At 68.3% G+C, this 55,841-nt stretch carries 55 protein-coding genes and 1 tRNA gene (2 of these 56 running past the window's edge); 33 read left to right on the forward strand and 23 right to left on the reverse strand.

Translation table 11 applies throughout. The features are described 5' to 3' along the window. On the reverse strand, positions 1-309 hold the start of the coding sequence (locus MMB92_RS07270) for a c-type cytochrome (protein WP_006483254.1). It extends 456 nt beyond the left edge of the window; the window shows 309 of its 765 coding nt (coding positions 1-309); it begins with the start codon at positions 307-309; its stop codon lies beyond the left edge, outside the window. Positions 310-712: 403 nt separating this feature from the next. Here MMB92_RS07270 and MMB92_RS07275 point away from each other — a divergent pair, with 403 nt between their 5' ends. Beyond that, positions 713-1,645, forward strand: a complete 933-nt coding sequence (locus tag MMB92_RS07275) for a CopD family protein (RefSeq protein WP_006483260.1) — start codon at positions 713-715, stop codon at positions 1,643-1,645. A gap of 164 nt (positions 1,646-1,809) precedes the next feature. Here MMB92_RS07275 and dgoD read toward each other — a convergent pair whose 3' ends face one another. Further along, on the reverse strand, positions 1,810-2,958 hold the full coding sequence (gene dgoD, locus MMB92_RS07280) for a galactonate dehydratase (protein ID WP_006483258.1): 1,149 nt from the start codon (positions 2,956-2,958) through the stop codon (positions 1,810-1,812). Between the two features lie 138 nt (positions 2,959-3,096). On the opposite strand from dgoD, the gene MMB92_RS07285 reads away from it, so the two are divergent. Next, positions 3,097-3,780 (forward strand): FadR/GntR family transcriptional regulator, encoded by a 684-nt coding sequence (locus tag MMB92_RS07285; protein WP_034178258.1) that lies wholly within the window; start codon positions 3,097-3,099, stop codon positions 3,778-3,780. 34 nt (positions 3,781-3,814) lie between these two features. On the opposite strand, the gene MMB92_RS07290 is transcribed toward MMB92_RS07285, so the two are convergent. Continuing rightward, positions 3,815-4,060, reverse strand: coding sequence for a DUF1272 domain-containing protein (locus MMB92_RS07290; protein ID WP_048989297.1), 246 nt, complete (start codon positions 4,058-4,060; stop codon positions 3,815-3,817). Between the two features lie 148 nt (positions 4,061-4,208). On the opposite strand from MMB92_RS07290, the gene MMB92_RS07295 reads away from it, so the two are divergent. Next, positions 4,209-4,556, forward strand: coding sequence for a GFA family protein (locus tag MMB92_RS07295; protein ID WP_043205698.1), 348 nt, complete (start codon positions 4,209-4,211; stop codon positions 4,554-4,556). A 39-nt stretch (positions 4,557-4,595) separates the two neighbouring features. On the opposite strand, the gene MMB92_RS07300 is transcribed toward MMB92_RS07295, so the two are convergent. Beyond that, positions 4,596-7,703: a transglycosylase domain-containing protein gene (locus tag MMB92_RS07300; RefSeq protein ID WP_212066460.1), complete on the reverse strand. Its 3,108-nt coding sequence runs from the start codon at positions 7,701-7,703 to the stop codon at positions 4,596-4,598. 246 nt (positions 7,704-7,949) lie between these two features. Further along, positions 7,950-8,837 (reverse strand): LysR family transcriptional regulator, encoded by an 888-nt coding sequence (locus tag MMB92_RS07305; RefSeq protein WP_277562618.1) that lies wholly within the window; start codon positions 8,835-8,837, stop codon positions 7,950-7,952. Between the two features lie 583 nt (positions 8,838-9,420). Here MMB92_RS07305 and MMB92_RS07310 point away from each other — a divergent pair. After that, positions 9,421-9,705, forward strand: coding sequence for a PAAR domain-containing protein (locus tag MMB92_RS07310; protein WP_006483555.1), 285 nt, complete (start codon positions 9,421-9,423; stop codon positions 9,703-9,705). A 37-nt stretch (positions 9,706-9,742) separates the two neighbouring features. Here the strand turns inward: MMB92_RS07310 and MMB92_RS07315 are convergent, their stop codons facing one another. Then, a complete protein-coding gene (locus tag MMB92_RS07315) occupies positions 9,743-10,054 on the reverse strand; it encodes a cupin (RefSeq protein ID WP_006497351.1) in 312 nt (103 codons plus the stop codon). A 59-nt stretch (positions 10,055-10,113) separates the two neighbouring features. Continuing rightward, positions 10,114-10,797, reverse strand: coding sequence for a DJ-1/PfpI family protein (locus tag MMB92_RS07320; RefSeq protein ID WP_006483566.1), 684 nt, complete (start codon positions 10,795-10,797; stop codon positions 10,114-10,116). Between the two features lie 116 nt (positions 10,798-10,913). On the opposite strand from MMB92_RS07320, the gene MMB92_RS07325 reads away from it, so the two are divergent. After that, a complete protein-coding gene (locus MMB92_RS07325; RefSeq protein WP_006483565.1) occupies positions 10,914-11,888 on the forward strand; it encodes a GlxA family transcriptional regulator in 975 nt (324 codons plus the stop codon). A 164-nt stretch (positions 11,889-12,052) separates the two neighbouring features. Further along, complete coding sequence (locus MMB92_RS07330; protein WP_006483560.1) at positions 12,053-13,027, forward strand: LysR family transcriptional regulator; 975 nt, start codon at positions 12,053-12,055, stop codon at positions 13,025-13,027. A 108-nt stretch (positions 13,028-13,135) separates the two neighbouring features. On the opposite strand, the gene MMB92_RS07335 is transcribed toward MMB92_RS07330, so the two are convergent. From MMB92_RS07335 to MMB92_RS07350, 4 genes are all read right to left on the reverse strand, one after another. Further along, positions 13,136-13,212: transfer RNA gene (locus MMB92_RS07335), tRNA-Met, on the reverse strand. 160 nt (positions 13,213-13,372) lie between these two features. Then, the gene (locus tag MMB92_RS07340) at positions 13,373-15,031 is read right to left on the reverse strand and encodes an MFS transporter (RefSeq protein ID WP_006483562.1); all 1,659 of its coding nucleotides are present in this window, start codon (positions 15,029-15,031) and stop codon (positions 13,373-13,375) included. Positions 15,032-15,259: 228 nt separating this feature from the next. Beyond that, positions 15,260-16,807 (reverse strand): sensor histidine kinase, encoded by a 1,548-nt coding sequence (locus MMB92_RS07345; protein ID WP_048987137.1) that lies wholly within the window; start codon positions 16,805-16,807, stop codon positions 15,260-15,262. Between the two features lie 17 nt (positions 16,808-16,824). Beyond that, the gene (locus MMB92_RS07350; protein WP_006497347.1) at positions 16,825-17,553 is read right to left on the reverse strand and encodes a response regulator transcription factor; all 729 of its coding nucleotides are present in this window, start codon (positions 17,551-17,553) and stop codon (positions 16,825-16,827) included. On the opposite strand from MMB92_RS07350, the gene MMB92_RS07355 reads away from it, so the two are divergent. The 10 genes from MMB92_RS07355 (at position 17,552) to MMB92_RS07400 (ending at position 26,901) form a co-directional block, all read left to right on the forward strand. After that, positions 17,552-17,770, forward strand: a complete 219-nt coding sequence (locus MMB92_RS07355; RefSeq protein WP_124550975.1) for a hypothetical protein — start codon at positions 17,552-17,554, stop codon at positions 17,768-17,770. The two genes, MMB92_RS07350 and MMB92_RS07355, sit on opposite strands and share 2 nt — an antisense overlap. Next, entirely contained in the window at positions 17,740-18,810 is a 1,071-nt protein-coding gene (gene recA, locus MMB92_RS07360) for a recombinase RecA (RefSeq protein ID WP_006486701.1), read from the forward strand. The genes MMB92_RS07355 and recA overlap by 31 nt, the downstream gene beginning before the upstream one ends. Then, positions 18,810-19,673, forward strand: coding sequence for a recombination regulator RecX (recX, locus tag MMB92_RS07365; protein WP_277562619.1), 864 nt, complete (start codon positions 18,810-18,812; stop codon positions 19,671-19,673). The genes recA and recX overlap by 1 nt, the downstream gene beginning before the upstream one ends. 146 nt (positions 19,674-19,819) lie before the next feature. Next, entirely contained in the window at positions 19,820-20,428 is a 609-nt protein-coding gene (locus MMB92_RS07370; RefSeq protein WP_034178260.1) for a DUF2889 domain-containing protein, read from the forward strand. A gap of 68 nt (positions 20,429-20,496) precedes the next feature. Further along, positions 20,497-21,663, forward strand: a complete 1,167-nt coding sequence (gene sucC, locus MMB92_RS07375) for an ADP-forming succinate--CoA ligase subunit beta (RefSeq protein ID WP_006491644.1) — start codon at positions 20,497-20,499, stop codon at positions 21,661-21,663. A 64-nt stretch (positions 21,664-21,727) separates the two neighbouring features. Then, positions 21,728-22,609, forward strand: a complete 882-nt coding sequence (gene sucD / locus MMB92_RS07380; protein WP_006477916.1) for a succinate--CoA ligase subunit alpha — start codon at positions 21,728-21,730, stop codon at positions 22,607-22,609. A gap of 157 nt (positions 22,610-22,766) precedes the next feature. After that, entirely contained in the window at positions 22,767-23,471 is a 705-nt protein-coding gene (locus tag MMB92_RS07385; RefSeq protein ID WP_006497345.1) for a TerC family protein, read from the forward strand. A 97-nt stretch (positions 23,472-23,568) separates the two neighbouring features. Continuing rightward, positions 23,569-24,165: a pilin gene (locus MMB92_RS07390; RefSeq protein ID WP_124633816.1), complete on the forward strand. Its 597-nt coding sequence runs from the start codon at positions 23,569-23,571 to the stop codon at positions 24,163-24,165. 155 nt (positions 24,166-24,320) lie between these two features. Continuing rightward, positions 24,321-26,099 (forward strand): Wzy polymerase domain-containing protein, encoded by a 1,779-nt coding sequence (locus MMB92_RS07395; protein WP_034201903.1) that lies wholly within the window; start codon positions 24,321-24,323, stop codon positions 26,097-26,099. A gap of 451 nt (positions 26,100-26,550) precedes the next feature. Next, a complete protein-coding gene (locus tag MMB92_RS07400) occupies positions 26,551-26,901 on the forward strand; it encodes a TonB family protein (RefSeq protein WP_006482365.1) in 351 nt (116 codons plus the stop codon). Positions 26,902-27,252: 351 nt separating this feature from the next. Here the strand turns inward: MMB92_RS07400 and moaC are convergent, their stop codons facing one another. Next, positions 27,253-27,741: a cyclic pyranopterin monophosphate synthase MoaC gene (gene moaC / locus MMB92_RS07405; protein ID WP_006482362.1), complete on the reverse strand. Its 489-nt coding sequence runs from the start codon at positions 27,739-27,741 to the stop codon at positions 27,253-27,255. 269 nt (positions 27,742-28,010) lie between these two features. On the opposite strand from moaC, the gene MMB92_RS07410 reads away from it, so the two are divergent. Further along, entirely contained in the window at positions 28,011-29,705 is a 1,695-nt protein-coding gene (locus tag MMB92_RS07410) for a M48 family metalloprotease (protein WP_060210828.1), read from the forward strand. Positions 29,706-29,744: 39 nt separating this feature from the next. Here MMB92_RS07410 and MMB92_RS07415 read toward each other — a convergent pair whose 3' ends face one another. The 6 genes from MMB92_RS07415 to MMB92_RS07440 form a co-directional block, all read right to left on the reverse strand. Further along, positions 29,745-30,332 carry a DUF2946 family protein gene (locus tag MMB92_RS07415; protein WP_062884344.1) on the reverse strand — a complete coding sequence of 196 codons (588 nt, stop codon included), beginning with the start codon at positions 30,330-30,332 and terminating at the stop codon, positions 29,745-29,747. Further along, positions 30,325-31,362, reverse strand: coding sequence for a hydrolase (locus MMB92_RS07420; protein ID WP_006482501.1), 1,038 nt, complete (start codon positions 31,360-31,362; stop codon positions 30,325-30,327). The genes MMB92_RS07415 and MMB92_RS07420 overlap by 8 nt, the downstream gene beginning before the upstream one ends. A 33-nt stretch (positions 31,363-31,395) precedes the next feature. Then, positions 31,396-31,842: a nuclear transport factor 2 family protein gene (locus tag MMB92_RS07425; RefSeq protein ID WP_006477934.1), complete on the reverse strand. Its 447-nt coding sequence runs from the start codon at positions 31,840-31,842 to the stop codon at positions 31,396-31,398. 115 nt (positions 31,843-31,957) lie between these two features. After that, positions 31,958-32,995 carry a lipopolysaccharide heptosyltransferase II gene (waaF, locus tag MMB92_RS07430; protein ID WP_006482498.1) on the reverse strand — a complete coding sequence of 346 codons (1,038 nt, stop codon included), beginning with the start codon at positions 32,993-32,995 and terminating at the stop codon, positions 31,958-31,960. Between the two features lie 139 nt (positions 32,996-33,134). Then, the gene (locus MMB92_RS07435; protein ID WP_006482499.1) at positions 33,135-33,329 is read right to left on the reverse strand and encodes a zinc-finger domain-containing protein; all 195 of its coding nucleotides are present in this window, start codon (positions 33,327-33,329) and stop codon (positions 33,135-33,137) included. A 50-nt stretch (positions 33,330-33,379) separates the two neighbouring features. Next, entirely contained in the window at positions 33,380-34,303 is a 924-nt protein-coding gene (locus MMB92_RS07440) for a branched-chain amino acid transaminase (RefSeq protein ID WP_006481735.1), read from the reverse strand. Between the two features lie 207 nt (positions 34,304-34,510). Between MMB92_RS07440 and MMB92_RS07445 the strand changes: the two genes are divergently transcribed. From MMB92_RS07445 to MMB92_RS07485, 9 genes are all read left to right on the forward strand, one after another. Then, positions 34,511-35,266: an AzlC family ABC transporter permease gene (locus MMB92_RS07445; protein WP_006481734.1), complete on the forward strand. Its 756-nt coding sequence runs from the start codon at positions 34,511-34,513 to the stop codon at positions 35,264-35,266. Beyond that, positions 35,263-35,586: an AzlD domain-containing protein gene (locus MMB92_RS07450; protein WP_006477942.1), complete on the forward strand. Its 324-nt coding sequence runs from the start codon at positions 35,263-35,265 to the stop codon at positions 35,584-35,586. Before MMB92_RS07445 ends, MMB92_RS07450 begins: the two co-directional genes overlap by 4 nt. Before the next feature lie 280 nt (positions 35,587-35,866). Continuing rightward, a complete protein-coding gene (locus tag MMB92_RS07455) occupies positions 35,867-37,063 on the forward strand; it encodes a phosphoglycerate kinase (RefSeq protein ID WP_006481732.1) in 1,197 nt (398 codons plus the stop codon). A gap of 284 nt (positions 37,064-37,347) precedes the next feature. Further along, entirely contained in the window at positions 37,348-38,784 is a 1,437-nt protein-coding gene (gene pyk / locus MMB92_RS07460) for a pyruvate kinase (protein WP_006493398.1), read from the forward strand. Positions 38,785-39,101: 317 nt separating this feature from the next. Next, on the forward strand, positions 39,102-40,166 hold the full coding sequence (gene fba, locus MMB92_RS07465) for a class II fructose-bisphosphate aldolase (protein WP_006481730.1): 1,065 nt from the start codon (positions 39,102-39,104) through the stop codon (positions 40,164-40,166). Between the two features lie 234 nt (positions 40,167-40,400). Next, positions 40,401-41,291 (forward strand): phosphoribosylaminoimidazolesuccinocarboxamide synthase, encoded by an 891-nt coding sequence (locus tag MMB92_RS07470; protein WP_006477945.1) that lies wholly within the window; start codon positions 40,401-40,403, stop codon positions 41,289-41,291. A gap of 16 nt (positions 41,292-41,307) precedes the next feature. Further along, positions 41,308-41,829 (forward strand): 5-(carboxyamino)imidazole ribonucleotide mutase, encoded by a 522-nt coding sequence (purE, locus tag MMB92_RS07475; RefSeq protein ID WP_006481724.1) that lies wholly within the window; start codon positions 41,308-41,310, stop codon positions 41,827-41,829. 90 nt (positions 41,830-41,919) lie between these two features. Next, positions 41,920-43,116 carry a 5-(carboxyamino)imidazole ribonucleotide synthase gene (locus MMB92_RS07480; protein ID WP_006481737.1) on the forward strand — a complete coding sequence of 399 codons (1,197 nt, stop codon included), beginning with the start codon at positions 41,920-41,922 and terminating at the stop codon, positions 43,114-43,116. Between the two features lie 11 nt (positions 43,117-43,127). Beyond that, entirely contained in the window at positions 43,128-44,156 is a 1,029-nt protein-coding gene (locus MMB92_RS07485; RefSeq protein WP_277562620.1) for an L-threonylcarbamoyladenylate synthase, read from the forward strand. Positions 44,157-44,246: 90 nt separating this feature from the next. Here MMB92_RS07485 and MMB92_RS07490 read toward each other — a convergent pair whose 3' ends face one another. From MMB92_RS07490 to dacB, 3 genes are all read right to left on the reverse strand, one after another. After that, complete coding sequence (locus MMB92_RS07490) at positions 44,247-45,383, reverse strand: SGNH/GDSL hydrolase family protein (RefSeq protein WP_006481733.1); 1,137 nt, start codon at positions 45,381-45,383, stop codon at positions 44,247-44,249. Positions 45,384-45,478: 95 nt separating this feature from the next. Next, the gene (locus MMB92_RS07495) at positions 45,479-46,393 is read right to left on the reverse strand and encodes a sterol desaturase family protein (RefSeq protein ID WP_006497335.1); all 915 of its coding nucleotides are present in this window, start codon (positions 46,391-46,393) and stop codon (positions 45,479-45,481) included. A gap of 332 nt (positions 46,394-46,725) precedes the next feature. After that, positions 46,726-48,258 carry a D-alanyl-D-alanine carboxypeptidase/D-alanyl-D-alanine-endopeptidase gene (dacB, locus tag MMB92_RS07500; protein ID WP_277562621.1) on the reverse strand — a complete coding sequence of 511 codons (1,533 nt, stop codon included), beginning with the start codon at positions 48,256-48,258 and terminating at the stop codon, positions 46,726-46,728. A gap of 187 nt (positions 48,259-48,445) precedes the next feature. Between dacB and MMB92_RS07505 the strand changes: the two genes are divergently transcribed. The 6 genes from MMB92_RS07505 (at position 48,446) to MMB92_RS07530 (ending at position 53,822) form a co-directional block, all read left to right on the forward strand. Continuing rightward, positions 48,446-49,108: a response regulator gene (locus tag MMB92_RS07505; protein ID WP_006481728.1), complete on the forward strand. Its 663-nt coding sequence runs from the start codon at positions 48,446-48,448 to the stop codon at positions 49,106-49,108. Between the two features lie 3 nt (positions 49,109-49,111). After that, positions 49,112-50,458, forward strand: a complete 1,347-nt coding sequence (locus tag MMB92_RS07510) for an ATP-binding protein (protein WP_006493399.1) — start codon at positions 49,112-49,114, stop codon at positions 50,456-50,458. Positions 50,459-50,559: 101 nt separating this feature from the next. Beyond that, on the forward strand, positions 50,560-52,044 hold the full coding sequence (locus tag MMB92_RS07515; protein WP_006497333.1) for a DegQ family serine endoprotease: 1,485 nt from the start codon (positions 50,560-50,562) through the stop codon (positions 52,042-52,044). A gap of 115 nt (positions 52,045-52,159) precedes the next feature. Further along, positions 52,160-52,597 carry a carboxypeptidase-like regulatory domain-containing protein gene (locus tag MMB92_RS07520; RefSeq protein WP_006490101.1) on the forward strand — a complete coding sequence of 146 codons (438 nt, stop codon included), beginning with the start codon at positions 52,160-52,162 and terminating at the stop codon, positions 52,595-52,597. A 129-nt stretch (positions 52,598-52,726) separates the two neighbouring features. Continuing rightward, positions 52,727-53,086, forward strand: coding sequence for a DUF427 domain-containing protein (locus tag MMB92_RS07525; protein ID WP_006497332.1), 360 nt, complete (start codon positions 52,727-52,729; stop codon positions 53,084-53,086). 28 nt (positions 53,087-53,114) lie between these two features. After that, complete coding sequence (locus tag MMB92_RS07530; protein WP_277562622.1) at positions 53,115-53,822, forward strand: SRPBCC domain-containing protein; 708 nt, start codon at positions 53,115-53,117, stop codon at positions 53,820-53,822. Positions 53,823-53,873: 51 nt separating this feature from the next. Here MMB92_RS07530 and MMB92_RS07535 read toward each other — a convergent pair whose 3' ends face one another. Then, entirely contained in the window at positions 53,874-54,881 is a 1,008-nt protein-coding gene (locus MMB92_RS07535; protein ID WP_062911204.1) for a helix-turn-helix domain-containing protein, read from the reverse strand. Between the two features lie 152 nt (positions 54,882-55,033). On the opposite strand from MMB92_RS07535, the gene MMB92_RS07540 reads away from it, so the two are divergent. Then, positions 55,034-55,711 carry a cysteine hydrolase family protein gene (locus tag MMB92_RS07540; protein WP_006497329.1) on the forward strand — a complete coding sequence of 226 codons (678 nt, stop codon included), beginning with the start codon at positions 55,034-55,036 and terminating at the stop codon, positions 55,709-55,711. A gap of 37 nt (positions 55,712-55,748) precedes the next feature. Here the strand turns inward: MMB92_RS07540 and MMB92_RS07545 are convergent, their stop codons facing one another. Beyond that, a protein-coding gene (locus MMB92_RS07545) for a TetR family transcriptional regulator (protein ID WP_006486802.1) crosses the window boundary here: on the reverse strand, positions 55,749-55,841 show its end. Its footprint extends 549 nt past the window's final position; only the last 93 of its 642 coding nucleotides appear in the window; its start codon lies beyond the right edge, outside the window — the gene reads right to left on this strand; it ends in the stop codon at positions 55,749-55,751.

Here is a 55,841-nt window from a genome sequence, read left to right on the forward strand (position 1 = left end):
CATCGGCGGGTACTTGCGCCGGCCGTCGCGGAAGTTGACGAGCTGGTTGTACAGGTACTCGGCCGGCTTGCCGGCAAGACGCGGGAAATAGTCGTTGTCCGTGCCCTGGCCGTGGACGCCGTGGCATGCGGTACAGCCGCGCACGCGCTCGGCCATGGTATCGGGTGCCTTGAGCGGCGCCTGCTGGGCGTGCGCTTGCTCCGTGGGCTTGGTCTGCGCTTGGGCAGCGCTCATAAGGCCCGCGCCGCCGATCATCAGAACGGCGAGCAGCGGACGGAAGAGGCGTCTTGAAGACACACGAGACTCCATGTTTATTCGTCGGGGACCTTGTCCGGGCTACGATCGGCTCGGCGCATGGACGGCAGGACAGCCGGGCTGCTGCGACGCGGCATTCTATCATCGATGGGTAATGACGGCTATTTGACGAAAGGACATCGGTTCCTGTCTGTTTGCGACTTGCGACAATTTGACGCGCATTGCGGTGGGGCCGTGTGAACCGGCGTGCGTTTTCACCATCGAAGACCGTACACTCGCGACTCGCGACTCGCGACTCGCGACTCGCGGGTCGCGCGGCGCCTGCGCCGCAGGTCCAGTCATTTCTCCCGTTTCCGGATTCATCGATGACGTTTTTTACCGTGCCGTTGCCTGCCTCACGCTGTCCGTCCCGTTGCCGCCGCATTGCCGGCCTGCCGCTTGCGGGAGGGTGCGCGCGATGAAGTTCGACAGCTTGTGGATCGGCCAGGTCGCGCTCGCGGCGCTGATGGATGCGGCGTTCGCGATGGCGGTCGGCTCGGCGCTGCTCAAGGCGTGGCTCGGCAAGGACGGCGCGCGGCCGGTCGTCGCGCCGTCGCACCCCGCATGGCTGCGCGCGCAACATTCGCTGGTCGCGGCGGCGCTGGCGCTGGTGCTCGCCGATCTCGGCTGGCTCGTCTACGAGGCCGCGACGATGAGCGGCGCGGGGCTCGGCGGCGCGTTCGCCGCGATCCCCGTCATGCTGATGCAGACGCACACGGGCTTCGCGTGGAGCGTCGCGTTCGCCGGCGCGGTGGTGCTCGCGATCGTCGCACTCGCGAAGCCGGATGGCCCGCTCGCGCATGCGGTGCTGTGGCTCGCGGTGATCGTGGTCGCGGCCGGCAAGGCGTCGCTCGGCCATGCGGCCGACAGCGGCGTGCTGTCCGCGGCGGTCGGCGTGCAGACGCTGCACCTGCTGGCCACCGCCGTCTGGGGCGGCCTCGTGCTCGCGGGCGGGCTCGCGGTGCTGCCGGCGCTCGGGTCGTCGGTCGCGCGCGGCGCGCTGATCCGCATCGGCCAGCACCTGTCGCGCACGTCGATCGTCGCGGTGGTCTTCGTGCTCGGGACGGGCGTGCTCAACGCGATCCGCGGGCTCGGCGGCTCGCTCGCGCCGCTCGACGGCAGCACGTGGGGACGCGTGTTGCTGCTGAAGCTGCTGCTCGTCGCGCTCGCGCTGGTGCTCGGCGGGCTCAACCGCTTCTCGGCGCTGCCGCGTCTGCGCCGCACCGCGTCGACCGAGGACGCGCACACGTTCCGCAACATCCTGCATCTCGAAGGGATGACGATGATCGGCGTGTTCGTCGCGGCGGCCGTGCTGTCGTTCAGCGTGCCGGGGTTCGCGGCGCTCGGCTGACGACCGAACGGGCTGACGACCGAACGGCGCGGCCCGACCCGAGATGCCGGCGCGCGGCGGGCGTGGCGCGGATGCAAGAACGGCCGCCTGGTCGGGGCGGCCGTGTCGAACGTGTGGCGCGGCGCGCGTGCCGCGCCACCCGGCTTCGTCATCTCACGCGTTCATCACCATTCGGCGACGCTGCCGTCCGCGTGGCGCCACACCGGGTTGCGCCAGCGATGGCCGGTCTTCGCCATCTCGCGCACCTTCTCCTCGTTCACGTCGATGCCGAGCCCCGGGCCCTGCGGGATCGCGACGAAGCCGTCCTCGTAGCGGAACACTTCAGGGTTGCGCAGGTAGTCGAGCAGGTCGTTGCCCTGGTTGTAGTGGATGCCGAGGCTCTGTTCCTGGATGAATGCGTTGTAGCTGACCGCGTCGAGCTGCAGGCACGCGGCGAGCGCGATCGGCCCGAGCGGGCAGTGCAGCGCGAGCGCGACGTCGTAGCTTTCCGCGAGCGTCGCGATCTTGCGGCACTCGGTGATGCCGCCCGCGTGCGACGCGTCCGGCTGGATGATGTCGACGTAGCCGCCCGCGAGGATGTGCTTGAAGTCCCAGCGCGAGTACAGCCGTTCGCCGAGCGCGATCGGCGTGTTGGTCTGGTTGACGATGTCGCGCAGCGCTTCGGCGTTCTCCGACAGCACCGGCTCCTCGATGAACATCAGCTTGTACGGGTCGAGTTCCTTCGCGAGCACCTTCGCCATCGGCTTGTGCACGCGGCCGTGGAAGTCGACGCCGATCCCGACGTGCGGGCCGACCGCGTCGCGCACCGCCGCGACGTTCGCGATCACCTGCTCGACCTTGTCGTAGGTGTCGACGATCTGCAGCTCTTCGGAGCCGTTCATCTTCACGGCCTTGAAGCCGCGCTCGACGACCGCGCGCGCATTGTTCGCGACGTCGCTCGGGCGGTCGCCGCCGATCCACGAATACACCTTGATGCGGTCGCGTACCTGGCCGCCCAGCAGCGCGTGCACGGGCACGCCGTGATGCTTGCCCTTGATGTCCCACAGCGCCTGGTCGACGCCCGCGATCGCGCTCATCATGATCGGGCCGCCGCGGTAGAAGCCCGCGCGGTACATCACCTGCCAGTGATCCTCGATCAACAGCGGGTCGCGGCCGACGAGGTAGTCGGCCAGTTCCTGCACGGCGGCCTCGACGGTGTGCGCGCGGCCTTCGACGACCGGCTCGCCCCAGCCGATGATGCCCTCGTCGGTTTCGATCTTGAGGAACAGCCAGCGGGGCGGAACGACGAAAGTTTCGAGGCGGGTGATTTTCATGACGCGAGTCTCCATGATTGACCGGCGCGGCCGGGGCGCACGATCCGTGCTTTCGCGGTTATCCTAGCGTAGTCGAATAAAAAATAGTATTAATAGCATTAATGTGCAGATAGTGGGCAGCCCGCCCGACGGAGAACGATCATTCAACGCGACCTGCATGGACAGACGGCCTTCCGGCTCGCGACGGCGATCCTGCGCGGCGACTATCCGCCCGAATCGCTGCTGCCGAGGGAACCCGACCTGATGGAGATGTACGGCGTGAGCCGCACGGTGATGCGCGAGGCGCTGCGCACGTTGACGTCGAAGGGGCTGGTCGAATCGCGGCCGAAGGTCGGCACGCGCGTGCGGCCGCGTCGTGCGTGGAACCTGCTCGATGCCGACCTGCTCGACTGGTATGCGCGCGTCGCGCCGCCGCTCGCGTTCGCGCTGAAGCTGCAGGAGATGCGCGAGATGATCGAGCCGCACGCGGCCGCGCTGGCCGCGCGCACCCATACGCCCGAAGCGTTCGACGCGATCGACGACGCGGTGCGGGCGATGGCCGCCGCGCGCAACGTCGACGAATGGGTGCGCGCCGACCTGCGCTTTCACCTGAGCGTGCTGGAGGCCGGCGGCAACGAGCTGCTGGTGCCGCTCGGCGCGCTGATCGATCGCACGCTCGAGGCGCAACTGCAGCTGAACGCGCGCCGGGCCGAGGTGTACAACGCGTCGCTTGCCGAGCACACGGCCGTCAGCGACGCGATCCGCGTGCGCGACGAGGACGGCGCGCGCCACGCGATGGCGATGCTGCTCGCGGTGACGCGCGCGCGGATCGAGATGTCGTGACGGACGCGAGGCGGGCGGCGCCGGCGGCGTGCCGTCAGGCGTTCGCGCAACCGCCCGGCTTGTGGATGCGTTCCGTCGACGGCGGGTACTTCGCGAGGAGGCTCGCCGGCCGCCGCGGGCGGGCGACCAGGTCGCCGCCGCAGTTCGGGCAGCGGCCCTTCAGCACGTCGTCCGCGCAGGTCGCGCAAAACGTACATTCGAATGTGCAAATGCGCGCTTCCGCCGAATCGGGCGGCAGGTCCTTGTTGCAGCATTCGCAGCCGGGGCGCAGTTCGAGCATGACGGTCTCCTGGGTCGGTGAGGGATGGGCGCCGCCCGGGCATTGCGTGCGGCGCATGCGAGCGCTACTGTACGCGCTTGGATCGGCCCGGCCAACGGTGTCCCGCCCGGGCGCCGGCGATGCGCACGGGCTGCACCGGGAGACGACCATGCTTTATCGCGGAAGCTGTCATTGCGGAGACGTGACGTTCGAGGCGGAAGGTGACCTGCAGGGCGTGATGGCGTGCAACTGCTCGATCTGCCAGCGCAAGGGCGCGCTGATGTGGTTCGTGCCGCGCGATCACATGAAGCTGCTGACGCCCGACGAGCATCTCGCGACCTACATGTTCAACAAGCACGTGATCCAGCATCGCTTCTGCAAGCGCTGCGGGATTCATGCGTTCGGCGAAGGCGTCCATCCGGACGGCACCGCGATGGCCGCGATCAACGTGCGCTGCCTGGAAGGCGTCGACCTCGACGCGCTGCCCGTCACGCACTACGACGGCCGCTCGCTCTGAGCGGCGCATCGGCGCGGGCGCCTGCGGGCCGCGATCGCGTCACGACGGTTGCACGGCCGCCGCGTTCGGCGCGGGCGTTTCCGCTTGCGGCGCCGGTCCGGCGGTGCGCGTGCCGGCGCTGGCCGGGCGTTCGATCAGCGGCGCGAGCGCCGGCGCCATCGACTTCAGCAACTGCACGGCCATCGCGCTCGTGAAGTCGTAGCGCGCCGCATACGGCTCATGCGCGGTCGCCGTCAGCACGCCGAAGAACCGGTCGCCGAGTGCGAACACGAAGGTGCCGCTGCGATTGACCTTGCGCGACTCGATCAGCCGCGCGCCGCGCGCATAGACGTTGAAGCGCTGGTCGCCCGTCCCCGTCTTGCCGTACACGTCGAGCGTCTTGCCGTCCGGCAGCGTGAGCCCGCCTGCGAGGCGGCGCGCGGTGCCGTTGAGCACGACGTCGCGCAGCAGCGTGTGCGTCACGTTGACGATCTCCGGCGCCAGCATCGGCTGCGGCTGCGCGGCCGCGCGCACGAAGCGCGTTTCGTACGGCGTGCCCTTCGCGAAATCGAGCCGCGTGATCGTTTCGGTCGGCGCCTTCTGGCCGCCGTTGGCGATCAGGCCGATCAGTTTCGCGAGCGCGTCGGGCTGGTCGCCCGATGCGCCGATCGCGGCTGCATACGACGGCGTCACTTCCGCGAACGGATAGCCGAGCGCGCGCCACGACTTCGTGATCTCCGCGTACGCACGCAGCTCGACCATGCGGCGGATGCGCCGGTCCTGCGTCGCGTGGTAGCGGGTCTTGTACAGCCACGAATACGTGTAGAAACGCGCATCGCGGCTGTCGCGCTGAACCTCGGCGAGCGATGCGCCCGGATGCGCGCGCAGGTAGTTGAGTGTCCACAGCGCGAGCGGATGGACGCTCGCGATATAGCCGCGATCGTTGAGATTGAAGCGGTCGATCGCGTATTTCGCGTAGAGCGCGGCGAGATCGTCGTCGGACAGCGTCGCGGCCGGCGTGCCCTTCAGTTGCGCACGCATCTGCGCATTGAACCATGCGGGCGATTCGTTCGGCGCGACGCTGCGCAGCACCGTCGCGAGCTTCGGCGGCGACTTGCGGACGTCGCGCAGCATCAGCGCGAGTGCGTCGTCGGGCGCCTTGCCCGCATAGCGCGTGTAGTAGCGCTTCACGTAGACCTGGCTTTCGCCGTCGACGAATTGCTGCAGGTAGTGCTGGCGCTGCGCGGGATCGTTGAGCCACGACGACGACGGCCCGGCCGCCTGCAGCGTCTCGTAGTGGACGATGTCGCGCATCAGCCGCACGAACACCAGGTTCACCGAATGCTCGAATGCCGCGTGCAGCGTCATGATGCGGCCGTTGTCCGACTTCTCGAAGTTGGAGAACACCTGCGCGCCGCCGCCCGTGTAGAACACGTCCGGGCTCGCCGAATACTTGCGTTCGACGGAGGCGTCGAGCATCGCCTGCAGCGAGCGGTCGCGCGTATGCGACAGATAGTCGAGCGCCCAGCGCGACAGCCCGTCGATCGGATCGGGCTTCACGCGCGCGAGCTCCGCGTTCGACAGGTTCGCGTAGCGCGCATGCAGGTCGGAGACGATCTGCAGGTACGTGATCAGCGTGCGCAGCTTCGCGGTCGAGCCGAGATTGATGCGGCCGCCGCGATTCACGTCGAACGGCTGGTTCACGCTGTCGGTCTGCACGCGCAGCAGGTTCGCGCCGTTGCGGTGTTCGTACAGCGTGAAGCTGTACGTGAGGTGCGACGGGTCGTCCTTCGGCGCGAGCATTTCGAAACCGTACAGGCCGGCGGCCTGTGCGCCTTCACGCGTCGACGCTTGCGCGAGCCGCGCGGCGACCGCCTGCTGCACGCCGTTGTCGAGCGTGCTGGTCGCCTGGAGATCGAGCTGGTCGAGCTGGTACAGGTCGCTGATGCCGAGCGCCGACAGCAGCGACGCGCGCGCGGACGTGACGGCCTTGCGCGACACGAACGACTGCACGCGCGCGGCGGCCGGCGGCGCGCTGCGTTCGATCTGCGCGGCGAGCGCGGCATCGCGCAGCGCGGGCGAGATCACGCCGCCGTTCGACAGCAGCCGCAGGTAGCTGTCGGTCAGCTTCTGCAATGCCGGATAGCCGCGGTTCAGGAAGTACGACGGCGCGCGCTGCGCGATCAGCAGCGACAACACCTCGCGGAACGTCTTGCCCTGCTGATCGACGTTGTCGCCGGTCGTCGGCGCGGACAGTACGCGATTCACGTCGTTGAAGTCGCGGCCGTACCACGCGGCGAGACCGTCGCCGATGCCGGTGATTTCGCCCACGTGCGGCCGCGCGGCGAGCGGCACCGAGTTCAGGTAGCGCACGACGATCGTGCGGCGCGCGAGCATCGTCTGCGGACCGTTCAGGTAGGCGCGCACCGACGCGGAGGCGATCTGCCGCAGCTTTTCGGGCGGCGTCGCGGTGCGGCCCTCGGGCGAATGGCGGAACTTCTCGATCTGCGTCGCGAGCGTGCTGCCGCCCGGGCGCGCCTGGTGGCGGTTGACGACGTGCAGCGCCTGGTCGGCGAGCGCGCGGCTGAAGCGTCCCCAGTCGATCGCCGGGTTGCGGTTCGGCTCGTTCGCATCGAGCAGGTAGCGATCCTCGATGAACAGCAGCGAATCGGTGATCACGCGCGGCACCGTGTCGAAATCGGCATAGACGCGCTGCGGAAACACGGTCGCGAACAGCGGCGAGCCGGTCGAATCGAACAGCATCAGGCCCGTCTGGTCTTTCTCTTCGTAAGGGAGGAACAGCCCGCGCTCGCCGAGCGACAGCATCCGCTGCGAATCGCGCGCCTGCTCGCTGACGACGAAGCCGCGTGCGACCAGCCGCTGCTGGAACGCGGGAATCATCGCGTAGCCGAAGCGCTGGTCGTACGGGCCGTTTGCCGGGAAGCGGATGTGATCGCTCGGCCCCGCCTCGACCGTGTAGCCGACGTCGCGGGTGAGCTCGGACAGGTAGTGCGCCTGCAACCGGGACGTTTCGATCTCGGTCTGCACGAGCCGTGCGACGATCGCGACCGCGATCAACAGTGCGGCGAGCAAGGACCACTTGACCCACGTCCACACCGAGGCGGGACCGGTCACGCGCGGCAGGATACGATTCAGCGGCCGATTCATGGCGGCGTCTCCCTGAGGGCGCGGTTATCCGGCCGCACCCCATTAAGGATTAGTGTAGTCCTCCGCGGCGGGCTGCCAAGGGCGGTCGACTACCGAGATGCGCCGGCGCAACAGGCGTGCCCACGCGAGCCGCGCGGCGGCTCGCGGGCCGTCGGGGCGCCTGCCGGCGCGCCGCCGCGATCAGGCGAGGGCCGCGCGGGCGGCGGCGAATCGGTGTGAAAAATGGTGTGCGATGCCACCCTTCATTCAACCGACGAAATGGTCGATCAGGTGATCGACGAAAAGCCGGGCCTTGCGCGGAAAGTGACGGCGGCTCGGGTATGCGACGTTCATCTCGAGCGTCTCGAGCCGATAGCCGGGCAGCAGCGCGAGCAGTTGGCCGTCGTCGAGATCCGACTGGACGAGGAAGTCCGGCAGGACCGCGATGCCCATGCCGGACAGCGCCCAGTTGCGGATCAGCCCGACGTTGTTCGACGACGCGGACTTGTTCGGGCGCACGGTGATGCGCGTCTGGTCGTGATCGAACGACAGGTATTCGCCCATGAAGTCGGCATGGAACGACAGGCACGCGTGCGACGCGAGGTCGTGCGGATGCGCGGGCGCGCCATGCCGGTCGACATAGTGCGGTGCGGCGCAGACGATCTGCTTGAGCCGCGTGAGCGGGCGCTTCACCAGCGTGTTGTTGCTGATGTGCTGGGACAGCAGCAGCCCGACGTCGAAGCCCTCCGACACGAGGTCGACGTGACGATCCACGATCGTGACCTCCGGCACGGTGGCCGGGTGGCGCATCTTGAACGCGTCGATGGCCGGCGCGAGCACGTGCATGCCGAACATGACCGGCGCGGCGATTTTCAGCGATCCGATCGGTTCGTGATGCATCGACGCGATGGTTTCCTCGACCCGGTCGATTTCGTCGATCACGTGACGGATCTGCGCCAGATAGAGGTGGCCTGCGTCGGTCAGCGACAGGCTGCGGGTGGTGCGATTCAGCAGGCGGGCGCCAAGCCGGTCCTCGATGCTCATGACGAGGCGGGTGGCCGATGAATTGGAGATGTTCAGTTCCGTGGCGGCGCGCGCGAAACTACGAAGTTCGGCGACCTTGACGAATAGTCGCATCGGTAGGAGTTCGTCCATTTTCTTATCGATAAACAGAAGGCATTGATTGAATTCTATCTATCGGTTTGCTGAATTTTAACGCCCCGTTTTAATGAATGTTTATTATGGAATAGCGTGTTTATCGGGTGTGCGAACGGTCGGAGAATGGTAGGTTTTGAGGTGGGAAGGGCGTCGAATGAATGATTCGAATCGGCTTGCTATTAAGCCTTTTTGATGTATTTGTATTTAGTACTTGTACGAAAATATAGGCTATTTTTTCATTAAAGCATCAGCATTATCGATGCAATGCGATGTCGAACCGGCTGTGTCCTGATCGCCATGACGACTTCATGCGATCGTGCCGGCGCACGGCTCCGATGGAACAGGGGAACGGGTCGTCGCAGGCAGGCGGGTTCGACGCGTCATGGTGTGTGAGCACACCGCGACGCCGAATAGCCGTGTGCGGCGAAGGCGTGTTGTGACGGCCGCCCGATGCGGAGGGCCTGCGTCGCGGCCGTGGCGAGCGGTGATATGCTCGCGGGACGCCCGCGACCGACCGGCAGTATCACGATACCCGTGCGCGGTTGCGTTGCGCGGCGTTTCCGAGGGAAGAACCGACATCATGAGCCGCAAATTCATTCTGAAGGGCGACACGACCGATCATGGCGGCGTCGTGCTCGAAGGGATCGCCAATTCGTCGTTCGACGGGCGCGAACTCGCGTATCTCGGCGCAGCCGTGTTCTGCGCGGCGTGCAAGTCGCCGGGCGTGATCGTGTCGGACGGCGGCGAGCGCACGATGACCGTGATGGGCAAGGTCGTCGCCCTCGAGCACGACCTGTGTCAGTGCCAGTGCACGCCGCTGCCGAAACTGATCGCATCGCAGGCAACCGGCACGATCTCGGGGTAACGCCCACCGCGCGGCGTCGAGCCTCCGAGGCTCGCCGTCAGACGCTGCCTTCGGTCTCGATCACCAGGATGCGCGCGACGCCGAGCGGATGCGCGACGTGTTCGGTGCCGACCGTCGCGTGGAAGACGTCGCCCGTCTCCAACACCGTCGCATGCTCGACGCCTGCCTCGCGGTAGCGCATCTCGACGCGGCCGTCGAGCACCGCGAATACCTCCTCGCCGTCGTTCACGTGCCAGCGATACGGCTGATCGGTCCAGTGCAGCCGGACCGTGATGCCGTTCAGGTTCGCGATGTCGAGGGCGCCCCACGCGCGGTCCGCGGTGAATGCGGCGCTCCGGATGATGTTCATCGAGATGGTCTCCCGCACGCGTGCGCGTTGCTTTCCCATGATTGTTCCGACATCCGCATTCAGCGCGGCGTCGCGCGCAGCGCGTGCTCGACGATCTGCTTGCGTTTCGCGAAGCCGGCGGCCGAACGTTCGGTGACGCGCTTCACGACCGCGGCCGGCGCGGTGTCGGGCGAGCCGGCGTCGAACGGCGGCGCCGGCGCATATTCGAGTTGCAGCTGGATCGCCTGCGCTTCTTCTTCGCCGACCAGCTCCGCGGCGATCGTCAGCGCGAAGTCGATGCCGGCCGTCACGCCGCCGCCCGTGACCAGGTTGCCGTCGCGCACGACGCGCTCGCGCACGGGTATCGCACCGAGCGGTTCGAGCAGCGCATGGAAGGCCCAGTGCGTCGTCGCGCGCCGCCCGCGCAGCAGGCCGGCCACGCCGAGCAACAGCGAACCCGTGCAGACCGACGTCACGTAGCGCGCGGTGGCCGCGCGCTGCTGCACGAACGCGATCGTTTCGGCATCGAGCAGCAGCTCGTTGATGCCGATGCCGCCCGGGATGCAGATCACGTCGAGCGGCGGGCAGTCGTCGAACGTGCAGGTCGGTGCGAGCGCGAGGCCGCTGCTCGACGCGACCGCGTCGCGCGACTTCCACACCAGGTGGACGGCTGCGTCCGGCAGTGACGCGAGCACGTCGTGCGGGCCGGTGAGGTCGAGTTGCTGGACACCCGGAAAGACGAGAAGGCCGATATGCAGGGTCATGCGAAGACTCCGAGAGGAAGGGAACGCGCGCCGTTCGGCACGGGATGGACAGATCGATTCTAGGCGCGTAGTGTTTGGCGAAATTGCCATATCCCCCACGTTTTCAGCCAATCGCCATGCCTGCCGCCGCCCCGCGCTCGATCCTGGTCCTCGCGTTTCCCCGTGCGCAACTGCTCGATGTGACGGGCCCGCTGCAGGTATTCGCGTCCGTCAACGAGCTCGCGCTGGAGCGCGGGCAGCCGGCGCCGTATGCGCCGCGCGTCGTGGCCGTCGAAGCGGGACCGGTCGAGACGTCGTCGGGCCTCGTCGTGATGGCCGAGTCGCTGCGCGCGGCCGCGCGCCATCCCGATACGCTGATCGTCGCCGGCGGCAAGGGCGTGCATGCGGCGTCGAAGGACGCGCGGATGGTGCGCTGGGTGCGGCAGCAGGCCGGGCGCGCGCGGCGCGTGGCGTCGGTCTGCACCGGTGCGTTCCTGCTCGCCGAAGCCGGCCTGCTCGACGGGCGGCGCGCGGTCACGCACTGGGCGCGCTGCGACGAATTCGCGGCGCGCTATCCGAACGTGCGCGTCGAACCGGACCCGATCTTCATCCGCGAAGGCGCGCTGTGGACGTCGGCCGGTGTGACGGCCGGCATCGATCTCGCGCTCGCGCTGGTCGAGGAGGATCTCGGGCGGGCGACCGCGCTCGACGTCGCGCGCGAACTCGTCGTGTTCCTGAAGCGTCCGGGCGGGCAGGCGCAGTTCAGCACGATGCTGTCGATGCAGCGCACCGCCGACCGGTTCGGCGAGCTGCACGCATGGATGGCCGAGCACCTGACGGCCGACCTGTCGGTGCCCGCGCTCGCCGAGCGCGTGAGCATGAGCGAACGCAGTTTCGTGCGCCACTATCGCGCGGCAACTGGCCGCACGCCCGCGCGCGCGGTCGAACAGATCCGTGTCGAGGCCGCGCAACGCCTGCTCGGCGAAACGGCGTGGTCCGTCAAGCGGATCGCCGGGCGTTGCGGCTTCGGTTCCGAGGAGACGCTGCGGCGCAGTTTCGTGCGCGTGCTGGGGGTGTCGCCGCAGGGATATCGCGAGCGGTTCGTGCGGTAACGTACGACGGATGAGCGGGCTCGCCCGGAACTGCACGGAAACGACGCGATTTCCAGTCCGAAGCGTCGAAACTATTCGGTATCGGAGAACAATAGACGGGGGCTTGTGCCGCGCTTGTCGCGCGCTCTATTCTGTTCCGTTGGCGATTCGAAGGGGGAAGCAGCATGGACCGAATCCAGGCAATGGAAGTTTTTACCCGCGTGGTCGACGCGAACAGCTTCACGCGGGCGGCCGACACGCTCGCGATGCCGCGCGCGTCGGTGACGACCATCATTCAGAATCTCGAGGCGCTGCTCGGCGTGCGCCTGATGCACCGGACGACGCGCCGGCTGTCGCTGACGCCGGAGGGCGCCGCATACTACGAGCATTGCATGAAGATCATCGCGGAGATCGCCGAGGCCGACGCGAGTTTCCAGACCGGCAACCGCAAGCCGAGCGGCGTGCTGCGCGTCCACATGCCGAGTTCGCTCGGGCGGCGCATCGTGCTGCCGTCGCTGTCGATCTTCCGGCAGCGCTATCCGGACATCACGCTCGAGCTGGGATTGTCCGACCGTTACGTCGATCCGGTCGAGGAAGGCATCGACTGCATGATCCGGGTCGGCCCGCTCGAGGATTCGTCGATGGTCGCGCGGCGCATCGGGATGCTCAAGCGCGTGACGTGCGCGTCGCCCGATTACCTCGCCCGTCACGGCGAGCCGAACGAGATTGCCGATCTCGTCGAACATCATGCGGTGAATTTCCGGTCGAGCCATGGCGCGCGGGCGATTCCGTGGGTGTTCATGATCGACGGCAAGCCGTTCGAGGTGCGGATGAACGGCAGCGTGACGGTCAACGACTCGGATGCGTACGTGACGTGCGGGCTCGAAGGCTTCGGGATGATCCAGCCGACGCTGTTCATGGTGCTGCCGAACCTGCTCGACGGATCGCTCGTCGAGGTGCTGCCGGACTGCAATCCGAAGCCGAAACCGATCTCGATCGTCTATCCGCACAACCGGCATCTGTCGCAGAAGGTGCGCGTGTTCGCCGACTGGATCGCGGAGGTGTTCGAGTCGACGCCGGCGCTGGAGGGCGGGGAGAACTGGCGGGGGAAGCTGCGGGCGCAGACGCCGGATGCGCAGCGCGGCGCGGTGGTGGCGTAGTCGCGGCGCAGCGCGCGGCCTGAAGGCGGGCAGCGCGCGACACCGCGTGGGCCGGATGAGGCAATGAAAAAAGCCGCTGTTTCTTTCGAAACAGCGGCTTTTCGCATTTGGTGGCGAATCAGGGATTCGAACCCCGGACCTGCGGATTATGATTCCGTCGCTCTAACCGACTGAGCTAATTCGCCGTGAAGACTTGAATTATGTCGATCGGCCGGTCAGCTGTCAATACCTTTTTCCATCTTTCCCGAAAAAAGTTGCCGGCGGCTCGTGCCGGCCTCCGTCGCGGGCGGGAGCCGGGCGCCGGAAGGCGATCCTCCGCCGGCCGTCCCCGCCGCGGACCCGACATCAATCCTGCGCGTAGATGTCCGAGTCCTTCGTCTCCTTGACGAACAGCAGGCCGATCACGAACGTGGCCAGCGCGATCACGATCGGATACCAGAGCCCCGAGTAGATGTTGCCCTTCGCCGCGACGATCGCGAACGCGGTTGCCGGCAGGAAGCCGCCGAACCAGCCGTTGCCGATGTGATAGGGCAGCGACATCGACGTGTAGCGGATCCGCGTCGGGAACATCTCGACCAGCATCGCGGCGATCGGGCCGTAGACCATCGTCACGAAGATCACGAGGATGGTCAGAATCACGATCGTCATCGGCCAGTTGAGCTGCGCCGGGTCGGCCTTCGCCGGATAGCCGGCCCCCTTCAGCGTCGACGCGAGCGTCTTGTCGAACGCCGCACCCTGCGTCTTCGCATCGGCCGCCTTGCCGTCGTAGGTCTGGATCACCGTGTCGCCGACCTTGATTTCGGCCAGCGTCCCGGCCGGGGCCGCGACGTTCTCGTAGTTCAGGCCGGCCTTCGCGAGCGCGCTTTTCGCGATGTCGCACGAGCTGGTGAACTTCGACGTGCCGACCGGGTTGAACTGGAACGAGCAGGTAGCCGGATCGGCGACGACCGTGATCGGCGCCTTCTGCGTCGCGAGTTCGAGCTGCGGGTTCGCGTAGTGCGTGAGCGCCTTGAACAGCGGGAAGTAGGTCAGCGCGGCGATCAGGCAGCCGGCAAGGATGATCGGCTTGCGGCCGATCTTGTCCGACAGCGAACCGAAGAACAGGAAGAACGGCGTGCCGATCAGGAGCGCGATCGCGATCAGGATGTTCGCGCTGGCGCCGTCGACCTTCAGCGTCTGCGTGAGGAAGAACAGCGCGTAGAACTGGCCCGTGTACCACACGACCGCCTGGCCGGCCGTCAGGCCGATCAGCGCGAGGATCACGATCTTCAGGTTCTTCCACTGGCCGAACGCTTCGGTCAGCGGCGCCTTCGACGTCTTGCCTTCCGCCTTGATGCGCAGGAACACCGGCGATTCATTCAGTTGCAGCCGGATCCACACCGATACCCCGAGTAGCAGGATCGACGCGACGAACGGCACGCGCCAGCCCCAATTGCCGAACGCTTCCTCGCCGATGAACGTGCGCACGCCGAGGATCACGAGCAGCGACAGGAACAGGCCGAGCGTGGCCGTCGTCTGGATCCACGCGGTGTAGAAGCCGCGACGGTTGGCGGGCGCATGCTCGGCGACGTAGGTCGCCGCGCCGCCGTATTCGCCGCCGAGCGCGAGGCCCTGCAGCAGCCGCATCGCGATGAAGATCACGGGAGCGGCGATGCCGATCGACGCGTAGCCGGGCAGGAAGCCGACCACGAACGTCGAGACGCCCATGATCACGATCGTCACGAGGAACGTGTGCTTGCGGCCGACGAGGTCGCCGAGCCGGCCGAACACGATCGCGCCGAACGGCCGCACCGCGAAACCGGCCGCGAAGCCGAGCAGCGTGAAGATGAACGCGGCGGTCGGATTGACGCCGGAGAAGAAGCTCTTGCTGATGTAGGCCGCGAGCGAGCCGGCCAGGTAAAAGTCGTACCACTCGAACACGGTGCCGAGCGACGACGCGAAGATCACCTTCTTCTCTTCGCCCGTCATCGGCGAGTGCGAAATTTGCCCGCCTAACGTTGCCATGAATCGTCTCCAAGTCCCTTGATATAGATGTGCGGCCGCCTTGGGAGGGGCGGGCCTGTCGACGATTATTGGCACGGAAACTTACGGCGCACTGACTCGCGCGCACAAAACGACTGCGCGTTAACCCGTGTCGAATCGGCGGCTTCGCGCGCGGATCGTGACGCGAACGTCCGGTAAAGCGCCGGTTTCGACGTATCTGCAGCCGAGCCGCGGCGGCGTACGTCAGGGTTAATCCGGGGCGGTGTCGGTCAGCGGCAGGCTGATGCGCACGAGCGTGCCGGCGAGACGCGGCGCATGCTGGTAGACGTGATCGTCGAGCGTCAGCGTGCCGCCGTGCTGCGTGGCGATCTCGCGCACGATCGCGAGCCCGAGGCCGCTGCCGTCGCCTTCGCGGCCGAGGATCCGGTAGAAGCGCTCGACGACGCGCTCGCGCTCGCCGGCCGGGATGCCGGGGCCGGTATCCTCGACTTCGAGATGCACGCGCCGCGCCGCGCGCTCGGCCCGCACGCGCACCGTGATGCGTCCGCCTTCCGGCGTGTAGCGGATCGCGTTGTCGATCAGGTTGCCGAGCATCTCGCGCAGCATCACCGGGTTGCCGTCGACGTCGAGCGGCGCGTCGTCGTCCGGGCCTTCGTAGCCGAGGTCCATGCGTTTCGCGAGCGCGGCCTGCACCCAGTCGCGCACCGCGCGCCGCGCGAGCGCGGCGATCTCGACCGGCTCGAACGTCAATCCGCTCGCACGGTTCTCGGCGCGCGCGAGCGCAAGCAGTTGCGTGACGAGCCGCGCGGCCTGCTCGGAACTCGTCGCGATCTGCTCGAGCGAGCGCTGCACGTCGGGCGGGACCGGGTGGCGCATCGCGAACTCGGCCTGCGTGCGCAGGCCCGCGAGCGGCGTCTTCATCTGGTGCGCGGCGTCGGCGATGAAGCGTTTCTGCAGCGCCATGTTCTGTTCGAGGCGTGCGAGCAGGTCGTTGAACGACGTGACGAGCGGTTCGATCTCGGGCGGCGCGCGCTGCGCCTCGACGGGCGACAGGTCGTCGGGCCGGCGCGCGCGGATGTGCGCCTGCAGCGCGTTGAGCGGCGCGAGCCCGCGCGACAGCCCGAACCAGACGAGCAGGATCGCGAGCGGCAGGATCACGAATTGCGGCAGGATCACGCCCTTGATGATGTCGTTCGCGAGCGCGTTGCGCTTGTCGAGCGTCTCGCCGACCTGCACCAGCACGGGCTGCGCGCCGCTCGTCTGCGGCAGCGCGACGGTCGTATACGCGACCCGCACGTCGTTGCCGCGCAGCAGGTCGTCGCGGAACACGACGACGCCCGGCGGCGGGCGGTCCTCGTCGCGCGGCAGCGGCATGTCGGCTTCGCCCGCGACCAGCTCGCCGCGCGTGCCGAGCACCTGGAAGTAGACGCTGTCGATGTTGTCCGCGCGCAGGAAGTCGCGCGTCTGCTCCGGCAGCGTCAGCTCGGCGACGCCGTTGACCGGATGGATCTGGCGCGCGAGCACGTACGCGTTGGTCTCGAGCGCGCGGTCGAACGGGCTGTTCGCGATCGTTTTCGCGACGAGATAGGTGACGGCGATGCTCATCGGCCACAGCAGCAGCAGCGGCGCGAGCATCCAGTCGAGGATTTCGCCGAACAGCGAGCGCGGGCGCGGCGTTTCGGGCGATTCGGTTTCGTCGGGCGGCGCGAACGGGTTCTCGTAGCGCGCGTCGCGTGCCTCGTCGGCGGCCGACGACGGCGCGCCGGTCGGGTGGCGGGAGTGGGCCGGCGTGGCCATCGCGGCGACGCTCGGCGTCAGCGCAGCGGCGTGCCGGCCGCCGCGGGCTGGGGCGCCGCCGTGTCGGCCGGCGTCGCGGGCGCGACCTTCTCGAGGCAATAGCCGAGGCCGCGCACGGTCGAGATCCGCACGCCGCTCGGTTCGATCTTCTTGCGCAGCCGGTGCACGTAGACTTCGATCGCGTTGTTGCTGACTTCCTCGCCCCATTCGCACAGGTGATCGACGAGCTGTTCCTTCGATACGAGCCGGCCGATCCGCTGCAGCAGCACCTCGAGCAGGCCCAGTTCGCGCGCGGAGAGATCGAGCACGTGATCGTTCGCATACGCGATGCGGCCGACCTGGTCGAACGCGAGCGAGCCGTGGCGCACGACGGTCGGGCCGCCGCCGGCGCCCCGCCGGGTCAGCGCGCGCACGCGCGCCTCGAGCTCGTTGAGCGCGAACGGCTTGGCCATGTAGTCGTCGGCGCCGAGGTCGAGTCCCTTCACGCGTTCGTCGACGCTGTCGGCGGCGGTCAGGATCAGCACGGGAAGATTGGAATTGCGCGCGCGCAGGCGCTTGAGCACGTCGAGCCCGGACATTTTCGGCAGCCCGAGATCAAGGATCAGCAGGTCGAAAGTCTGCATCGACAGCGCGGTGTCGGCGTCGACGCCGCTCTTCACGTGATCGACGGCATAGCCCGATTGGCGGAGTGACCGGGTGAGGCCGTCCGCGAGTATGCTGTCGTCTTCGGCGATGAGAATTCGCATGTTGCTGACCGATGCCGGCAGGGCGTTCGCGCCGGCGCGGCTGTCTCCGAAGTTATTCGTGCACAACGCGCTGCATTGCGGGCTTGCACAAAACACTGTTTTTTTATACAGTGTCTGCATTCGTGGGCAGCGCTTGAAAGGGGCGCGCCTCCAACAGACGCTGCTCATCATAGCAAAGGACGATTCATGGAAGATAGCAAGAAGGGCTCCGGGATGACCGCCGAGAAGAGCAAGGCGCTGGCGGCCGCGCTCGCGCAGATCGAAAAGCAGTTCGGCAAGGGCTCGATCATGCGGATGGGCGACGGCGAAGCGGCCGAGGATATCCAGGTCGTCTCCACGGGGTCGCTGGGTCTCGACATCGCGCTGGGCGTCGGCGGCTTGCCGCGCGGCCGGGTGGTCGAGATCTACGGTCCGGAATCGTCCGGTAAGACCACGCTCACGCTGCAGGTCATCGCCGAGCTGCAGAAGCTGGGCGGCACCGCGGCGTTCATCGACGCCGAGCACGCGCTCGACGTTCAATATGCCGCGAAGCTCGGCGTGAACGTGCCGGAGCTGCTGATCTCGCAGCCGGACACCGGCGAGCAGGCCCTCGAAATCACCGATGCGCTGGTGCGCTCGGGCTCGATCGACATGATCGTCATCGACTCGGTCGCGGCGCTCGTGCCGAAGGCCGAAATCGAAGGCGAGATGGGCGATTCGCTGCCGGGTCTGCAGGCCCGCCTGATGTCGCAGGCGCTGCGCAAGCTGACCGGCACGATCAAGCGCACGAACTGCCTCGTGATCTTCATCAACCAGATCCGGATGAAGATCGGCGTGATGTTCGGCAACCCGGAAACCACGACGGGCGGTAACGCACTGAAGTTCTACTCGTCGGTGCGTCTCGATATCCGCCGGATCGGCTCGATCAAGAAGAACGACGAGGTGATCGGCAACGAAACCCGCGTGAAGGTCGTCAAGAACAAGGTGTCGCCGCCGTTCCGCGAAGCGATCTTCGACATCCTGTACGGCGAAGGCATTTCGCGTCAGGGCGAGATCATCGATCTCGGCGTGCAGGCGAAGATCGTCGACAAGGCGGGCGCCTGGTACAGCTACAACGGCGAGAAGATCGGCCAGGGCAAGGACAACGCGCGTGAATTCCTGCGCGAAAATCCGGAAATCGCGCGCGAGATCGAGAACCGCATCCGCGAATCGCTCGGCGTCGTCGCAATGCCCGATGGCGCAGGCAACGAAGCCGAGGCGATGGACGAAGAAGAGTGATGGTTGCGCGCCGAGGTCAGGCCGGCGAGCCGGAGGAGCACGACACGCCCGAAACGGCGGGTCGCTCCGGCCGGCGAGGCGGATCCTCGGGCGCCGACCGGCGGAGCGCAGGCGGCAACGCCGCGAACCGCACCGCGACGAGGGCATCCGACGATGCCCTCGTTTCGTTTGAGATTGCCGCACCGGACGATCCGTTCGACGACGATGAGTCGTTCGACGCGCACGATCGGTCCCGCCGTCGCGTGTCCGGTGTCCGCTTCCCGGTCGATCGCACAGCCGATGCGCCGGCGACGGAAGATGTCTATACGCGCAGCAGCCAGCATCCGCGCCGCGCACGCCGTGCGGCCGGCGCGTCTTCCGGCGATGCCTCGAGTGACGCGCCGGGCGCCCGCGAGCGCAAGTCGTCGAAGCCGCCGCGGTCGTTGAAGGGCCGCGCGCTCGGCTATCTGTCGAGGCGCGAATACAGCCGCGCGGAGCTCGCGCGCAAGCTCGCACCCTACGTCGGCGAGGACGAATCCGTCGAGCCGGTGCTCGATGCGCTGGAAAAGGAAGGCTGGTTGTCCGACGCCCGTTTCGCCGAGAGCCTCGTGCATCGCCGCGCGTCGCGTGTCGGCGTCGCGCGCATCGTCAGCGAGCTGAAGCGCCACGCGGTCGGCGACAGTCTCGTCGAAGCGGTGAATGCACAATTGCGCGAGACCGAGTTGACGCGCGCGCAGGCCGTCTGGCGCAAGAAATTCGGTGCACTGCCGCAAACGCCCGCCGAGCGCGCGAAGCAGGCGCGCTTCCTGGCCGCGCGCGGCTTCTCGAGCGCGACCATCGTGAAGTTGCTGAAGGTCGGCGACGATTTCCCGATCGACGACTGACGGGCCCGGTCGCGCGCGTGGCGCGCGATTTTGCTGCATTGCAACCGCTTCCGGACAGGCGGGAATACCCGCCGTCGCGGCAAACTGTCTCAAATACCCAATATGCTAAAATCCACGGGTTTTCCTCTTCGGCCTCAACCTCCAGCATGCCGCTATCCGAGCCCGTGCCCCGTCAGTTGCGACATCGACGCGCAATCCGAGCGGAAGCCTACGAGCGCGGCGACGGCTTGTGGGACATCGAAGCCTGCCTGACCGACCACAAGCCGCGCGATGTCGCGCTTGCGTCGGGCATCCGGCCCCAGGGCCTGCCGATCCACGAACTCTGGCTGCGCGTGACCATCGATCGTGACCTCAATGTCGTCGACGCCGAAGCGTCTTCGGAATGGGTGCCCTATCCCGGTCACTGTCAGTCCGCCCCGCCTGCCTATCGGGCCCTCATCGGGCTCAATCTCTTCCGCAATTTCCGCCGCAACGCGAACCGGCTGCTCGCCGGCGTCGCAGGCTGCTCCCATCTCACCGAACTGTGCGCCGTGCTGCCGACGGCCGCGATCCAGGCGTTCGCCGGTGATGTGTGGAACGTGCGCGAGGAGGGCGGCGAGGGGCCGGATCATGACGACGCGCACGCCGAACCGCCTTTCCAGCTCGGCCGCTGCCGGGCGCTGCGATTCGACGGCGAGGTCGTGCGGCAGTACTACCCGAAGTGGTATGGCCCGCTTCGGCCGGATTTGCCCGGTGAAGGCAGCACGAAGGAATGAACGGAAATCATTCGAAGAAGCGTCTTAAGCGACTTTTCATCCAACTCTCAGACTGAAGGGAATCACGCATGAAGATTCACGAGTACCAGGGTAAGGAAATCCTGCGGAAATTCGGAGTCGCGGTACCGCGCGGCAAGCCGGCGTTCTCGGTTGACGAGGCCGTCAAGGTGGCGGAAGAGCTCGGCGGCCCGGTATGGGTCGTGAAGGCTCAGATTCACGCGGGTGGCCGTGGCAAGGGCGGCGGCGTGAAGGTGGCGAAGTCGATCGAGCAGGTCCGCGAATACGCGAACCAGATCCTCGGCATGCAACTCGTCACGCACCAGACCGGTCCGGAAGGCCAGAAGGTCAACCGTCTGATGATCGAAGAAGGCGCCGACATCAAGCAGGAACTGTACGTCAGCCTCGTCGTCGATCGCGTGTCGCAAAAGATCGTTCTGATGGGTTCGAGCGAAGGCGGCATGGACATCGAAGAAGTCGCCGAAAAGCACCCGGAACTGATCCACAAGGTCATCGTCGAGCCGTCGACGGGCCTGCTGGACGCGCAGGCCGACGACCTCGCCGCGAAGATCGGCGTGCCGGCTGCTTCGATCCCGCAAGCGCGCGCGATCCTGCAAGGCCTGTACAAGGCATTCTGGGAAACCGACGCATCGCTGGCTGAAATCAACCCGCTGAACGTCTCCGGCGACGGCAAGGTCACCGCACTCGACGCGAAGTTCAACTTCGACTCGAACGCGCTGTTCCGCCACCCGGAAATCGTCGCGTACCGCGATCTGGACGAAGAAGATCCGGCTGAAATCGAAGCGTCGAAGTTCGACCTCGCGTACATCTCGCTCGACGGCAACATCGGCTGCCTCGTGAACGGCGCGGGCCTCGCGATGGCGACGATGGACACCATCAAGCTGTTCGGCGGCGAACCGGCGAACTTCCTGGACGTCGGCGGTGGCGCGACGACGGAGAAGGTCACGGAAGCGTTCAAGCTGATGCTGAAGAACCCGGGCCTGAAGGCGATCCTCGTGAACATCTTCGGCGGCATCATGCGCTGCGACGTGATCGCGGAAGGCGTGATCGCCGGTTCGAAGGCCGTGAACCTGAACGTGCCGCTCGTCGTGCGCATGAAGGGCACGAACGAGGACCTCGGCAAGAAGATGCTGGCCGATTCGGGCCTGCCGATCATCTCGGCGGACAGCATGGAAGAGGCTGCGCAGAAGGTCGTCGCGGCTGCCGCAGGCAAGTAACGCTATCGAATACGCATGGCGGCGCGGTTTGCACGCGACGCCCATCGAACAGAGGTCAAAATACATGTCGATTCTGATCAACAAGGACACGAAGGTCATCACGCAGGGCATTACCGGCAAAACCGGTCAGTTCCATACGCGCGCCTGCCGTGAATACGCAAACGGCCGCGAAGCATTCGTCGCGGGCGTGAACCCGAAGAAGGCCGGCGAAGACTTCGAAGGCATTCCGATCTACGCGAGCGTCAAGGAAGCGAAGGCGGAAACCGGCGCGACCGTGTCGGTCATCTACGTGCCGCCGGCAGGCGCGGCGGCTGCGATCTGGGAAGCGGTCGAAGCCGACCTGGATCTCGCGATCTGCATCACGGAAGGCATTCCCGTCCGTGACATGATCGAAGTGAAGGACCGCATGCGTCGCGAAGGCCGCAAGACGCTGCTGCTCGGGCCGAACTGCCCGGGCACGATCACGCCGGACGAACTGAAGATCGGCATCATGCCGGGTCACATCCACCGCAAGGGCCGCATCGGCGTCGTGTCGCGTTCGGGCACGCTGACGTATGAAGCCGTTGCGCAGCTGACGGCACTGGGCCTCGGCCAGTCGTCGGCAGTCGGTATCGGCGGCGACCCGATCAACGGTCTGAAGCACATCGACGTGATGAAGATGTTCAACGACGATCCGGATACGGACGCGGTCGTGATGATCGGCGAAATCGGCGGTCCGGACGAAGCCAACGCGGCCGAGTGGATCAAGGACAACATGAAGAAGCCGGTCGTCGGCTTCATCGCGGGCGTCACGGCGCCCCCGGGCAAGCGCATGGGCCACGCCGGCGCGCTGATCTCGGGCGGTGCGGATACGGCCGAGGCGAAGCTGGAAATCATGGAAGCGTGCGGCATCACCGTCACGCGCAACCCGTCGGAAATGGGCCGTCTGCTGAAGAAGGCGCTGTAATCATTTCCCCCGGGCTCGTCCTGCAGAAAACGCCGGCTTTGCCGGCGTTTTTTGTTATGCTGCCGCAATGAATTCGTAAGCACCGGGCATGCGTCCTGCATGTGCCGGCGATGAACCGGGTCGCCCTCGGAGCGGCCGCTGTCCTTTCCTCACCGCCATGCTCGAATTCCTGACCTCGCTGCACTGGGGCGCGATTCTCCAGATCGTCATCATCGATATCCTGCTCGGCGGCGACAACGCGGTCGTGATCGCGCTGGCCTGCCGCAACCTGCCGGCGAACCAGCGGCTGCGCGGCGTCGTCTGGGGCACCGCCGGGGCGATCCTGTTGCGTGTCGCATTGATCACGTTCGCGGTCGCGCTGCTCGACGTGCCATTCCTGAAGTTCGGCGGCGGGCTGCTGCTGCTGTGGATCGGCATCAAGCTGATGGCGCCGGCCGCCGACGCGCACGACAACATCAAGCCGGCCGACCGGCTGTGGGACGCCGTGAAGACGATCGTGATCGCCGATGCGGTCATGAGCCTCGACAACGTGATCGCGATCGCCGGCGCGGCCGAGCAGGCCGACCCGTCGCACCGGATCGCGCTCGTGATCTTCGGGCTCGTCGTCAGCGTGCCGATCATCGTGTGGGGCAGCACGCTGGTGCTGAAGCTGCTCGACCGTTTCCCGGTCGTCGTCGCGCTCGGCGCCGGGCTGCTCGGCTGGATCGCGGGCGGGCTGATCGTGAACGACCCGGTCGGCGATCGCTGGCCGGTGCTCGATACGCCGCCGGTGGTCTACGGCGCGAGCATCGCCGGCGCGCTGTTCGTCGTGGCGATCGGTTACGCACTCAGAAAACGCCGCAGTGCGCCGCACGCGCACTGACTAGGCCATCCGGCCGACTGCCGGCTTCGCCGCCCGCTGGCTACGATCGAGACGCCTGCCTGTATCGGCAGGCGTTTTTCGTTTCCGGAGCCTGTCCATGTTCGAAGCCTTTTCCGTTTCCCTGTTCCGTCGCGTGGCCGCCGACCTGCGGCGCGCGAACCGGCCATCGCCGCGCTGGCGGCCGGCCGGCTTCACGCTGATCGAACTGATGATCGTGCTCGCGATCGTCGGCGTCGTCGCGGCCTATGCGATTCCCGCGTACCAGGATTACCTCGCGCGGTCGCGCGTCGGCGAGGGGCTGGCGCTCGCATCGTCGGCGCGGCTCGCGGTCGCCGACAACGCGGCGAGCGGCACGAGCCTCGACGGCGGCTACAGCCCGCCTGCCGCGACCCGCAATGTCGAGTCGGTCGCGATCGACGGCGCGACCGGTCAGATTACGGTCGCGTTCACCACCCGCGTCGCCGCGGCCGGCACGAATACGCTGGTGCTCGTGCCGTCCGTGCCCGACAAGGCCGATACGCCCACCGCGCGCGTGCCGCTCAAAAAGGGCACGATACAAGCCGGCACGATCGCGTGGGAATGCTTCGCCGCCGGCAAGGATGCGTCGTCGCTGCCGGCACCGGGAGCCGGGCCGTTGCCGAGTAACGCCGCGACGTTGCCCGCGAAATATGCGCCTGCGGAGTGCCGCGCATAGGTCCGGCGCGGAACGATGGCGCCGGGGCATGCGGCCTGCCGTCCGCCGCTTCGGCCGGCGGGGCGCCGGCCCCGCGCCGGCTCGCGGAGCGACAGCCCCGCACAGAGCAGGGAAAGTTTTGTATAGTGCGCCGGTTGCTGACATCCGGTTCGCTCATGCCTTCTACTTTTTCCCGTTCGTTGTCGCTCGTTGCGCTGGCTGTCGCCCTGATCGTGCCGTACGCGATCACGAATCACACGTATCCGATCCCGACCTTCTATTCCGAGTTTTCCGCGCTGGTGCTGTATCTGCTGGTGGGCGTGTCCGTCGTGCTGCTCGCGCGCACCGGCCGTCCGGCCGAGCCGTTTGCCGCGCCGGCCGCGTTCGCGGTGCCGCTCGGCTTTGCGGTGGTGCTGCTCGCGCAGGTTGCGCTGATCCCGCTCAAGGTGCCGTCGATGAACTGGCTCGCGCTCGGGTATCTGGCCGCTGCGCTGGTCGCGATGCAGGCCGGCTATGCACTGGCGCGCGACGGGATGGCGGAAACGGTGTGGCCGATGATGGCCGGTGCGCTGCTCGTCGGCGGCGTGTTCGCGGTCGGTACCCAGATCGTGCAGCTGTTCCACCTCGAGTCGGCCGTCTCGCCGTTCGTCGTGGTGTACAACATCGCGGTCGACCGCCGTCCATACGGCAACATGGCGCAGGCGAACCATCTGGCCAGCTACATCGCCTTCGCGCTCGCGGGCGCGCTGTATCTGGTGCAGACGCGCCGGCTCGCGGTGTGGGCATGGCTTGCGCTGTCGCTCGTGCTGTCGGTCGGTCTCGCGCTCACGGTGTCGCGCGGGCCGTGGCTGCAGGTCGCGGTGATGGTCGTCGCGGGCTTCTGGATGGCGTGGGTCGAATCGCGCCGCACGCCGGGCAATGCACGCGCGTGGCTGATCCCGGTCGTGCTCGCGGCCGCCTTCATCGCGGTGAACGTCGCGGTGCGCTGGGCCAACGTGCACTATCACCTGAATCTCGCGGAGTCGGCCGCCGACCGGATGCGCGACGCCGGGCAGATCGCGCCGCGCCTCGCGCTGTGGAAGTACGGGCTCGCGATGTTCCGCGAGCATCCGCTGCTCGGGGTCGGCTGGGGCGAATTCCCGTCGCACCAGTTTGCGCTGGTGCGCACGCTCGGCGGCGTCGAGATCGCGAACAACTCGCACGACATCTTCATCGACCTGCTCGCGAAGTCCGGTCTCGTCGGGCTCGGTGTGCTCGCCGTCACGCTCGTCGCGTGGTTCGTGCGCGCGGTGCGTGCGCCGCAGTCGAGCATGCGCGTGTTCGGCTTCGCGCTGATCGGCATCCTGCTGATGCATGCGCTGGTCGAGTATCCGCAGCAGTACATGTTCTTCCTGCTGCCGGCGATGTTCGTGATCGGGCTGCTCGACGTGAAGCCGCTGCGCATCCTGCCGGGGCGGGCGGCCTTCGGGCTGTTCGCGGTGCTGTCGTTCGGCGGCGTGCTGGCGGCGGTGCCCGTGCTGCGCGACTACCAGCGCGCGGAAGTGCTCTATTACGGCAGCAGCCCGGCCGCGCAGTACCGCGATGCGCCGTCGCTGCTGTTCGGCGCGTGGGGCGATTACGGTGCGGCGACGCTGCTGCCGATTTCGCCGGACGATCTGCCGGCCAAGCTCGCCGCGCACGAGCGCGCGATCGCGCTGTTGCCCGGCGAGACGGTGCTGCGTCGCTACGCGGTGCTGCAGGCGCTGGCCGGCCGCGAAGCCGACGCGCTCGATACCGTCGCACGCCTGCATGTGTTCGCGAAGGAACTGAAGGACTGGCCGCAACAGCTGGCCGCGTTGTACAAGCTGTGCGACCAGGAGCCCGCGCTGAAGACGTTCAGGGCGGCCGTCGTCGCGAAATACGGGGAAGCGCCGGCCGACGAGGGCGACGACTCGGACGACGACGATTCGGATTGACGCCTGTCGTGCGCGCCGGAACGGGGAATTCCGGCGTCGATCGCGGGGGGCTTGAGGCGGCTGACGTCGGAGCCACACGACGTGGCCTGTCGCGCGGCAATCCGTCGGATCTCGATTACCTCGCGGATCGCGCGGATTCCGGCCGAACGAGCAGCGATTCGCGTCAACCATTGTCAAATTGACGCCGCTGACCTGGCGGCGCGTGCACAATGCGCGAAAGCGTTTGCGTGCCCGCAGGCGCCGGGCATCGCCGGTGCGAATACGGCAGATTTCCCGGCTATTCGGGCATTGCGCCGAGCAGGATCGCGGCCGAGCATCGCTCGGTCGTGCGGCCGTAACGGGGCGCCGGTCCGATGGCCGCGGCGCAGTGCGACACATGCGATGCGGCCGGGGAAGGCTGCCGGCCTGCGGTGCGTGTGCCCAGAACAGTGCTGAAGAACGATATTCGACCATGGCCATTCGCTCGACCTACCTGATCCTGCCTGCCGCCGCGATGCTGTTTTCCGGCTGCGCGATGTTGTCGTCATCGCAGGAAAGCAAGCTGACCTGCCACATTCCGCGGGCCGTCTATCCGGATACCGCGAAGCCGCTCACGCGTCCGGCGACGGTGCTCGTGCGCGCGCTGATGACGACGTCCGGCGAAGCGCAGAACGTCACCGTGACGACGAGCAGCCGCAATGCGGCGGCCGATCGCGCGGCCGTCGAAGCGATGACGCACGCGACCTGCGTGCAGACCGGCGCGACCGCGAATCCTTTCTTGCTGACCCAACCGTTCGTGTTCGAGCCGCAGCGCGGGCAGTGACGCGGGGCGGGCGCCGCGCCGTGGCGCGCGGTCCAGATTCAGTTCCGGGGTATCGGGTTCGTGCCGCGACAGTCCGGCGGGGCACGAATGGCGCGAACCCGTCGCGCGTCCGTCGATCAACGCATCGTGACGATGTTTTCCCGCGCTTGCCCGTCAGGGCCGGTTCACATGGGAACGGATAGCTGCCGGCACGGTGGCGCACCGGGGCACGCATACGGCAGCGGCGCAACGCATTTCACCGAATCGCTCCCCATCGGCGACGTGGTTTCCTGATGGTCTGTCGTCCGACCGGGAAATCACGACAACCATCGATTCCCCACGAGCTGCGCGCGAGTGCGTCGCGGCGGGCGCTCAACCCGCGACGTCTTCCGCCTTCCAGTCCCCCGACTTCCCACCGCGCTTCTCCCGCACGCTCACGTCGGTGATCACCATCCCGCGATCGACCGCCTTGCACATGTCGTAGACGGTCAGCAGCCCGACCTGGACGGCCGTCAGCGCTTCCATCTCGACGCCGGTCCGGCCGAACGTCTCGACCTGCACGACGCAGTGGACGCCCGGCAGCGCGTCGTCGAGTTCGAAGTCGACGGCCACGCGCGTCAGCGCGAGCGGATGGCACAGCGGAATGAGATCGGCCGTGCGTTTCGCGCCCTGGATCGCCGCGATGCGCGCGACGCCGAGCACGTCGCCTTTCTTCGCCTTGCCGTCGCGGATCAGCGCGAACGTGGCCGGCAGCATCCGGATCGTGCCGCGCGCGATCGCGATGCGTTGCGTTTCCTGCTTGCCACCGACGTCGACCATGTGGGCGTGGCCGGCGGCGTCGAAATGGGTGAGTCCTGACATGTCTTCCTCTGGTGGAACGGAGTGCGCGTGCACGTGCGTCGATCCTGCTTCGCGATCGGCAGGCCACCGGATGCCATACCGGCGCGACGAACCGATCCAACCGCTCAACGGGCGCCTATCATAGCAGCGGCGTTCGCGTTGCCGGAGGCGCAGATGACGCACGCGCGGTACGGGACAGTCATCGCGGCGCCGGTACAATGACCCGAATATTCAGACCAAACGCCGCGATGCGCGCCGCTCGCGCGGGACGGCGTCGTTTTCATCCTGCCATGCGTGTCAAACAGTTGCTTGCCGTGTCGCTGTCGGCGGCGCTCGCGCTACCGCCGGGCGGCCATGCGCAGAGCGCCTCCGCGCCGCCGCTCGAGCCGGCGGCCGGCGGCGCGACGTCGATTTCCACCGTGCCGTCCGGCATCGCGACCGGCGTGTTCGGCACGTACGGCGGCGCGGAGAGCCGGTTCTCGGGCGCGGGCGGTGCGTCGGCGCCGGTCGCGAGCCTGCGCGCGCCGCTGCGGGCACTGGAGCTGCCCGATCTAGGCGACGGCTCCGGCGGTGCGCTGACGCCGCGGGCCGAGCGCCGGCTCGGCGAGCGCGTGATGCGCGAAGTGCGGCGCGATCCCGACTATCTCGACGACTGGCTCGTGCGCGACTACCTGAACGCGATGGCGGCGCGGCTCGCGGCCGCGGCGGCGGCGCGCTACATCGGCGGTTACGCGCCGGACTTCGACCTGTTCCCGGTGCGCGATCCGCAGATCAACGCGTTCTCGATGCCGGGCGGCTTCATCGGAATCAACAGCGGGCTGGTGGTCACGACGCAGACGGAGTCGGAGCTCGCGTCGGTGGTCGGCCACGAGATGGGCCACGTGCTGCAGCGGCACATCGCGCGGATGATCGGCGCGAGCGAGAAGACCGGCTACACGGCGCTTGCGACGATGCTGCTCGGCGTGCTGGCCGGCGTGCTCGCGCGCAGCGGCGATCTCGGCAGCGCGATCGCGATGGGCGGACAGGCGTACGCGGTCGACAACCAGCTGCGCTTCTCGCGGTCGGCCGAGCGCGAGGCCGATCGCGTCGGCTTCCAGTTGCTAGCGGGAGCGGGCTACGACCCGTACGGCATGCCCGGCTTCTTCGAGCGGCTGGACCGCGCGTCGATGGGCGATGCGGGCGTGCCGGCCTATGCGCGCACGCACCCGCTGACCGGCGAGCGGATCGCCGACATGGAAGATCGTGCACGTCGCGCGCCATACCGGCAGCCACGCCAGTCGGCCGAATACGGGTTCGTGCGTGCGCGGCTGCGCGTCCTGCAGAACCGGGCGCCGACCGACATCTCGGCCGAGGCGCGGCGGATGCAGCTGGAGATCGACGATCGCACGGCGCCGAACGTCGCGGCGAACTGGTACGGCATCGCGCTCGCGAACACGCTGCTCGGCCAGTACGATGCGGCGGACAAGGCGCTCGCGTCGGCGCGCAGCGCGTTCGATGCGCGCGAGCGGCGCGACGACGATCCGGCGACCAGCTCGCCGAGCCTCGACGTGCTGGCCGCGGACCTCGCCCGCCGCGCGGGCCGGACCGACGACGCGGTACGGCTGTCGGCGCTCGCGCAGCGGCGCTGGCCGGCGTCGCACGCGGCGATCGTCGCGCACCTGCAGGCGCTGATCGCCGCGCGCCGCTTCGCCGAAGCGCAGACGCTCGCACGGGCGCAGGCGAAGGCCGACCCCGAACAGCCGGACTGGTGGGATTACCTCGCGAAGTCGAGCGACGGCAAGGGCGACGTGCTCGCGCGGCGTCGCGCGCTGGCGGAGAAGCTGGCGCTCGACGGCGCGTGGCCGTCGGCGATCCGGCAACTGAAGGAAGCGCGCGACGCGAAGGATGTGTCGTTCTACGAGCAGTCGATCATCGGCGCACGGCTGCTGGAATTCGAGGCGCGCTACAAGGAAGAGCGCGACGACGAGAAGAACGGCCGCGGGTAGCGGCCGTCGCGCGGCGAACGCGGAAGGCGCGGCGGCGGGTCAGTTGCCGCTGTCGGCGGCATCGCGTGCGTGGCGCGCCGGGCTGGGAATGTAGCCGAACCGCGCAGGCACGTCGGCGCACGCGATGCTGCCAAGCGGCAGCGAGCGGCCGTCGCGCCAGCGCAGCACGGGTGGCTCCGCGTCGAAATCCGCGTGGTCGGCGAACAGCCCGAGATCGTGATCGTGCAGTGCCGCGATGCGCGGCGGTGTGCCGGCATCGCGAAACAGCACGCCGCCGCCGTCATCGAGCCACGCTGCGTCCGGTTCGAACGGGGCGCCCGTCTGGTCGGTGAGCGCGAGCTGCCCGTCGCGTTCGGCGAGCCGCACGACCCACGGCGTATAGGCGAGTTCGACGTACACGCGCTGCGGCCCGTTCTGGAAGAACCACTGGCCCTGCGCGTCGCATTCGTAGTTGCGGCCGATGAACGCGTTCAGCGCCGCATGCCGGATCGGCGAGCCGAGCTCGCCGGCCGCCTGCGCCGCGTCGTCGCGCAGCCGCCATGCGCCGCGCCGGTCGAGCAGCAGCCAGCCGGTGCAATGCGGCACGTTCGGCCATTTGGCGAGTGCCTGCCTGACGATGTCATCCATGGTCGACGAATTTCGAGCAATAGCCGAACACCCGCGCCGACAGCCAGTCGAGGCGGCCGGGGAACGGCCCGGTCATGAAACCCGCATGGCCGCCGTGCGCGGGCTGGTCGAGCTCGACGGCGGGCGACACGTCGGCCGGGCCCGGCAGCGCCGATTCCGGCAGGAACGGGTCGTTGCGGGCGTTGAGGATCAGCGTCGGCACGTCGATCGCGGGCAGCAGCGGCCGCGTGGTCGCCTGCGTCCAGTAGTCGTCGGCGTTCGCGAAACCGTGCAGCGGCGCGGTCACGACCTCGTCGAAGTCGCGCATCGTCACGGCCTGCAGCATCGCGTCGCGGTCGAACAGCCCCGGATACTGGTCGAGCTTCGCGAGCGCCTTGCGCTTGAGCGTCTTCAGGAAGCTGCGTGTGTAGACCATCGCGAACCCCTGCGACAGCGCGCGGCCGCCCGCATGCACGTCGATCGGCGTCGAGATCGCGGCGGCGGCGCGCACGATCGACGTGTCGCTGCGATGCTCGCCGAGCCAGCGCAGCAGCACGTTGCCGCCGAGCGATACGCCGGCCGCGACCAGCGGCCCGCGATGCTGCGCGGCGAGCCGGCGCAGGATCCAGTCGACCTCGGCGCTGTCGGCGAGATGGTAGAAGCGCGGCTGGCGGTTGATCTCGCCGCTGCAACTGCGGAAGTGCGGCACCACGGCGTGCCAGCCGTTCGCGCGCGCGGTGGCCATCATCGCGAGCGCGTAGTGCGACGCGGAGCTGCCTTCGAGACCGTGGAACAGCACGAACAGCGGCGCGTCGGGCGCCGGCGCCGCGCTGTCGAGGTGCGCGACCCAGTCGAGGTCGATGAAGTCGTGGTCGGGGGTTTCCCATCGCTCTCGCCGGTAAGCGACAACCGGACGCCGCGCGAACAGCGCGGGCACGATGGTTTGCACATGGCTGTTGGGCAGCCAGCGCGGTGCGCGATAGCGCAGTGTGTCGTCGTCGGGGGCCGGGGCCCCGGTCAGCGGCGAGGTGGGCGGAGAAGCCGTACTCATGATCGCCCCGCTAATGCGTTGCTTCGTTCTTCGTCAGTGCAGCGGACCCTGCCCGTGACGGATCTTCGCGGCGAATTGTCCGGCCGCCTGTTCAGGAATCGGGCTCGCGTGGATGTGCGCGATGCGCCATTCGCCGCGTTCGTGGATCATCACGTACGTCGCGAAAACCATGTCGGGTTCGGCCGTCAGGTCGGCCTGCTGATGCGCTTCGGCGATCGTATAGACGACCGTGCCGAGGCTGTCGTACACGCGGATGTCGAGCGGCTCGATCGTGACCGGACGCGTCGCGAGCCGGTTGGCGAGCCCGCCGCGGATCTGGTCGAGGCCGTGCAGATGCTCGCCGTCCGCCCACACGCAGCTGGCGAAATCCTCGTCGATCCACAACGCCAGCAGCGCGTCGAGATTGGCATCCGCGACGGCCTGGTAGTAGGCGTTCAGCGTATCGGCAGCGGCTTCGAAGAGGCGGGCAAAACGTGGCATCGGGGTTGTCTCTCGCGCGCGTCGCGCGCCGTATTCAGCACGGCGGCCCGGATCGAGCCGCCGCACACCGGTGAATCGGATTGCCCGGCGCGCCGTGCGACGCTGCCGGTCAGGGTCAGCGCTGCCCGACGAGCATGCCGCGCAAATCGCCGAATACCTGCTCCGGACCGAGTTCGCGCAGGCACTTCAGGTGGCCGAGCGGGCACTCGCGTTCGAAGCAGGGACTGCATTCGAGATGCAACCATTGTACCTTCGCCAGCTCCGACAGCGGAGGGGTGTGGCGCGGATCGGTCGATCCGTACAACGCGACGAGCGGCCGGCGCAGCGCGGCCGCGACGTGCATCAGCCCGGAATCGTTGGTGACGACCGCGTTCGCGCGCGCGATCAGCGCGCACGCCTCGGACAACGACGTCTGCCCGCACAGGTTGCGCACGTTCGGCGCGTGGTCGGCGATCGCCTGCGCGGCCGCGGCATCCTTCTGCGAGCCGAGCGCGACGATCTGCGTATACGGGAACGACTGGTGCACGATGGTCGCGAGCGACGCGAAGTGCTCGGGCGGCCAGCGCTTGGCCGGGCCGTATTCGGCGCCGGGGCAGAACACGACGAGCGGCTTGCGTGTATCGAGATTGAAACGTGCGGACACCCGCGCCGTTTCGTTCAGGTCGGCGTCCAGGCGCGGGGCGGGCAGCGTCTTCATCGACTCGGGCAGCTTCGCGCCCGGCGCGTACGCGAGCGCCGCGTAGTGGGTCGTCATCGGCGGCCGCTCGCCCGACTTGTCGGGGTTCGCGTGGCGCACGTTGAGCAAGCCGTAGCGGTGCTCGCCCGTATAGCCGATCCGCAGCGGGATGTTCGCGAGCCACGGGATCACCGCGGACTTCAGCGAATTCGGCAATACGTACGCCGCGTCGTAGCCGACGTCGCGCAGGTCGCTCGCGAGCTGCCAGCGGCGCAGCAGCTGCAGCTTGCCGTGCGCGAGATCGGTCGCGTGGACATCGTGGATCTCGGGCATCCGCTCGAGCACGGGCGCGACCCACGAGGGTGCGACGGCATCGATCGCGATGCGGGGATGGAGTTTCTTCAGCAGCGCAAAAAGCGGCTGCGCCATCAATGCGTCACCGATCCAGTTCGGTGCGATAACCAGCGCTCGACGCATCAGGTCGACTTCCGATGTCGTAATGAAGCACGGCGCTCGGGCGCCGCGTTCGGGTTGCCAGAATGGGGAACGGCGGCGCACCGGACTTCCGGCTGCGCCGCCTTGCGGGTCGGTGGGCCTTCAGGCCCGGCCGCCGGGCTCAGTGGCCCTTGACGACCTCGCCGTCGCGCAGCTTGTAGCGCGTGCCGCAGTACGGGCAGCGCGCCTCGCCGTGCGACACGTCGATGAAGACGCGCGGGTGCGCGTTCCAGCGGGTCATGGCCGGGTTCGGGCAGTAGGCGGGAAGATCCTTGGCCGTCAGCTCGACCAGCGGCATTTCCTTGATTTCACTCATGAGACTTTCTCTTATCACTCTTGTGTGGGGCGGTCGGTCGCGCGGCGCGCTCAGACCTTCGTCAGCCAGTGCGCGTACTTCGCGTTCTTGCCCGACACGATATCGAAAAACGCCGACTGGAGCTTTTCCGTGATCGGGCCGCGCGCGCCGCTGCCGATCGTGCGGTTGTCGAGCTCGCGGATCGGCGTGACTTCGGCGGCCGTGCCGGTGAAGAACGCTTCGTCGGCCGTGTAGACCTCGTCGCGCGTGATGCGCTTCTCGATCACCTCGATGCCGGCGTCCTTCGCGAGCGTGATGACCGTGTCGCGCGTGATGCCGTCGAGGCACGACGACAGGTCGGGCGTGTACAGCTTGCCGTTGTTCACGAGGAAGAAGTTTTCGCCCGAGCCTTCCGACACGTAGCCGTCGACGTCGAGCAGCAGCGCTTCGTCGTAGCCGTCGGCCGTCGCTTCCTGGTTCGCCAGGATCGAGTTCACGTACCAGCCCGACGCCTTCGCGCGCACCATCGACACGTTCACGTGGTGGCGCGTGAACGACGACGTCTTCACGCGGATGCCCTTCGCGAGACCGTCTTCGCCGAGGTACGCGCCCCACGGCCATGCGGCGATCGCGACGTGGATCGTGTTGCCCTTCGCCGCCACGCCGAGCTTTTCCGAGCCGACCCAGATGATCGGGCGCAGGTAGCACGACTCGAGCCGGTTCTCGCGCACGACCGCGAGTTGCGCGGCTTCGAGCGTTTCGCGGTCGAACGGCACGTCCATCTGGAAGATCTTCGCCGAATTCAGCAGACGTTTGGTGTGCTCGGGCAGGCGAAAGATCGCGGTGCTGCCGTCGGCCGCCTTGTACGCACGCACGCCCTCGAAGACGCCCATGCCGTAGTGCAGCGTGTGGGTCAGGACGTGGATCTTGGCGTCGCGCCAGTCGATCAGCTTGCCGTCCATCCAGATCTTGCCGTCGCGGTCGGCCATTGACATAGGATTCTCCTGGAAGCGGTGAGGTGCTGCGGGTTGTATGCAGCGTTGAGCCGGAAAGACGCGTATTTTAGCGTCATTTGGCGACGATCCGGTCGGACGGCGCGGGGCCGGCGCTATAATCGTCCGGTACCGATTCCAATAACGATGGGTCGCACCGGCAGGAGGCGCCGGCGTCCCGACGAACCGCCCGCTGCGGCCCGCTTTCCCATGCTCGCTCGATTGTCCGCCACCGACCGCTTCGCGCTGATCCAGGGCGCGCGCGACTATTCCCCGACACTGATGGCGATCCTGTCCTGGGGGCTCGTCACCGGCATCGCGATGAGCAAGTCCGTGATGACGCTCGGGCAGGCGAGCGCGATGTCGCTGTTCGTCTACGCGGGCTCGTCGCAGCTCGCGGTGCTGCCGCTCCTCGCGGCGAAGCTGCCGATCTGGACCGTGCTGCTCACGGCCGCGATGGTCAACATGCGCTTCGTGATCTTCAGCGCCGGGCTGGCGCCGCATTTTTCCTACCTGCCGCTGTGGCGGCGTCTCGCGATCGGCTATTTCAACGGCGACGTGATCTACCTGCTGTTCCAGAAACAGGGCTTCGCGTACGGCCGCGTGCCGGGCAAGGAAGCCTATTTCTGGGGGATGGCGCTCGCGAGCTGGGCGTCGTGGCAGGTGTCGTCGCTCGCCGGCATCCTGCTCGCGAGCTTCTTTCCCGCGAGCTGGGGGCTGGAGCTGGCCGGCACGCTCGCGCTGATCCCGATCATGGTGTCGGCGGTCGCGAACCGCTCGACGCTCGCGGCCGTCGCGGTCGCCGGGATCGTGTCGCTCGTCGCGTTCGACCTGCCGTACCGGCTTGCGCTGCCGCTCGCGGTGCTCGCCGCGCTCGCGGCCGGCTGCACGGCCGACTTCTTCGTCGAGCGGGCCGACTGGCGGCGCATCCGTACCGAAACCGTGCACGAAAAGGAGATCGAATGAGCGCGACCGAGATCTGGATCGTCATCGTCGGGATGACGATCGTCACGGCGGTCACGCGCGCGCTGTTCCTGATCGGCGGCGAGCGCACCGTGCTGCCCGAACGCGCGCAGCGCGCGCTGCGCTACGCGCCGGCCGCCGCGCTGGTCGCCGTCGTGCTGCCCGACGTGCTCGAAACGCCGGCCGGCCTGTCGTTCGCGCTGTCCAACCATCCGTTCTACGCGGCGCTCGCCGGCCTCGGCTGGTTTTTGTGGCGGCGCAGCATGCTCGGTACGATCGTCGTCGGAATGCTCGTCTTCACCGCGTTGCGCCTGATCTTCTGATGGGCCGCCGTTCCGGCTCGCCCGGCGCCGCCCGGTTGCGTCGGCGAATTGCTGCGTTGCGGCAATATGTCGGTTCCGGCGCGCGATCCCAAATAGGCGGAATTCGCCGCCGCACGGGTCAGTCTGCCGGGTGGATCGGCTAGAATGCCCGTTCGAGATTTTTTACCCGTGCGCGTCATGCGAACCGCCAGCCACGGCCGCATCCGGCGCCCTTTCGCGGCAGCCCGCGCACGTCCAGCGTGAACCCCCTTTCCCCATCCACTACTTCAATCTGTTCAACATGAGCCAAGTCAAGCGTCTTACCGACCTGATCGCCGCCGGCCAGCTCGCCGGCAAGCGGGTGTTCATCCGCGCCGACCTCAACGTCCCGCAGGACGATCACGGCAACATCACCGAGGACACCCGCGTGCGTGCGTCCGTGCCGGCCATCCAGGCCGCGCTCGACGCCGGCGCGGCCGTGATGGTCACGTCGCACCTCGGCCGTCCGACCGAAGGCGAGTTCAAGCCGGAAGACTCGCTCGCGCCGGTCGCCAAGCGTCTCGCCGAGCTGCTCGGCCGCGACGTGCCGCTGGTGTCGAACTGGGTCGAGAACGGCGTGAACGTCGCACCGGGCCAGGTCGTGCTGCTCGAGAACTGCCGCGTGAACAAGGGCGAGAAGAAGAATTCGGACGAGCTCGCCCAGAAGATGGCGAAGCTCTGCGACGTGTACGTGAACGACGCGTTCGGCACCGCGCACCGCGCGGAAGCGACCACGCACGGGATCGCGAAGTACGCGCCCGTCGCGTGCGCGGGCCCGCTGCTGGCCGCCGAACTCGACGCGCTCGGCAAGGCGCTCGGCAACCCGGCGCGCCCGCTGGTGGCGATTGTCGCCGGCTCGAAGGTGTCGACCAAGCTGACGATCCTGAAGTCGCTGGCCGGCAAGGTCGACCAACTGATCGTCGGCGGCGGCATCGCGAACACGTTCATGCTCGCGGCCGGCCTGTCGATCGGCAAATCGCTCGCGGAAGCCGATCTCGTCGCCGAGGCGAAGGCGATCATCGACGAAGCGCGCGAGCGCGGCGCGTCGGTGCCGATCCCGACCGACGTCGTCACCGCCAAGGAATTCTCGCCGACGGCCGCGGCCACGGTGAAGCAGGTCGCCGACATCGAAGCGGACGACATGATCCTCGACATCGGCCCCGATACGGCCAAGGCGCTCGCGAGCCAGCTCGAGAAGGCCGGCACGATCGTGTGGAACGGCCCGGTCGGCGTGTTCGAGTTCGACCAGTTCGGCAACGGCACCAAGACGCTCGCCGAAGCGATCGCCAAATCGTCCGCGTTCTCGATCGCGGGCGGCGGCGACACGCTCGCGGCCATCGCGAAGTACGGCATTCACGACCAGGTCAGCTACATCTCGACGGGCGGCGGCGCCTTCCTCGAGTTCCTCGAGGGGAAGAAGCTGCCGGCGGTGGAAGTGCTCGAAACGCGGGCGGCCTGAGCGTGGCGGCGCGCGCAGGGGTGACGAAGGCCGCGCGCTCCGCGAAAGCGGAGCAGCCGGCCGGCGCGGGCAAGCGCAAACGCGCGCCCGCGCGGGCGAACACCGCCCCGCGCGCACCGGCGGCTGCCGGCGACGCGGCCGCACAGCACCACGAGATCCAGAACAAAGCGATGCCGGGCGCAAGCACCGGCACGCCCCCCGGAACGGCCGCCGCTGGGCCCGCCGATTCCGGCTCTCGCAGCGTTTCACCCAGCGCATCCACCTTGATCCAGATGAGGAGTTTCATGCAGCGCGCCACCAAGATAGTCGCCACGATCGGCCCGGCTTCCAGTTCGCCGGAGATTCTGCTGCAGATGATGCAGGCGGGCCTCGACGTCGTGCGGCTCAACTTTTCGCACGGCACGGCCGACGATCACCGCCAGCGCGCCGAAATGGTGCGCGAGGCCGCCCGCAAGGTTGGCCGCGAGATCGCGATCATGGCCGACCTCCAGGGCCCGAAGATCCGCGTCGGCAAGTTCGAGAACGGCAAGACCACGCTCGTGCCCGGGCAGCCGTTCATCCTCGATGCGGGCTGCGAGCTCGGCAACGACGAGCGCGTCGGCCTCGACTACAAGGAACTGCCGCGCGACCTGAAGCCGGGCGACCTGCTGCTGCTGAACGACGGCCTGATCGTGCTGACCGTCGAGCGCGTGCTCGGCGACGAAATCCACACGATCGTCAAGGTGGGCGGCGAGCTGTCGAACAACAAGGGGATCAACCGCCAGGGCGGCGGCCTGTCGGCGCCGGCGCTGACCGCGAAGGACATGGAAGACATCCGCACCGCGATGTCGCTCGGCGCGGACCTCGTCGCGGTGTCGTTCCCGAAGAATGCGACCGACATGGAAATGGCGCGCCAGCTCGCGAACATCGCGGGCGCGCCGTACGGCATCAAGCCGAAGATGATCGCGAAGATCGAGCGCGCGGAGGCGATTCCGGCGCTGCAGAGCATCCTCGACGCGTCCGACGGCATCATGGTCGCGCGCGGCGACCTCGCGGTGGAAGTCGGCAACGCGGCCGTGCCGGCGCTGCAGAAGCGCATGATCCGGATGGCGCGCGAGTCGAACAAGCTCGTGATCACCGCGACGCAGATGATGGAATCGATGATCCACGCACCGGTGCCGACCCGCGCGGAAGTGTCGGACGTCGCGAACGCGGTGCTCGACGGCACCGACGCGGTGATGCTGTCGGCCGAGACGGCCGCCGGCAAGTACCCGGTCGTCACGATCGAGACGATGGCGGCCGTGTGCGTCGAAGCGGAAAAATCCGAAGAAGTCGAGCTGGACAAGGATTTCCTCGACCGGACGTTCACGCGGATCGACCAGTCGATCGCGATGGGTGCGCTGTTCACCGCGTACCACCTGGGCGCGAAGGCGATCGTCGCGCTGACCGAATCGGGCGCGACCGCGCTGTGGATGTCGCGTCACTACACGCACGTGCCGATCTTCGCGCTGACGCCGCGCGTCGGCAGCGAGCGCACGATGGCGCTGTACCGCAACGTGACGCCGCTGCACGTCGACTTCAACAGCGACCGCGATTCGGCACTGCAGGCGGCGCTCGAGATCGTCGTCAAGCAGGGTTACGTGCAGCATGGCGACATGGTCGTGCTGACCGTCGGCGAGCCGATGGGGCAGGCGGGCGGCACCAACACGCTGAAGATCGTGCGGGTCGGCGAGCACTATTGAGCGCCGGCTGAGCCTCGCTGAGCCGGCCTGCGAGCCGGCGACCCGGATCGGTCGAGGCTGATCCGGCACCGTTTTTGCGCAAAAAGCCGCGCGGGGTCCGAAGCCCCGCGCGGCTTTTTTTCTCCTTTTTGGCCGCATTGTGCCGTGCGAACGTAACAAATTGCGAGCGGGGGCCACCGGGCGGTCGGAATCGGAGGCGCTTCGCGATAAAATGCGGCTATTCGACGCTCAGCCGCGCCGCGCTGCCCCGGTCCAGACCCGGGCAGGTGCCGCGCCGGCGTCAGGGCGCACCGGTTTTCATTCCAAGGAGTTCCACAATGCCTCTCGTATCAATGCGTCAATTGCTGGACCACGCGGCAGAGCACGGTTACGGCCTGCCGGCCTTCAACGTGAACAACCTGGAGCAGGTCCAGGCGATCATGGCGGCGGCGGACCAGGTCGGCGCGCCCGTGATCATGCAGGCATCGGCCGGCGCGCGTAAGTATGCGGGCGAGCCGTTCCTGCGCCACCTGATCGAAGCGGCGGTCGAATCGTATCCGCACATCCCGGTCGTGATGCACCAGGATCACGGCCAGTCGCCGGCCGTCTGCACGGCCGCGATCCGCAGCGGCTTCACGAGCGTGATGATGGACGGTTCGCTCGAAGCCGACGGCAAGACGGTCGCGTCGTACGAGTACAACGTCGACGTGTCGCGCAAGGTCGTCGAGATGGCGCACTCGATCGGCGTGACGGTCGAAGCCGAACTCGGCGTGCTCGGCTCGCTCGAGACGATGAAGGGCGACAAGGAAGACGGCCACGGCGCGGAAGGCACGATGACCCGCGAGCAGCTGCTGACCGATCCGGAGCAGGCCGCCGACTTCGTCAAGCTCACGCAGTGCGATGCACTCGCGATCGCGATCGGTACGTCGCACGGCGCGTACAAGTTCTCGAAGAAGCCGACGGGCGACATCCTGTCGATCCAGCGCATCAAGGAAATCCACGCGCGCATCCCGAACACGCACCTCGTGATGCACGGTTCGTCGTCGGTGCCGCAGGAACTGCTGGCCGAGATCCGCGAATTCGGCGGCGACATGAAGGAAACCTACGGCGTGCCGGTCGAGGAAATCCAGGAAGGCATCAAGCACGGCGTGCGCAAGATCAACATCGACACCGACCTGCGTCTCGCGATCACCGGCGCGATCCGCCGCTACCTGTTCGAGAACCCGGGCAAGTTCGATCCGCGCGACTACCTGAAGCCCGCGCGCGAAGCGGCGAAGAAGGTGTGCGTCGACCGTTACCTCGCGTTCGGCTGCGAAGGCCAGGCCGGCAAGATCAAGCCGGTGTCGCTCGACAAGATCGCCGAGCAGTACAAGTCGGGCGCGCTCGCACAGGTCGTGCGCTGAGACTGTAGTACGATTTGCCCCGCCCGGTTCTGCCGCCGGGCATGGGCTGGCCGCCCGGCGGGCCGGATCCGATCCGGCCCCGGCAGCCGTTCCGTCCGGCCGAACAAGGGCCGGCCGGCAGCCGTCGGGGCGCTGCGCCCGCCGGTTCGCCGACGTATTGCAAGACCGCCGTTCCCGCCTGCCGCGGGGAACGGCGTTTCCCTTTTTGTTTGGCTCCTTATCTGCGAAAAGACGATGTCTACCCTTTACGAATCCACGCTCCGTTCGCTGCCGCTCCTCGGTCGCGGCAAGGTTCGCGATAACTACGCGGTCGGCAACGACAAGCTCCTGATCGTCACGACCGATCGCCTGTCGGCGTTCGACGTGGTGATGGGCGAGCCGATTCCGAACAAGGGCCGCGTGCTGAACCAGATGGCGAACTTCTGGTTCGACAAGCTCGCGCACATCGTGCCGAACCACCTGACGGGCGACGCGCCGGAAGCGGTCGTCGCGGCCGACGAAGTCGAGCAGGTGAAGGGCCGCGGCGTGGTCGTCAAGCGCCTCGAGCCGATCATGATCGAAGCGGTCGTGCGCGGCTACCTGGCCGGCAGCGGCTGGAAGGAATACCAGGCGTCGGGCGCCGTGTGCGGCGTGCAGCTGCCGGCAGGCCTGCAGAACGCGCAGAAGCTGCCGGAGCCGATCTTCACGCCGGCCGCGAAGGCCGAGATGGGCGAGCACGACGAGAACATCACGTTCGAGGAAACCGAGCGCCGCATCGGCACCGAGCTGGCCGCGACGATCCGCGACATCTCGATCAAGCTGTACAAGGAAGCGGCCGACTACGCGGCGACGCGCGGCATCATCATCGCCGACACGAAGTTCGAATTCGGCCTCGACAACCACGGCAAGCTGTACCTGATGGACGAAGTGCTGACCGCCGATTCGTCGCGCTTCTGGCCGGCCGACCAGTACGAAGTGGGCACCAACCCGCCGTCGTTCGACAAGCAGTTCGTGCGCGACTGGCTCGAGGCGCAGCCGTGGGGCAAGACGGCGCCGGCGCCGGCGCTGCCGGCCGACGTCGTCGAGAAGACGGCCGCGAAGTACCAGGAAGCGCTCGAGCGCATCACGGGCCAGTCGCTCGCCTGATCGGGACAGATACGACATGAGCGAAATCCAGACTGCCCACACGCACAGCGCGCCGCTCGTCGGCGTGCTGATGGGCTCGAGTTCCGACTGGGACGTGATGAAGCATGCGGTCGCCATCCTGCAGGAATTCGGCGTGCCGTACGAAGCGAAGGTCGTGTCCGCGCACCGGATGCCCGACGAGATGTTCGACTATGCGGAGAAGGCGCGCGAGCGCGGGCTGCGTGCGATCATCGCGGGCGCCGGCGGCGCCGCGCACCTGCCCGGCATGCTGGCCGCGAAGACCACGGTGCCGGTGCTCGGCGTACCGGTCGCGAGCAAGTACCTGAAGGGTGTCGATTCGCTGCACTCGATCGTGCAGATGCCGAAGGGCGTGCCCGTCGCGACGTTCGCGATCGGCGAGGCCGGCGCCGCGAACGCCGCGCTGTTCGCGGTGTCGATCCTGTCCGGCAACTCGGTCGACTACGCGAACCGGCTCGCCGCGTTCCGCGTGCGCCAGAACGAAGCCGCGCACGCGATGGTGCTGCCGCCGCTGGAATGACGGCATGGCGCGCGGCCGCACGACGCGGCCGGCGCCGGATTTTCCCACTGCGGCGGGCCGTTCCGCGTTCCGCCGCGACCGACCACTGACATGACCGCAACTCCTGATTCCGTTTCCCCGATCCTGCCCGGCGCGTGGCTGGGCATGGTCGGCGGTGGCCAGCTCGGCCGCATGTTCTGCTTTGCCGCCCAGTCGATGGGCTATCGCGTCGCGGTGCTCGATCCCGATCCGACGAGCCCCGCCGGCGCGGTCGCCGATCGCCACCTGCGCGCGGCGTACGACGACGAAGCCGCGCTCGCCGAACTGGCCGGCCTGTGCGAGGCCGTATCGACGGAGTTCGAGAACGTGCCGGCCGCGAGCCTCGATTTCCTCGCGCGCACGACGTTCGTCGCGCCGGCCGGCCGCTGCGTCGCGGTCGCGCAGGACCGGATCGCGGAGAAGCGTTTCATCGCGGCATCGGGCGTGCCGGTCGCGCCGCACGTCGTGATCGAATCGGCGGCGGCGCTCGCCGCGCTCGACGATGCGGCGCTCGACGCGGTGCTGCCGGGCATCCTGAAGACGGCCCGCCTCGGGTACGACGGCAAGGGCCAGGTGCGGGTCGCCACCGCGCAGGAAGCGCGCGACGCGCATGCCGCGCTCGGCGGCGTGCCGTGCGTGCTGGAGAAGCGCCTGCCGCTGAAATACGAAGTGTCGGCGTTGATCGCGCGCGGCGCGGACGGCCGTTCGGCCGCCTTCCCGCTCGCGCAGAACGTGCATCACAACGGCATCCTCGCGCTGACGGTCGTGCCGGCGCCGGCCGCCGATGCGGCCCGCGTCGAGGAAGCGCAGCAGGCGGCGATCCGGATCGCCGATACGCTCGGCTACGTCGGCGTGCTGTGCGTCGAATTCTTCGTGCTGGAGGACGGTTCGTTCGTCGCGAACGAAATGGCGCCGCGCCCGCACAACTCCGGCCACTATACGGTCGATGCGTGCGCAACGAGCCAGTTCGAGCAGCAGGTGCGCGCGATGACGCGCATGCCGCTCGGCAACCCGCGCCAGCATTCGCCGGCCGCGATGCTGAACATTCTCGGCGACGTGTGGTTCCCCAACGGTGCGGCGGCCGATGCCGTCACGCCGCCGTGGGACACGGTCGCCGCGATGCCGGCCGCCCACCTGCACCTGTACGGCAAGGAAGAAGCACGTGTCGGCCGCAAGATGGGCCACGTGAACTTCACGGCCGAGACGCGCGACGAAGCCGTCGCCGCCGCCACCGCGTGCGCGCAACTGCTGCGCGTGCCGCTCGACTGAGGCGCCGGCCGATGTCCAGCGATCTCCCGAAGCACGTGACGCCCGCGCAGATCGACGCGGCCGCCGCGTTGCTCGACGCGGGCCAGCTCGTCGCGTTTCCGACCGAAACCGTCTACGGGCTCGGCGGCGATGCGGCGAACCCCGAGGCCGTCGCACGCATCTACGCGGCGAAGGGGCGGCCCGCGAACCATCCGGTGATCGTGCATCTGCCGCCGGGCGGCGATCCCGGTTACTGGGCCGACGACCTGCCGGCCGACGCGCACGCGCTGATCGACGCGTTCTGGCCGGGCCCGCTGACGCTGATCCTGAAGCGGCACGCGCGCATTCCGGATGCCGTGAGCGGCGGGCAGGATTCGGTCGGGCTGCGCTGCCCGTCGCATCCGGTCGCGCAGGCGCTGCTGGCCGCGTTCAGCGCGCGGCGCGGCGGCCACGGCGGCGTGGCTGCGCCGTCCGCGAACCGGTTCGGCCACGTGAGTCCGACGACCGCGCAACACGTGCGCGACGAATTCGGCGATACCGTGCACGTGCTCGACGGCGGCGCATCCGAAGTCGGCATCGAGTCGACGATTCTCGACCTGTCGCGTGGTTTCCCGGCGCTGCTGCGCCCGGGGCACGTGACGCCGCAACAGATCGCCGACGTGCTCGGCCGCGCCCCGAAGCTGCCGGACGGCAGCGATGCGACGGCCCCACGCGCGTCGGGCACGCTGAAAGCGCATTACGCGCCGCGCACGCCGCTCGCGCTGCTGCCGTTCGACGCGCTCGAGCCGCTGCTCGCGGCCGCGCAAACCGACGGCGAACGCCTCGCGCTCGTCGCCCGCGCGTCGCGTGCGGGACGCTGGGCGCAGGCTGACGGCGTGCACTTCGTCGCGGCGCCGGAAGATCCGCAAGCCTATGCGCGCGACCTGTACGGAATGCTGCGCGCGCTCGACCGGGCGCAGGTCGCGCGCATTCTCGTCGAGAAGCTGCCCGAGACCGTCGAATGGATCGCGGTCAACGATCGCCTCGGCCGCGCTGCCGCGGCGTTCGAAGCGCGCGACTGACGCAGCCACGCGCATCCGTCCACGCAAACAAAAAACGCCTGACCGGCGCGAACCGGTCAGGCGTTTTCGTTTGGGCGCGTAGTGAGCGGCTTACTTGCCGACGCCGGACTTCGCGATCTGCTGTTCGACGTACTGCGCGAACAGCGCATGCAGGCGCGTCGTCGGGTGGACCGTGTCGGCGAACATGTAGGTCTGGTCCGCGTTCGCGACCGTGTAGGTCTGCGGCGAGCAGAACAGCGACGAGCCGAACGCGGTCGCGTTCGCGACGCCGTACTGCGTGGCGGCCTGGACCATCGCCTTCAGGTTGCAGGCGGTGTCGGTGTTCGACACGCTGAAACCGTTCGACTGGTAGTTGGCCGCGATGCCGTCCTGCCACGTGAACGAATCGACCACCGCATATTTCGTCGGGTCGACCTTCAGCGCGGCGAGCGTACCGACGAGCGTCTTGTTGAACAGCCCGGACAGTTGCGTGAACGCGGCCTGCGTGCCGCCTTGCAGCGCGAGCGGCGTGCCGCCGATGTCCGGCACGTTCGCGACGAACACGTGGGTCGCGCCGGCCGCGACGATCTGCTGGACGATCCCGCCGAGCTGCTGCGCGGCCAGGCCGATCGCCTGCGCCGCCGCGAGCTGCGCGGCCGGCGTGTTGCCTTGCGCCTGCGCGACCTGGGCCTGGTAGAAGATGTCGTTCGCACCGCCGTTGATCAGCACGATCTGGCCGGCGTTGAAGCTGCCGTATTGCGACAGGTACTGCTTGACCTGGTCGGCGATCGGCGTGGTCGTCGCCTGCGCGTAGTCGGGATTCGGCACGCTCGCGTCCGCATGGCCGATGCCCGGCTGCAGCGTCACGCGCGAGCCGCCCTGCGCGTAGCCGAGGCCGCCGGTGGCCTGCAGCGGGATGCCGAAGCCGCCCTGGTTGGCGGGCTGCAGCGTGTCGCCGTAGTACTGCGCGACGTTCTGCGTCCATACCTGGCCCGGGTTGGTCGTGAAGCGGCCGCCGCCGAAGCCGAGCTTGATCTGCGAGTAGGTGCCGACGTCGGACAGGCTGTCGCCGAACGACACGATCTGCATCTTCACGCCCGACGGCGGCGTGTTCGATGCACTGCTGTTGTTGTCGTCACCGCCGCCGCATGCGGCGAGCAGCGCGAGCGCGGCGCCGGCGATCGCGACCTGCGCGGTGCGCAGCATGCGCTGCCGGGTGCGGGAAGGTGCGTGTTGTTGTGTCTGCATCGTTCGATCTCCTCGTAGATATGGCCTGATGTGTTGCTCATCTGCCGCGCGCCTGCTCGGTTCCGGGCTGCGCGGCGGCCGTTGGCTGAAACGGTTTATCGATCGCGCGCAGCCGCCAGCGGCACGGTGCGCGGATCCTGGTTCGCGGCCTCGGCAATCTGCGCATGATAAGCGCTCGCCCATTCGGGCGGGCCGAAAATCGCGCGCAGCTTGTTGCGCCATCCGCCGACGCGCAACGCGTCGGACGCCATCGACACCCACTCGTGAAACGTCGCGACGAGCGGGTTGTTCGAGCCGAGCCGCTCGACGATGCCGTACTGCGGCGGATCGTCGGGCGTTTCCTCGACATAGCTGCCGAACAGGCGATCCCAGATCACCAGGACGCCTGCGTAATTGCGGTCGATGTAGCGCGCGTTGCGCGCATGGTGCGCGCGGTGGATCGACGGCGTGTTGAGCACGTATTCGAGCCAGCCGAGCTTGCCGATCGCCTGCGTGTGCACGAAGAACTGGAACGCGAGGTTGATCAGCACGACGCCGACGACCTGTTGCGGCGGAAAGCCCGCGAACGCGAGCGGCAGCCAGAACAGCCACATGCCCGCGACCGGATACATCAGGCTCTGGCGGAACGCGGTCGAGAAATTCATTCGCTCGGACGAGTGGTGCACGACGTGCGCGGCCCACAGCCAGCGCACGCGATGGCTCGCGCGATGGAACACGTAGTAGAGGAAGTCCTGCGCGACGAACAGCACCGCGAACGACAGCCAGCCGTCGTGCCACGTGTAGACGCGATAGTGCCGGTAGCAGTACGCATAGACAGGAATCACGAACAGCCACGCGATCTTGTCGGCGCCCTGGTGCATCAGCGCGAGCGCCGCGTTGCACAGCGTGTCGCGCCACGCGTAGATACGGTCCTGCGCACGGGTGCGGGCGAGGTGCCAGGCCTCCCACGCGATGCAGAGCAGGAAGACGGGCGCCAGCGCGAGCAGAAGCAATTCGACGTCGAATCGCATGGGCGTGTGTCTCCTTCGTTCCCCTGCAAGCCATCAGGCCGGGCGTGTGGCCCGTTGTAGATATCGTCAGGCCAACAGCCTACGCAATCGCTACGCGCTAGGCGAGGGGGCAGCGTAGAGGGTTCCCTCTGAGGACAGGGTTTCTACGGAATCCGTACTGCACGGGGCCGGGCGGTGTGGCCCCGTTTTGAGGATGCGGCGAGTGCGCGAGGCGCCGCGCGACGGTGGCGGCGCGCGTTTCAAACCGCGCGGCGCGAAATTTCGCGGGTGACGCACTGCGGGGCCGCACGGGCCGCCGCGTCACGACGGCCCGCCGCGCGGTGTACGGATCGTCAGTGCGCGCCCGCGTAGATCCATTCGAGCAGCGTGTCGTGCGCGGCGCGCGCGGCTTCCGCGTGATCGTTGTTGATGAAGCTGACGACGATGTAGCTCTGGCCGTCCGCGCCGGCGACGTAGCCGGCGATCGCGCGCACGTCGCGCAGCGTGCCGGTCTTGATGTGCGCGTTGCCGAGCACGCCCGCGTTGGTGAGGCGGTTCTTCATCGTGCCGTCGATGCCCGCGATCGGCAGCGAATCGATGAACGCCTGCGCGACCGGGCTCGCGTTCGCGGCCTGCAGCAGCGCGGCGAGCGACAGCGCGCTCACGTGCTCTTCGCGCGACAGCCCCGAGCCGTTCTCGAGCACGAGGTCGGGCATCGCGATGCCGTTCTTCTGCAGGAACGCCTGGATCGCGCGGCTCGACTGCTCGGGCGTCGCGGGCGGCTTGCCGCTGACCGCGCCGATCGTCAGGAACAGGTTGCGCGCCATCACGTTGTTGCTGAACTTGTTGATGTCGTAGACGATGCTGCCGAGCACCGGGCTGTGATGCACGGCGAGCGGCCGCGCGGTGGTCGGCACCTTGCCTTCGCTCACGGGCCCGGCGATCGTGCCGCCGTCCTGCTGCCACAGCGCGAGGAAGCCGCGCGCGAAGAAGGTCGTGTGATCGAGGATCGCGAGGTTGGTCGTGTGCGCGCCGCAGCGCAGCGGGTAGTCGCCGGCGAACGACGCCGTCATGATTCCGCCGCCGGCCGTCAGCGTCGGGCGCGCGGCCGCGGCGGCCGCGCTGCACGAGCCCGAGCCTTCGACGAGCTGGTTGTCGATCGACAAGTCCGCGAGCGGCGGCAACACGTCGACGGCGACCTTGCCGTCGTCGCCCGGCGTGACCGTGAACGACACGGCCTTGAACGCGTACAGCAGCGGATCGGGGCCGACGTTGTACGGCGCGCTGGCATCGTCGTCGAACGACGGCAGGTCGCGCGTCGACGCCGCGAAATAACTCTTGTCGAGCACGAGGCCGCCGGCCACGCGCTTGACGCCGGCCTTGCGCAGCTTGTCGACGAGGTCGATCAGCTCCTCGGGCACGAGCTTCGGATCGCCGGTGCCCTTGATGTACAGGTTGCCCTGCAGCGTGCCGTCCGGGTCGACCGTGCCGTCCGTGTACGCGGTGGTGCGCCAGCGGTAGTCGGGGCCGAGGATCGACAGGCCCGAGAAGGTCGTCACGAGCTTCATCGTCGAGGCCGGCAGCATCGGCCGGCTCGCATTCCACGCGATCAGCGGCTGCGGATCGCCGACGCGCTCGACCACCACGCTCATCGCCGACGCCGGCACCTTCGCACGCTGCAACGCGACGAGCACGGAGGCCGGCAGGCCGGCCGCGCGTGCGGCCGGCGACACGACGGCGGTCTTGCGCGTTTCCTTGAGGGATTTCTTGCGGGCCTGGGCGGACGGCGCGAACGCGAGGGCCGTGCAGGTGGCGACGACGGCGGCCGCGCGCAGGCAGACGCGGGCGCGGGGGACGAACCGGGCGGAAAGATCGGAAATCGGCATGGGCGAATACGGGAAAAGCGGGGGGCTCGGGCAGGACGCGCGGGGGCGCCGAAGCGCACATTGTAGAGACAAGTCGGGGCAGGCCCCTTGCAATCCGCCTTACTGTTGCATTGCACGGTGCCGCGCACCCGATTCGCGGCGCTACAATGGTCGCCGTGTTTGACTCGCCCCATGGATGCGTGGCCCGATGCGGATTCTGCTTGTCGAAGATGATCGAATGATTGCCGAGGGCGTGCGCAAGGCGCTGCGCTCGGACGGCTTTGCCGTCGACTGGGTGCAGGACGGCGACGCCGCGCTGACGGCGCTCGGCGGCGAGACGTACGATCTGCTGCTGCTCGATCTCGGCCTGCCGAAGCGCGACGGCATCGACGTGCTGCGCACGCTGCGCGGGCGCGGGCTCGCGCTGCCGGTGCTGATCGTCACCGCGCGCGACGCCGTCGCCGATCGCGTGAAGGGGCTCGACGCGGGCGCCGACGATTACCTCGTCAAGCCGTTCGATCTCGACGAGCTGGGCGCACGGATGCGCGCGCTGATCCGCCGTCAAGCGGGGCGCAGCGAGTCGCTGATCCGCCACGGCGCGCTGACGCTCGATCCCGCGTCGCACCAGGTGACGCTCGACGGCGCGCCTGTTGCGCTGTCCGCGCGCGAGTTCGCGCTGCTCGAGGCGCTGCTCGCGCGGCCGGGCGCGGTGCTGTCGAAGAGCCAGCTCGAGGAGAAGATGTACGGCTGGGGCGAGGAGATCGGCAGCAACACGGTCGAGGTCTACATCCACGCGCTGCGCAAGAAGCTCGGTTCGGACCTGATCCGCAACGTGCGCGGGCTCGGCTACATGGTCGTCAAGGAAAGCTGACGCGTGCGGTCGATTCGTCATCAACTGCTGATCTGGCTGCTCGCGATCGTCGTCGCGGGCGTGGGCGCCGCGGGCTGGCTCATCTACCGGCAGGCGCTCGCCGAGGCGAACGAGCTGTTCGACTACCAGTTGCAGGAAATCGCCGCGGCGCTGCCGTCGGAGCCGTTCTCGCAGGTGTTCGGCTCGCGCACCAACGGCGACGAAGGCATCGTGATCCAGATCTGGAATCGCAACGGCGTGCTGATGTACTTCTCGCATCCGCGTGCGCCGATCGCGCCGCGCGCGGAGCTCGGCTTCTCGACCGAACGCACCGATCGCGGCGAATGGCGCGTGTACGGCGCGATCGTCGGCGACAACGTCGTGCAGCTCGCGCAGCCGCTGTCGGTGCGCAACCGGCTCGCGGCGAACGTCGCGCTGCGCACGCTGTGGCCGCTGATCGTGCTGCTGCCGTTCCTCGGCGCGGCCGCGTGGGGGATCGTCGGGCGCGGGCTCGCGCCGCTCGGCCGCGTGACGCGCGCGGTCGAGGCGCGCCGGCCGGAAGCGCTCGATCCGCTGCCCGACGCGCGCCTGCCGCTCGAGGTGCAGCCGCTCGTGCGGGCGCTGAACGGGCTGCTCGCGCGACTGTCGGCGGCGCTCGACACGCAGAAGGCGTTCGTCGCCGACGCCGCGCACGAATTGCGCACGCCGCTCGCGGCCGTGCAGATCCAGGCGCAGCTCGTCGCGCGCGCGAAGGACGATGCGTCGCGCCGCGAGGCGATCGCGGATCTCCAGGACGGCGTGTCGCGCGCGACGCGGCTCACCGAGCAACTGCTCGCGCTCGCGCGCGCCGAGCCGGACGGCGCGACGATGCGCGAGCCGGTCGACCTGCAGGCGCTGCTCGCCGAATGCGTGGCCGCGCATGCGCCGCTCGCGCAGCGGCGCGACATCGATCTCGGCTTCGAGGAAACGCGCGCGGCGAGCGTCGTCGCGGACGTCGGCGCGCTGCGCGTGATGTTCGGCAACCTGCTCGACAACGCGGTGAAATACACGCCGGACGGCGGCCGCATCGACGTATCGCTGACGCGCGACGCGGCCGGCCGCGCCTGCGTGCAGATCGGCGACAGCGGGCCGGGCATTCCGGCCGACGAGCGCGAGCGCGTGTTCGACCGCTTCTATCGCGACAGCACGGCACGGGCACGCACCGACGTGTCGGGCAGCGGGCTCGGGCTCGCGATCGTCAAGCGCGTGGCGGCGCAGCAGGGCGCGACGGTGTCGCTCGGCGATGCGGCCGCGGGCGGCCTGCTCGTCAGCGTCGTGTTCCGCGATGCCGAGATGCCGGCCCCGGCTTCGCAGCCGTCCGAAACCGTCTGAAGGGGCGGCGCGGGCAGCCGCTTAAGCCCCGCTTAAGGCTGATTAAGCCTCCTTTAAGTCAGGGTCGTTACGCTGCGTCCTAACAAAGAGGAGGTCCTACGATGAACACCCGATTCCTTGCGCGCGGCGCCGTCGCGGTCGCCGTGGCGGCCGCCCTGTCGGCCGGCTATTTCGCCGGCACCCGCCGCGCCGATCCGCAGATCATCACGCCCGCGCAGGCGGCCGCATTGATGCCGGCCGAAGCTGCCGCCAAGACCGGCATTCCCGATTTCTCCGGGCTCGTCGAGACCTACGGCCCGGCGGTCGTGAACATCAGCGCGAAGCATGTCGTGAAGCAGGTGGCGCGGCGCGCGCCGCAGCCGCAACTGCCGATCGATCCGAGTGACCCGTTCTACCAGTTCTTCAAGCACTTCTACGGCCAGGTGCCGGGCATGGGCGGCGACGCGCAGCCGGACGACCAGCCGAGTGCCAGCCTCGGGTCGGGCTTCATCGTCAGTTCCGACGGGTACATCCTCACCAATGCGCACGTGATCGACGGCGCGAACGTCGTCACGGTCAAGCTGACCGACAAGCGCGAATACAAGGCGAAGGTCGTCGGCTCCGACAAGCAGTCCGACGTCGCCGTGCTGAAGATCGACGCGAGCGGCCTGCCGACCGTGAAGATCGGCGATCCGGCGCAGAGCAAGGTCGGCCAGTGGGTCGTCGCGATCGGCTCGCCGTACGGCTTCGACAACACGGTCACGTCGGGCATCATCAGCGCGAAGTCGCGCGCGCTGCCGGACGAGAACTACACGCCGTTCATCCAGACCGACGTGCCGGTGAACCCCGGCAACTCGGGCGGCCCGCTGTTCAACCTGCAGGGCGAGGTGATCGGCATCAACTCGATGATCTACTCGCAGACGGGCGGCTTCCAGGGCCTGTCGTTCGCGATCCCGATCAACGAGGCGATCAAGGTGAAGGACGAGCTCGTGAAGACGGGCCACGTGAGCCGCGGCCGGCTCGGCGTGGCCGTGCAGGGGCTGAACCAGACGCTCGCGAGCTCGTTCGGGCTGCAGAAGCCGGACGGCGCGCTCGTCAGCTCGGTCGACGCCAACGGTCCGGCCGCTAAGGCCGGCCTGCAGCCGGGTGACGTGATCCTGTCGGTCAACGGTTCGCCGGTCGCCGATTCGACGTCGCTGCCCGCGCAGATCGCGAACCTGAAGCCGGGTTCGAAGGCCGACCTGCAGATCTGGCGCGACAAGTCGAAGAAGTCGATCACCGTGACGCTCGGCGCGATGGCCGACGCGAAGCTCGCATCGAACGACGGCGGGCCGGTCGAACAGGGCCGCCTGGGTGTCGCGGTGCGGCCGCTGTCGCCGCAGGAACGCAGCGCCGACAACCTGTCGCACGGGCTGATCGTGCAGCAGGCCGGCGGGCCGGCCGCCAACGCGGGCATCCAGCCCGGCGACGTGATCCTCGCGGTGAACGGCCGTCCGGTCACGAGCCCCGAGCAGTTGCGCGACGCGGTGAAGGGCGCGGGCAACAGTCTTGCTCTGTTGATCCAGCGCGATAATGCACAGATCTTCGTGCCGGTCGACCTGAGCTGACCGGCCACGGCCGACGGCCGGCCTGGCCGGCCGTGGCGGGCGCCACCGCCGCCGCTCGATCGAACGAACGCGTGACGCCGCGCCCCGTATGTGTTCCGACCCCAAGGAGAGAGCCATGCAATATCTACGCAACGTGTCCCGATTTGCCGTCGCCGCGGCGCTGACCGCCGGCCTCGCAGCCGGTGCGACCGGCGCGTACGCGCAGTCGGACGGCTTGCCCGCCGCGCGCCAGCAAGGCGATGTCACCTTCGTGTCCGGCGGTGTCGGGCAGGACGAATCGACGGCGTTCCAGCGCAACGAGTCGCAGTGGCCGCTGGCGCTGCGCTTCACCGGCAAGGGCGGCGAGTTCCTGGCCGACGTCCATGTCCGGATCGTCGACGGCAAGGGCGCCGAGGTGCTGAAAACCGACACGCGCGGGCCGTACATGCTCGTGAAGGTGCCGCCGGGGCGCTATACGGTGCACGCGTCGTACCAGGGCAGCGACGAATCGCGCGCCGTCACGGTCGGCGCGAAGGGCGGCGCGAAAGCCGCGTTCCAGTGGAGTGCGCAGTAGCCCGTCGCGCGCGGCCGGGCTCCCGGTCGCGCAATCGGACGAAGTTTCGCCCATAATGAAAGCCACGGCATGCGTGCCGTGGCTTTTTCGTTTCCTGCCCCCGGCCTGACGCCGCCCGAAGGAGAAACGATGTCCGATGCAGCCGACCCCCGACTCGAAATCGTGCCGAACCGTCATCGCGTGCGCGTGATTCATCGCGGCATCACCTATGCCGATTCGCACGGCGCGCTGACCGTGCGCGAGGCGGGGCTCCCGGACATTCATTACCTGCCGCGCGGCGACGTCAACATGCGCCGGCTCGTGAAATCGGGCGTCACGTCGGCCTGCCCGTTCAGGGGGCAAGCCGTGCATTTCGACTTGCAGACGGAAGACGGCGTGATCGAGAACGCCGCATGGAGTTACGAAGAACCGAAGGAGGCGGCGGCCGTGCTCGCGCACTACGTCGCCTTCGATGTCGCACGGGTCGACAGTCTCGTCGAGACGTCCTGATGCGGCGCGCGTTCATCGGGGAGGCGTCATGGAACTGAACGACACGTTACGCGTACCGCTCGCGCCGCCTGTCGTGCGGGATGCGCTGAAGGATCTCGCGCTGCTGCGGGCGAGCTTCGACCATTGCGAATCGTTCGTGAAACTCGCGCACGGCGAGTTCGCGCTGACGATCACGGTGCCGCTCGGCCCGCTGCGCGCCCGCTACGACGTGCGCGCGCATGCGGCCGCCGAGCAGGGCGACGCCGAAGGTCGGCCGCGCCGGGTGCTCAACTTCAAGGCGCGGGCCGACGGCCTCGGCGCGCTGCGCGGCCAGGTCGAACTGGTGCTGACGCCGGATGACGATGCGAACGCCACGCGGATCGAATACGTGGTCTGGGCGACGGCGAGCGGGCCGCTCGCGGAGTTGCCGGCGCGGCAGATCGACAATGCGCTGCGCGAATGGACCGACACGTTCTTTCGCGAGTTCTGCGCGGTCGTGCAGGCGAAGCACGGTCTCGCGCCGAATCGCGCGCGCGCCCCCGCGCAGCGCCGCCAGCATGTCTTCCTGCGGCCGGCGTCGCTGGTGGCCGCGACGAAGCGTTCGCTGCCGCCGCACCTCGGCGGCGCGCTGAGCGGGCGGGCGGCGAGCGCGCTTCCGCATCGCGATTCGGGCACCGTGCCCGTATGGGCCTGGGCGGCGATGATCGTGTTCGTCGCGTTGCTGCTTTACGCGGCGCGCTGGATCAACGGCGGCTGAGCGGCTGCCCGGTTCCGCTTCGAGGCCTGCCCGCCACGCACGCGGCCGGCGTCACTGTCCCGCGTCGGCACGCGCTCCGGCGCCGCGAAATTCCCTTCGATACGCAGACGGCGACGTGCCGAGCGCGCCCGCGAAATGCTGGCGCAGCGACACGCTCGAGCCGTAGCCGGCCGCCTGCGCGATCGCGTCGATCGACTGCCCGGTGGTTTCGAGCAGATGCTGCGCACGCGCAAGCCGTTCGGCCTGCAGCCACGCGGTGACGGTCGTGCCCGTCGCCTGGCGGAAGTGGCGCGTGAACGTGCGGCGGCTCATCAGCACGCGTTCGGCGAGCGAATCGACGCTGTGCGCGGCGTCGAGATGCGCGCGCACCCAGTCGAGCAGGCCCGCGAGCCGTGCATCGCGCGGGTGCGCGGCGACCGGCTGCGGTACGTATTGGGCCTGTCCGCCCTGGCGGTGCGGCGGGATCACGAGGCGGCGCGCGATCCGGTTCGCGGCGTCCGAGCCGAAGCGCCGCCGCACGACGTGCAGGCAGCAGTCGAGGCCGGCGGCCGTGCCGGCCGACGTCATCAGGTTGCCGTCGTCCACGTAGAGCACGTCGGGATCGAGTTTCACGCGCGGAAAGCGTTGGGCGAAATCGTCGGCCCACGCCCAGTGCGTGGTGGCCGGACGGCCGTCGAGCAGGCCGGCCGCGGCGAGCACGTAGGCACCGAGGCACAGGCCCACGAGCTCCGCGCCGCGCGCGGCGACCACGCGGACCGCATCGAGCAGCGCGTCGGGCGGCGCTTCGTCCGGGTCGCGCCAGGACGGCACGATGACGATGTCCGCGTCGTCGAGCGCGTCGAGCCCGTACGGTGCGGTGATCGTGAAGCCGCCCGTCGTCGCGAGCGGGCCGCGCTCGGCCGAGCAGACGCGGAACTCGAACGCGGGCGACGCGGCCGCATCACGTTCCTTGCCGAACACGACCGATGGCACGGACAGGTGGAACGGACTGATGCCGTCGTACGCGATCACGGCGACGATGGTCGGAACGGACGGGGCGGGCGACGCGGCGGCGAGCATGGCGGATTCCGGAAAGGTGATGGCCCGATTTTATCGAAGAATGGCTATCGGGCCACTATCGGCATACGCGCTGCGGCCCGACAATGCATCCCATCGCACTGCTGGCCGCCCTGCTCCGGGGCGGGGCAGCGCCTCCCGACCAGGAGTCCGCCATGCTTGCCGCCGCGTCGCCCGCCGTCCCGCAATCCGCTTCCCGTCCCGCTGCCCGCCGCGCACTGATCGTGATCGACGTGCAGAACGAATACGTGACGGGCAACCTGCCGATCGAATATCCGCCGCTCGACGTGTCGCTCGCGAACATCGGCCGGGCGATCGACGCCGCGCACGCGGCCGGCGTGCCGGTGATCGTGGTTCAGCACGTCGCGCCGGCCGGTGCGCCGATCTTCGCGCCCGGTACCGACGGCGTCGCGCTGCACACGGTGGTCACCAGCCGCCCGTACGCGCACCTGATCGAGAAGGCGCAAGCGAGCTCGTTCGCCGGCACCGATCTCGCCGCGTGGCTCGACGCGCACGGAATCGACACGCTCGCGGTGACCGGCTACATGACGCACAACTGCAATGCGTCGACGGTCTATCACGCGGCGCATGCGGGGCTGAAGGTCGAATACCTGAACGACGCGACGGGCGCGCTGCCTTACGAGAACGAAGCGGGGGCGGTGAGCGCCGAAGAGATTCACCGCACGTACGCGGTGGTGTTCCAGTCGAATTTCGCGGCGGTGATGTCGACCGACGCGTGGATCGCGGGGCTCGCCGGCGCACCGATGCCGGCGCGCGATTCGGTCGCCGCGTCGAACCGGCGGGCCCGCGCGCGGCGCGCGAAGGCGGCCTGACCCGGCACGGCGACGCGGCGCGCGATGCGCCGTGCCGTCAGTCGCGGTCCTTCAGCATCGCCGGGCTGTAGCGCAGCATGTCGAAACAGCCGTCGACGAGCTTTTCCGCATGCTGCTCGGCGTCGATCTC

This window comes from Burkholderia sp. IO2 (assembly GCF_029522185.1).
Taxonomy (GTDB): Bacteria; Pseudomonadota; Gammaproteobacteria; order Burkholderiales; family Burkholderiaceae; genus Burkholderia; species Burkholderia cenocepacia.

Bases quoted from the DNA above. Each gene is read 5' to 3' on its own strand.
- MMB92_RS07275 (WP_006483260.1), top strand. From the start codon at position 713: ATGAAGTTCGACAGCTTGTGGATCGGCCAGGTCGCGCTCGCGGCGCTG.
- dgoD (WP_006483258.1), bottom strand. From the start codon at position 2,958: ATGAAAATCACCCGCCTCGAAACTTTCGTCGTTCCGCCCCGCTGGCTG.
- MMB92_RS07290 (WP_048989297.1), bottom strand. From the start codon at position 4,060: ATGCTCGAACTGCGCCCCGGCTGCGAATGCTGCAACAAGGACCTGCCG.
- MMB92_RS07295 (WP_043205698.1), top strand. From the start codon at position 4,209: ATGCTTTATCGCGGAAGCTGTCATTGCGGAGACGTGACGTTCGAGGCG.
- MMB92_RS07300 (WP_212066460.1), bottom strand. From the start codon at position 7,703: ATGAATCGGCCGCTGAATCGTATCCTGCCGCGCGTGACCGGTCCCGCC.
- MMB92_RS07305 (WP_277562618.1), bottom strand. From the start codon at position 8,837: ATGGACGAACTCCTACCGATGCGACTATTCGTCAAGGTCGCCGAACTT.
- MMB92_RS07310 (WP_006483555.1), top strand. From the start codon at position 9,421: ATGAGCCGCAAATTCATTCTGAAGGGCGACACGACCGATCATGGCGGC.
- MMB92_RS07315 (WP_006497351.1), bottom strand. From the start codon at position 10,054: ATGAACATCATCCGGAGCGCCGCATTCACCGCGGACCGCGCGTGGGGC.
- MMB92_RS07320 (WP_006483566.1), bottom strand. From the start codon at position 10,797: ATGACCCTGCATATCGGCCTTCTCGTCTTTCCGGGTGTCCAGCAACTC.
- MMB92_RS07325 (WP_006483565.1), top strand. From the start codon at position 10,914: ATGCCTGCCGCCGCCCCGCGCTCGATCCTGGTCCTCGCGTTTCCCCGT.
- MMB92_RS07330 (WP_006483560.1), top strand. From the start codon at position 12,053: ATGGACCGAATCCAGGCAATGGAAGTTTTTACCCGCGTGGTCGACGCG.
- MMB92_RS07340 (WP_006483562.1), bottom strand. From the start codon at position 15,031: ATGGCAACGTTAGGCGGGCAAATTTCGCACTCGCCGATGACGGGCGAA.
- MMB92_RS07345 (WP_048987137.1), bottom strand. From the start codon at position 16,807: ATGGCCACGCCGGCCCACTCCCGCCACCCGACCGGCGCGCCGTCGTCG.
- MMB92_RS07355 (WP_124550975.1), top strand. From the start codon at position 17,552: ATGTTGCTGACCGATGCCGGCAGGGCGTTCGCGCCGGCGCGGCTGTCT.
- MMB92_RS07350 (WP_006497347.1), bottom strand. From the start codon at position 17,553: ATGCGAATTCTCATCGCCGAAGACGACAGCATACTCGCGGACGGCCTC.
- recA (WP_006486701.1), top strand. From the start codon at position 17,740: ATGGAAGATAGCAAGAAGGGCTCCGGGATGACCGCCGAGAAGAGCAAG.
- recX (WP_277562619.1), top strand. From the start codon at position 18,810: ATGGTTGCGCGCCGAGGTCAGGCCGGCGAGCCGGAGGAGCACGACACG.
- MMB92_RS07370 (WP_034178260.1), top strand. From the start codon at position 19,820: ATGCCGCTATCCGAGCCCGTGCCCCGTCAGTTGCGACATCGACGCGCA.
- sucC (WP_006491644.1), top strand. From the start codon at position 20,497: ATGAAGATTCACGAGTACCAGGGTAAGGAAATCCTGCGGAAATTCGGA.
- sucD (WP_006477916.1), top strand. From the start codon at position 21,728: ATGTCGATTCTGATCAACAAGGACACGAAGGTCATCACGCAGGGCATT.
- MMB92_RS07385 (WP_006497345.1), top strand. From the start codon at position 22,767: ATGCTCGAATTCCTGACCTCGCTGCACTGGGGCGCGATTCTCCAGATC.
- MMB92_RS07390 (WP_124633816.1), top strand. From the start codon at position 23,569: ATGTTCGAAGCCTTTTCCGTTTCCCTGTTCCGTCGCGTGGCCGCCGAC.
- MMB92_RS07395 (WP_034201903.1), top strand. From the start codon at position 24,321: ATGCCTTCTACTTTTTCCCGTTCGTTGTCGCTCGTTGCGCTGGCTGTC.
- MMB92_RS07400 (WP_006482365.1), top strand. From the start codon at position 26,551: ATGGCCATTCGCTCGACCTACCTGATCCTGCCTGCCGCCGCGATGCTG.
- moaC (WP_006482362.1), bottom strand. From the start codon at position 27,741: ATGTCAGGACTCACCCATTTCGACGCCGCCGGCCACGCCCACATGGTC.
- MMB92_RS07410 (WP_060210828.1), top strand. From the start codon at position 28,011: ATGCGTGTCAAACAGTTGCTTGCCGTGTCGCTGTCGGCGGCGCTCGCG.
- MMB92_RS07415 (WP_062884344.1), bottom strand. From the start codon at position 30,332: ATGGATGACATCGTCAGGCAGGCACTCGCCAAATGGCCGAACGTGCCG.
- MMB92_RS07420 (WP_006482501.1), bottom strand. From the start codon at position 31,362: ATGAGTACGGCTTCTCCGCCCACCTCGCCGCTGACCGGGGCCCCGGCC.
- MMB92_RS07425 (WP_006477934.1), bottom strand. From the start codon at position 31,842: ATGCCACGTTTTGCCCGCCTCTTCGAAGCCGCTGCCGATACGCTGAAC.
- waaF (WP_006482498.1), bottom strand. From the start codon at position 32,995: ATGCGTCGAGCGCTGGTTATCGCACCGAACTGGATCGGTGACGCATTG.
- MMB92_RS07435 (WP_006482499.1), bottom strand. From the start codon at position 33,329: ATGAGTGAAATCAAGGAAATGCCGCTGGTCGAGCTGACGGCCAAGGAT.
- MMB92_RS07440 (WP_006481735.1), bottom strand. From the start codon at position 34,303: ATGTCAATGGCCGACCGCGACGGCAAGATCTGGATGGACGGCAAGCTG.
- MMB92_RS07445 (WP_006481734.1), top strand. From the start codon at position 34,511: ATGCTCGCTCGATTGTCCGCCACCGACCGCTTCGCGCTGATCCAGGGC.
- MMB92_RS07450 (WP_006477942.1), top strand. From the start codon at position 35,263: ATGAGCGCGACCGAGATCTGGATCGTCATCGTCGGGATGACGATCGTC.
- MMB92_RS07455 (WP_006481732.1), top strand. From the start codon at position 35,867: ATGAGCCAAGTCAAGCGTCTTACCGACCTGATCGCCGCCGGCCAGCTC.
- pyk (WP_006493398.1), top strand. From the start codon at position 37,348: ATGCAGCGCGCCACCAAGATAGTCGCCACGATCGGCCCGGCTTCCAGT.
- fba (WP_006481730.1), top strand. From the start codon at position 39,102: ATGCCTCTCGTATCAATGCGTCAATTGCTGGACCACGCGGCAGAGCAC.
- MMB92_RS07470 (WP_006477945.1), top strand. From the start codon at position 40,401: ATGTCTACCCTTTACGAATCCACGCTCCGTTCGCTGCCGCTCCTCGGT.
- purE (WP_006481724.1), top strand. From the start codon at position 41,308: ATGAGCGAAATCCAGACTGCCCACACGCACAGCGCGCCGCTCGTCGGC.
- MMB92_RS07480 (WP_006481737.1), top strand. From the start codon at position 41,920: ATGACCGCAACTCCTGATTCCGTTTCCCCGATCCTGCCCGGCGCGTGG.
- MMB92_RS07485 (WP_277562620.1), top strand. From the start codon at position 43,128: ATGTCCAGCGATCTCCCGAAGCACGTGACGCCCGCGCAGATCGACGCG.
- MMB92_RS07490 (WP_006481733.1), bottom strand. From the start codon at position 45,383: ATGCAGACACAACAACACGCACCTTCCCGCACCCGGCAGCGCATGCTG.
- MMB92_RS07495 (WP_006497335.1), bottom strand. From the start codon at position 46,393: ATGCGATTCGACGTCGAATTGCTTCTGCTCGCGCTGGCGCCCGTCTTC.
- dacB (WP_277562621.1), bottom strand. From the start codon at position 48,258: ATGCCGATTTCCGATCTTTCCGCCCGGTTCGTCCCCCGCGCCCGCGTC.
- MMB92_RS07505 (WP_006481728.1), top strand. From the start codon at position 48,446: ATGCGGATTCTGCTTGTCGAAGATGATCGAATGATTGCCGAGGGCGTG.
- MMB92_RS07515 (WP_006497333.1), top strand. From the start codon at position 50,560: ATGAACACCCGATTCCTTGCGCGCGGCGCCGTCGCGGTCGCCGTGGCG.
- MMB92_RS07520 (WP_006490101.1), top strand. From the start codon at position 52,160: ATGCAATATCTACGCAACGTGTCCCGATTTGCCGTCGCCGCGGCGCTG.
- MMB92_RS07525 (WP_006497332.1), top strand. From the start codon at position 52,727: ATGTCCGATGCAGCCGACCCCCGACTCGAAATCGTGCCGAACCGTCAT.
- MMB92_RS07530 (WP_277562622.1), top strand. From the start codon at position 53,115: ATGGAACTGAACGACACGTTACGCGTACCGCTCGCGCCGCCTGTCGTG.
- MMB92_RS07535 (WP_062911204.1), bottom strand. From the start codon at position 54,881: ATGCTCGCCGCCGCGTCGCCCGCCCCGTCCGTTCCGACCATCGTCGCC.
- MMB92_RS07540 (WP_006497329.1), top strand. From the start codon at position 55,034: ATGCTTGCCGCCGCGTCGCCCGCCGTCCCGCAATCCGCTTCCCGTCCC.